A 56,427-nucleotide genomic window follows, 5' to 3' on the forward strand; every position below is an offset into this window, starting at 1 on the left:
TGTGGCCCTCCTTGGCACCCCGGACCAGGGAGCCGAGCACGTCGCCCTGGCCCAGGGCCAGCACCTCGATGCCGATGGAGTTGCGGAACCGCAGGAACTCCTCGAACAGCTCCTCCGGCTTTAGCCGTTCGGCCACGGAGAGCACGTCGGCGAGGTGACGCGAGGCGTACGCGCCGGCCAGGTCCCAGTTGCCGAGGTGTCCCAGGGCGAGCGAGACGGAGCCGCCGGCGTCGACCACGGGCCGTACGTGCTCGTCGTAGCCCTCCACGCGCACCCGGGCGCGCAGCCGCTCGGGACTGACACCCTGCAGGGTGAACGCCTCCCGGAAGTAGCGCATGTAGCTGCGCATGCCGGTGCGGGACAGCCGGCGCACCGCGGCGGCGTCCAGGTCGGGCCGGACGCGCGCGTAGTTGGCCTCCATGCGCCGCACGCTCTTGGTGCGGCGCAGCCACGTGAGGTCGGCGACCACCGTGAACAGGCCGCGGAGCAGCGGCTCGGGGACCTTCGTGGCGTTCCGCCACGCGAACGTGTACACGGCCGCGAGGTCCATCAGGCGACCCGCCGCGTGAGCTGAGCCCGCACCGTCGACATCCGCTGGAACACCGTGACCAGGCTCGCGAGCGCCAGCAGGGTCAGCATCACCTCGGTGACCACCACGGGCAGGCCGATCTGCATGAACGTGAACGGGACCAGCGCCAGCAGGAGCCGGTCGGCCCGCTCGGCGATGCCGACCTGGGCGGTCGCGCCGACACTCTCGGCCCGGGCCCGCGCGTACGGGACCACGCTGCCCAGCACCAGGCACGCGAGCGCCGCGGCGATGCCCCAGATGCCGTGGTGCTCGTCGGGGTGCAGCACGAACCAGAGCGTGATCCCGGCGAACACGGCGCCGTCGGCCACGCGGTCCAGCGTGGAGTCCAGGAACGCGCCCCACGGCCCGGAGCGGCCCGCCATCCGCGCCATCACGCCGTCGAGCGAGTCGAACAGGACGAAGAAGCCGACCAGGAGCCCGCCCACGAGCGTGTACCCCAGGGGGAACAGCGTCAGGGAGATCGCTGTGACGATCAGCGTGCCGGCGATGGTCACGGCGTCGGGCGAGACCCGCAGCGCGAGCAGCAGGCGGGCCAGGGGGGTGAACACCCTGCCCATGAAGGAGCGCAGGCTCCGTAACATCAGATCTCCTCTCGACCCCCCACGGTCCCCCAGGCCTGGGCGAGCCGACGGCGGGTGTCCCCCAGCAGCTCGGGCATCGCCTTGGTCTGGCCCACCACGGGCAGGAAGTTCGCGTCGCCCAGCCAGCGGGGCACCACGTGCTGGTGCAGGTGCGCGGCAATGCCCGCACCTGCGACCTCGCCCTGGTTGATACCTAGGTTGAAGCCTGCCGGGGCATACACGGCGCGCGACACGCGCATGGCCTGCTGAGTCATCTGCGCCAGCTCCACGGTCTCGGCCGCGTCCAGGTCCGTGTAGTCCGACACGTGCCGGTACGGGAGCACCATCAGGTGCCCTGAGTTGTACGGGTACAGGTTCAGCACTACATAGCACCGCTGCCCGCGGGCGACGACGAGACCCTGCTCGTCGTCGCCCGCCGGGATGCGGCAGAACGGGCACGTCTGAGCCGTCGAGTCGGCCGGCCGGTCCTGCCCGCCGATGTAGACCATCCGGTGCGGCGTCCAGAGCCGCTGCAGCCCGTCGTCCCTCGGGCCGAAGTCCGCGGCGTCCTGCGCGGTGGGCTCCATCAGGCCTGCTGCGACCGCTCGGCCACTGCCGCCGCGATGCGTTCGACGGCGTCCGCCACGGGCACCCCGTTCTCCTGCGTGCCGTCGCGGAACCGGAACGACACGGCGCCGGCCTCGACGTCCTCACCGCCGGCGATGAGCGTGAACGGCACCTTCTCCTTGGACGCGTTGCGGATCTTCTTGCCGAACCGGTCGTCGGAGAGGTCCAGCTCGACGCGGATACCCCGCGCCGTGAGCTGCGCGGCGACGTCCTTCACGTAGTCGTCGAACGCGTCGGCGACGGGGACCAGCTTGACCTGCACGGGCGCGAGCCAGGCCGGGAAGGCGCCCGCGTAGTGCTCGATGAGCACACCCATGAACCGCTCGATGGAGCCGAACTTGGCCGAGTGGATCATCACCGGCTGCTGACGGGTGCCGTCGGCAGCCGCGTACTCCAGCCCGAAGCCCTTGGGCTGGTTGAAGTCGTACTGCACGGTGCCCATCTGCCAGGTGCGCCCGATGGCGTCCTTCGCCTGCACGGAGATCTTCGGGCCGTAGAACGCGGCGCCGCCCGGGTCCGCCACGAGCTCCAGCCCGGTCTCGCGCCCGACCTCCTCCAGGATCTTCGTCGCGGCGGCCCAGTCCTCGTCCGAGCCGACGAACTTGTCCGGCTTCGCGTCGTCGCGCGTGGACAGCTCCAGGTAGAACTCGTCCAGGCCGAAGTCGCGCAGCACGCTGAGCATGAAGTTCAGCAGGTGCTTGACCTCCGACGGCGCCTGCTCCGGCGTCACGTACGAGTGCGAGTCGTCCTGGGTCAGGCCGCGCACGCGGGTCAGCCCCTGCACGACGCCCGACTTCTCGTACCGGTAGACCGAGCCGAACTCGAACAGGCGCAGCGGCAGCTCTCGGTACGAGCGTCCGCGCGACGCGAAGATCAGGTTGTGCATCGGGCAGTTCATGGCCTTGAGCCGGTACTTGGACCCCTCGAGGTCCATCTCCGGGAACATGGTGTCCGAGTAGTACGGCAGGTGCCCCGAGGTGTGGAACAGCCCGTCCTTGCTGATGTGCGGCGTACCGACGTAGGAGAACCCCTCCTCGATGTGCCGCTGGCGCACGTAGTCCTCCATGACCCGCTTGATCACGCCACCCTTGGGGTGGAACAGCGGCAGCCCGGAGCCGACCTCGTCGTGGAAGCTGAACAGGTCCATCTCGGCGCCGATGCGCCGGTGGTCGCGCCGCTCGGCCTCGGCCAGCCGGTCCAGGTGCGCCTTGAGCTCGTCCTTGGTGGGCCACGCCGTGCCGTACACGCGCTGCAGCATCGGGTTCTTCTCGCTGCCGCGCCAGTAAGCGGCGGCCGAGCGCATGAGCTGCACGCCGTTGCCGATCAGGCGGGTGCTCGGCAGGTGCGGGCCGCGGCACAGGTCGCTCCAGACCACGGTCTCGCTCTCGCGACCCGCGCCCCGGACGTTGTCGTAGATGGTCAGCTCGGCGCCGCCCACCTCGACGGCCTCACCGTTCTCGCTGTCGCCCGAGCCGCCCTTGAGGCCGATCAGCTCCAGCTTGTACGGCTCGCCCGCCAGCTCCACGCGGGCCTCGTCCTCGGTGACGACCCGACGGCGGAACGTCTGGCCCTCCTTGATGATGCGGCCCATGACCTTGTCGAGGTTCTTCAGGTCCTCGGGCGTGAACGGCGTCTCGACGTCGAAGTCGTAGTAGAAACCGTCGGTGACCGGCGGGCCGATGCCCAGCTTCGCGTCCGGGTTGACCTGCTGCACCGCCTGCGCCAGCACGTGCGCGGCGCTGTGCCGCAGCACCGCCAGGCCGTCCGGCTCGCCCAGCGTCACCGGCTCGACCTTGCTGCCGGCCGGGATCTCCCGGTCGAGGTCCCACAGCTCGCCGTCCACGCGCACCACCACGACGTCGCGGCGCTCGCGGTACAGCTCGATACCGGTGGTCGCGGCAGCGGTCGTCGTCGCCTCCGTCAAGTTCTGCGCGGGGGTCTCGCCACCGGCGAGGTCGACGGGGCTGGGCGGCGATGCGACGTCGGACACAGGAGTGCTCCTTGGAAACTGGAGAAGAAACGGATCGAGGGGCACCGTCCGCGGACGGTGCCCCTCGATCGTACCGATCCGGGACCCGCGGTCGTACCGCGGGCGGATCGGGGAATCAGCTCTGGCCGAAGTCCTTGGCCTTCTCGCCCAGCGTGTCGATGAGGCCGTCGGCCTGGTCGGGCGCGAGCTCCTTGAGCTTGTCGGTAGCAGCGTCGACGTTCCCCTCGTTGAGCTGCTCCTTCGCCTTCTCGATGTTGTCCGGGTCGGTCACGAAATCCTTGGCCTGGTCAAAAAGCCCCATGTGCGACTCCTCTCAACGGGTACACCTCGTGCACCCCCTGCGCGCGACGGGGTCCCGCCGCCCCCTCGAACCTACGCGCAACGGGCGGCCCGTGCACGCCGGTGCGCGCCCGCCAGGTCGGCGGACGGCGGCTGCGTCTCGTAACGTCAGGCCGTGGAGACATTGGAGTACCTGGCCATCGGCGTCGCCGCCGCGGCCCTGATCATCGCTGTGACGGCACTCGCACCCCGGGCCGGGGTCGCGTCGCCCCTCGTGCTGGTGGTGATCGGCGCCGGGGTGAGCCTGCTGCCATGGGTGCCCGCCATCGAGGTACCGCCCGAGGTGATCCTCGGCGGCGTGCTGCCGCCCCTGCTGTACTCGGCGGCGGTCGGGCTGCCGTCCATGGACTTCCGGCGCGACTTCACCGCCATCGGCGGCCTGTCCGTGACGCTCGTGGTGATCGGCTCGGTACTGATCGGGCTGCTCTTCCGGGTGCTGATCCCCGGGATCGACCTGGCCACCGCGATCGCCCTGGGCGCCATAGTCAGCCCGACCGACGCCGTGGCGACCTCCATCGTCAAACGGCTCGGGGCGTCCCCGCGCAGCGTCACCATGCTGGAGGGCGAGTCCCTGCTCAACGACGCGTCCGCGCTGGTGCTGCTCCGGTCGGCGATCGCGGCGACGGCGGCCACGGTGAGCCTGTGGGAGGTCGTGGGCGACTTCGTGTTCGCGGCGGGCCTGGCCGTCGTCATCGGTGTGCCCGTCGGCTGGCTGGGCCTGCGCGTACGCAAGCGGCTGCAGAACGCCGCGCTGAGCACGGCAATGTCGTTCGTCGTCCCGTTCTTCGCCTACCTGCCCGCGGAGGAGCTGGGCGCATCGGGCCTGGTCGCGGTGGTGGCGGCGGGCCTCGTGACCGGCAACGGGTCGCCGCGGCACCTGCGGCCACAGGACCGGATAGCCGAACGGTCCAACTGGCGCACCGTGGAGCTCCTGCTCGAGGGCACGGTGTTCCTCGTGATGGGCATCCAGCTCTTCGACCTGATCGAGGACACCGAGGCGGGCACCGGTTCGGTCTGGCAGGCCGCCGTCGTAGCCGTGATCGCGAGTGCCGCGGTGCTCGTGGTGCGCGCCGCGTTCGTCGCACCGCTGATCGTGCTCCAGTCCCGGCGGGCCCGCCGCGGCGAGGCAGTACGCGAGACCCTCTCGGGCATCCAGGACCGCCTCGACCAGCGCGCCGCCGCCGCGCCACCCGCGGCCGCCGAGGCGCCCAAGGGCCGGCGCTCCCGTGCCGCGCGCCTGGAGCGGATCCAGGGGACGCTCCGGCGTCGGACCGCCGACATCGACTACGACCTCGCCAAGCCGCTCGGCTGGCGCGAGGGCACCCTGCTGGTGTGGGCGGGCATGCGCGGCGTGGTGACGCTCGCCGCCGCGCAGACGCTGCCCGCGGACATCCCGGGGCGCTCGTTCCTGATCCTCGTCGCCTTCGGCGTCGCGTTCGGCACGCTCCTGGTCCAGGGCAGCACCCTGCCGTGGGTGACGCGCAAGCTCGGCCTGGTCGATCAGGACACGACCGGCGATCTGCCCGCCCTGCGCCGCGAGACCGAGCAGGCGGCGCGCACCTTCCTTGCCGAGCCCCGCCGCCCGGACGGCACGGAGTACGACGCCGGTGTGGTCGCCCGGGTGCGCAGGGACACGTTCCGGGAGCAGGAGTCGCAGGACGCGGACGCGATCCTCCCCAAGGAGCGCTTCATCCAGTACCGGGAGCTGCGGCTCGCCACGATCGCCGCCCAGCGCGAGGAGCTGCTCACCGCCCGGTCCACGGGCAGCTACGACTCCGCCCAGCTCGGCAACGCCCTGGACCTGCTGGACGCCGAGCAGATCGCCGTCGAGATGCGCAAGGGCAAGATCCCGGTCCGCGACGACGACCCGGAGCGATAGCCTCCCGGCGTGACGGACTACTCTCCGCTCCACCTCGACTGGCCCGGCTGCGTCAACGCACGTGACCTTGGCGGGCTGCCGCTCACCGGCGGCGGCGCGGTTCTGCCGCGCGCCCTGGTGCGCGCCGACAGCCCCAGCAACCTGACCGACGACGGTGTCGCCGCCGCCACCGCCTACGGGCTGTCGCGGATCATCGACCTGCGCCGCCCGGACGAGACCGGTCCGTACCCCAGCCGGCTGGCGGGTCTTCCGGCGCACCTGCACCTGCCGGTACAGGGGCCAGGCGACCCCGAGGAGGGGCCCTGGGTCCACCTGTACACGGGGCTGCTCGACCGGCGTCCCGAGCTGTTCGTTCGCGCCGTGGCGGCCGTCGCGGACGCGCCCGAGGGGCCCGTGCTGGTGCACTGCGCCGCCGGGAAGGACCGCACGGGGCTCGTGGTGGCGCTCGCGCTCCTGCTCGTCGGGGCGGACCTCGACGCCGTCGCCGACGACTACGAGCTCACCAACGAGCGGCTCGCTGCCCGGTACGCCGCGCTGGCGCCCGAGCGCGAGATCCCGAGCGGGCGCGAGATCCCGCCCTCGCGGCAGGTCATCCTCGGCGCGCTGGAGCACCTGCGCGCCCGGCACGGCTCGGTCGAGGCGTACCTGGCCGACGCCGGGCTCACGCCGGGGCAGGTGCGGGCACTCCGCACCCGACTGGTCGGCTAGCTGACGAGGAAGGCCAGGTCCTGCCAGTTGCCCACCTCCGTCGGCGTCAGCGCACGGCCGAAGATCGCCAGCCGGTCCACTCCCCCGGACTGCCGCTCGCCGCCGTTGCGGTTCGCGCCGATGTGCAGGGTGCGCGACGTGCACGCGTTCGCCGCCTGGTAGCCCCCGATCGTGGCGGTGGCCGCCTGCGCGCCGTCGACGTACACCGTGACTACGCCGGCGGTCGACAGGGTGACGACCAGCTCGAACCAGCGGCCGGTCGGGACCACGGCGCTCGTCGTCGTCCCGGTGCCCGCCGTGATGATGCGGATGTTGTTCGACGGCGTGGTGTCGATCATGATGCCGTCGGAGTCGCTGCTGGCCGACCGGTGGTCGAAGAGGCGGCGGTAGCTCGGCTGGCCGGGATCGATCCGGAACTCGCCGGCGAACGTCGACTCCTCGAGATAGCCGAGCGAGAACGGCTCGACGCTCGTCACGTAGCCCGAGGCCGCGAGCTGCTGGGCCGCGCCGGTCGGCCCGTCGGTGAGCACGTCGAGGGCGCCCTCCACCCGCCAGTCGCGGTCGTTCCCGGACTGGTCGCCGTCGGCGTCGCCGCCGAGGTTCCACGCGACGAGGGTGCCCTCGGGTACCGGGCACGGCGTCGGCGGTTTCACGTTCACCACCGTCGTGTCGCTGAGGGTGACCTCGCCCGCGGTCAGCGTCGCGGTGATCGGCGACTGACGCGCGGTGTTGCCCGGGCCTACGGTGACGGTCACGGTCCGCTCGACGCTCTCCCCGGCCGGGATGGTCCCGAACGCGACCTCCGCCGGCGACGCCGACCAGTCCGGGTAGCCCGGCGCCGTGTCATCTGGCACCGAGACCTGCACGGACGCATCCTCGACGGGCGCGGAACCCATCGCGGACGCGCGCACGGTGACCGCGATCTCGTCGCCCGAGACCGCCGTCGCAGGCGCCGTGATCGACAGCGCCGCCGTGGCCCTGGCCACGTACCGCTTCCCGGCCTGCCCCTGGAAGACCACCACGCCGTCCTCGACCGTGGACCGGACTGGCTTGCCCCGGTGGTCGGTCAGCGTGAACAGACCCGGCTGGAAGATCTGGTTGCCGATCCGCAGCTCGCCGTCGTTCGCGGGCCGGATCTCCATCCGCCGGACCGATCCGTCCGCCCACGTCGCGTCGACCTCGACGTCGCCGCGCGCCTTCAGCCCCGAGTAGGAACCGTCCGGCCAGGCCGACGGCAGCGCGGGCAGCACGTCGATCCGCCCGGCCTGGCTCTGCAGCAGCATCTCCGCGACGCCCGATGTCGCGCCGAAGTTGCCGTCGATCTGGAACGGCGGGTGGTCGTCCCACAGGTTGTCGAGGGTTGAGGCCTTGAGCTGTTCGGAGAGCAGCTTGTGCGCACGATCGCCGTCGAGCAGCCGCGCCCAGAAGTTGATCTTCCACGCCTTGGACCACCCGGTACCGCCGTCGCCGCGCCCGTCGAGCGTGGTGCGGGCGGCCTCGGCGAGTTCCGGCGTCGCGGCGGGTGAGACCGCCGTCCCCGGGAAGAGCGCGTACAGGTGGGACACGTGCCGGTGCTGGTTCGTCGGGTTGTCGAGCGCCTGCTCGACCTTCCACTCCTTGAGCTGTCCCCACGACCCGATGGCGAGGCCCGGGTAGATGCCCTGCAGCTTTTCGTCGAGGTCGGCGAGGTAGGTGGCGTCGTCCTCGCCGGTGAGCTCGGCGGCCGCCGAGGCCGAGGTCAGCAGCTCGGTGACGATCTGCTGCGAGATCGACGCGCCCACCGTGAAGTCGCCCTGCTCGGGCGAGTAGCTCGGCGTGACCACGTAGGTGCCGTCCGTGTCCCGCACGAGGAAGTCGATCCAGAACTCGGAGACGGACTTGAGCATCGGGTAGGCGCGCTCCCGCAGGAACTCCTCGTCCCCGGTGAACAGGTAGTGCTGCCAGTAGTGCTGCGCCAGCCACGCGGCGGCGTCGGGCTGCCAGAACGACTGCGGGTACTGGTGGAACCCGGTGAACCCGTACGGGTTGGTCTCGTTCCCCACGGCCCACCCGCTCGCCCCGTACATCTCGCTCGCCGACACCGTTCCTGGCGCCACCATCGAGTCCACGTAGTCGAAGAACGGCTCGGTGGTCTCGCTGAGGTTGGTCGTCTCGGCCGGCCAGTAGTTCATCTGCAGGTTGATGTTGACGTGGTAGTCGGCGTCCCAGGGCGGGTTGTTCACCCGGTTCCAGACACCCTGCAGGTTCGCCGGGAGCGAGCCGCCGCGCGAGGACGAGATCAGCAGGTAGCGGCCGTACTGGAAGTACAGCTCCTCGAGCGCCCGGGCGCTCTCGGCGTCGATGGTCGACCGGTACTCCGCCAGCAGCTCGTCGGTGGGGATGTCGGGAAGCCGGGCGCCGAGGTCGAGCTCCGCGCGGTCGAACAGGCCCCGGTAGTCACTCTGGTGGCGCTTCAGGAGCTTCTTGAACCCGCGGTCCGACGCCGAGTCCACCGCCTCGGTGACCTGCTCGTGGGGGTCGACGCCGGTGCGGTAGTCGGCCGCGTAGTCCATCGCGAAGTCGGTAGCGGCGCTGAACACGAGCGTCACGGAGCTCGCGCCCCGGACGCCGATCGTCCCGTCGCCGTTCGTCACCGACCCGCCGCTGTTGAGCACCTGCAGCTGCGACTCGAAGCGCAGCCCGTTGTTTGCCAACCGCCCCGCCGTCGTGAGCCGCCCGCCCTCGGCCGTCTGGGTCACCTCCGTGCGCCCGGCCGGCAGGTTGAGCCGCGCGTCGAACCCGATCCGGCCACGCTGGTCGGCAGTCAGTCGCACGACGACGACGTCGTCGGCCGCCGAGGCGAAGTACTCGCGGGTGTAGCCGACGCCGTCGGCGGTGAACGTGGTGGTCACCACCGAGTCGGAGATGTCGAGCTGCCTGCGGTAGTCGCTCGCCTCCCCGATGCCGGTCATCGTCAGGTCGAGGTCGCCGAAGGTCTGGTATGAGCCGAAGTTCAGCTTCGGCTTGCCCAGCAGGTCGGCGATCGTCTCTGGTGCGATGCCGCCGGTCGGCGACTGGTTGATGAGCTGCCGGGCCTCCTCGATCGTCTGAGGCCCGCGACCGTCGGTCCAGTTGCCGTAGTCGTAGCCGCCCTGCGCGCCAGGTCCCCCGGTCCAGAGCGACTTCTCGTTGAGCTGGATCTTCTCGTCGGTGACCCCGCCGTAGACGACGGCGCCCATGGCGCCGTTGCCGATCGGCAGGGCGCGCTGCTCCCAGTTGCGCTGGTGATTGCCCTCGGTCGACAGCGGCTCGTCGAACCAGATCGTGTCGGGGGCGCCGTCGAGGCGCGGTCGGTCGTCCGGCACGGTGGTGTCCTCCGGGGCGGTTGGGGCCATCGGTGCTGTTGTGTCGTTCTGGACTGTCGTGTCCTGCGGGACGACGGAGGCGCGCAGCGCGGTAGCGGCGTGCGGCGCGGCCGCCGCGGGGACCACCGCCGCGGCCGACATGGGTGCGGCGAGCAGCAGCGCCAGCGCCGCCGCGACGGCCCGTCGCCCGGGGCGGCGCAGCAGGAATGGGATCGAGCAGCGGGTCATCTTCGGCCTCCGGATGGTCGACGTCGTCGTCTCCCGCGCCAGCTTGCGCGCCGGACAGTGCTCGCGAGCATTCAAACAACCGCCCTGAGCGGTGTCAACAAGACACCTGATGTTTATCCGGGAAGTGGCTGAACTGACGAGTCGATTAGGGGATATTCGGCCCAGCCGTGTGCCAAGAGATCCGATGTATGTCGCCTACAGTGGTCCGGCGGGAACGGCACCGCTGCGAACGGACGGCCCCAGAAATAGCTGGCGCACCCTCGCTCGTCCAGACAGGATGCAAGCGTGGAGACAACCGAAGTCAAGCGCGCGATAGCAGTTGCGACCTCGGTCGCCGCATCGCTCGACCTGCCGGCCGACGACGCCATCGTGCTCCACAACTCGAACAAGCTGTCACTGCGGCTGACGCCGTGCGACGTCCTTGCCCGGGTCAATCCTGACGGACAAGAGGGCGCACAGTTTGAGATCGAGATCGCTCAGCGGCTCGCCGAGGTCGGATCCCCCGTGGGTGCGTTGGAGCCTCGGGTGGACCCGCGCGTGTACACACGTGATGGCTTCGCAGTCACGCTGTGGACCTACTACGAGCCCGTGACGCCGCCCAGCTCGCCTGCCGAGTACGCCAAGGCCCTGGAGCAGCTGCACGCCGGCATGCGCAAGGTCGACATACCGAGCCCGAGGTTCACGGACCGGATCACGAGCGCTGAAGAAACTGTTGCCGACCCGGCCCGCTCGCCGGAGCTCGCCGACGCGGACCGCGTGCTCCTCAGCGGCAGGCTGGCCAGCCTGCGCCGAGCGATCGAGGACCGCGGCGCCGAGGAGCAGCTGCTCCACGGCGAGCCGCATCCGGGCAACCTGCTCAGCACGGAGCAGGGCCCGTTGTTCATCGACTTCGAGACGTGCTGCCGCGGACCCGTCGAGTTCGATCTCGCCCATGCTCCCGAGGCGGTCGCCGAGCACTACCCGGGTGTTGACCACGAGCTGCTGGACGAGTGCCGAGGGCTGGTTGTCGCGATGATCGCCGCGTGGCGCTGGGATCGTGACGACCAGTTCCCGAACGGGCGACGATTCGGGGAGTCGCTCCTGCGCCTGCTGCGCGAGGGCGCCCCGTGGCCGGCGCTCGACCCAGTGACCGAGGCGAAGGCTCCCTAGTCGGGCTGCCGGGCCAGGACGGTCAGGGGAAAGCCGGTGCACGGCACGACGACGGGAAACTCGCTCCGGTCGATCGGGTCACCCGCGAAGGTGCGCGGGTCCCCGGACAGCACGGCGCGGTCGTGATGGTTGACCAGGGTCGCGCCCGCCTTGCGGAACACGTCCGACAGCAGCCGCTCCAACGTCTCGGCCAGCACGTCAGCTCCCATGACGCCGATCAGGCCCGCGGAGGCTCCCCGGACGGGAACCGTCGTGGTGAGCACAAACTCGTCGGTGCACACGTAGTCGATGTAGGGGCCGGTCACGTGGGCCGATCCGGTCTGCATCGGGGTGCGGAACCACTCCTGCCGGCTGTAGTCCGCGGAACGCTCCAGCGGGGTCGGCCAGACGATCGGCCGGCGGTCCTCGCCCTGCCACCACGCCAGGAGGTGCAGCTCGTCGGCCACCCGGCCCGGGGTCATGACAAGCCCGGCGCCGATCAGGTCGTCGTCGGCCAGCAGCTCCTCGGCCAAGGGGCGGGCGATCTCCATGACCCGCTCCGACGTCACGACGGGGGTCTCGTCGAACGCGCGCGCGGCTGACTCGGCGCTCGCCGAGAGCCGGCGGCCCAGGCCGCCGAACAGCCCCTCGACGGCCTCGACGCACGCGGCCACAGCCGGGCTCTCACCTCTGGACACGTGGGTCACCGTCCTTGGTTCTGTAGTTCTGCGAGGTCACCTAGGGCCGAGCGCACCCTCGAACGCATCTGCCGACGGGCCTCCCCCGGGTCGCGCGCTGCGATGGCGGCGATCACGGCGACCTGGCTCTCGTGGACGGATGCGCGGTGCGGCAGCAACGCCAGCGGATAACGCAGCAAGGTACCGAAGTCTGCCTCCAGCCGCATCACCTCGCGGCTGAGCCTGGCCGACTGGGTCAGGGCCGCGAAGGCCAGGTGAAGCTCGGTGTCGGCGTGCCGCCAGGCGCCGAGGTCCGGCTCGTCCGGGTCGACGAGGATGGCGCGCAGGTCCTCGACGTCCTCGGCGTCGGCTCGTTCGGCGGCAAGCTCCACGCATCCCGCCAGGAGGGTCGCATAGAGGGTGCCCCGGTCGGCGAGGTCCACCCGGGTCATCGACGTCAGCCGGACCCGGATCGCCTCGGCGTCGTCGACGGTCGGGCGGCACACGAACGATCCGCCGCCGCGCCCCCGTGTGGTCGTCACCAGCCCCTGGGCGCGCAGCGCGACCAGCGCCTCACGAGCGGTGACGGTCGCCACGCCGAACATCGTGGCGAGGTCCGACTCGCTCGGCAGCCGTTCTCCGTCGTCGAGCAGGCCTGAGCGGATCGCCTCCTCCAGCCGCTTCTCGACGCGGACGGCACGGCCGGCGTCGCCGATCGGCGTGAACACGGCCGATCGGGTGCGTGAACCCATACGACGGACCGAAGCCACCGGATCGCCTCCCTCTCGTCGCGCCACGCGAGAACCGCATGGCTTCCAGATCTTACGGATTCGCAACACAGCCAGCCTAGACATTTAACATCTGGCTTCATATGTTTACCCCAGACGAGACGTACGCCACATCCCTCGATGCGGCACGCAGGAGGAGACGCATGACGACCGACACGCCTGCGATCAGGCTCAAGGCGCTTGCCCGCCACTTCGGCAGCGTGCGGGCGGTCGACGGCGTCGACCTCGACATCGCGGACGGCGAGTTCTTCTCGATGCTCGGCCCGTCGGGCTCGGGCAAGACGACGGTGCTGCGCCTCATCGCGGGCTTCGAACAGCCCACCACGGGCCGCGTCGTGCTGGCCGGACGCGACGTCACGGGATCGGCGCCGTTCGAGCGGGACGTCAACACGGTGTTCCAGGACTACGCCCTGTTCCCCCACATGTCGGTGCTCGACAACGTCGCCTACGGGCTCCGGGTGCGCGGCCAGGGCAAGGCGGAGCGCCGTCGGGCCGCGCTGGAGACGCTGGCCACGGTGCGCCTTGAGCACCTCGCCGATCGCAAGCCCACGCAGCTCTCCGGTGGCCAGCGGCAACGGGTCGCGCTGGCCCGGGCGATCGTCGTCCGGCCCAAGGTGCTGCTGCTCGACGAACCGCTCGGCGCGCTCGACCTCAAGCTCCGCGAGCAGATGCAGGTCGAGCTCAAGGGGCTCCAGCGCGAGCTGGGCATCACGTTCGTCCTGGTCACCCACGACCAGGAGGAGGCGCTGACCCTCAGCGACCGGGTGGCCGTGTTCAACGAGGGCCGCATCGTCCAGCTCGGAACGCCACGCGAGATCTACGAGGCGCCGGAGTCCGAGTACGTCGCGACCTTCGTCGGGACGTCGAACATCTTCGACGACGAGTCCTCGCGCACCCTGCTGGGGCGCGCGGGACGGCACGCGTTGCGCCCGGAGCGGGTGGGGCTGACAGGGCCGGTGCCCGACGGCGCCCTCGCCGCTCCCGGCGTCGTCGTCGAAACCATCTACCTCGGCACCGGCCGGCGCGTCGTTGTCGACCTCGACGGCGGCCAGCAGCTCGTCGTCCTGGAGCCGAGCACCAGCCACAGACCGGTCGGCCGCGGCGACCGCATCACGGCGTGGTGGCGCCCCGACCACCTCGTCGCCCTCGGCGAAGCCACCCCGGTGGCGGCCGCCTCCCCCTGACGCTCCGGCGAAGTTCCCCACCCGGGCTCCATGGTCCCCAGCCCAGTGGCCCTCAACCCATAAGGATGGAGAAACACCATGTCACACCTCAGAAAGCGCCGGCTCGGCGCTCTGATCACGGCAGGCGTGCTGGGCAGCCTCGCCCTGGCCGCTTGCGGCCAGAGCGAGGAACCGACAGCCGATGTGCTCACGGAGCTCGGCGATATGGAAGGCGAGGTCTCGATCCTGGCCTGGCCCGGCTACGTCGAGGACGGCAGCAACGACCCGGAGGTCGACTGGGTCAGCTCCTTCGAGGAGGAGACCGGCTGTCAGGTGTCCAGCACGGTCTACAGCACGTCCGACGAAGCCTTCAACCTCGCCAGGTCCGGTGAGTACGACGTCATCGCGGCGTCGGGTGACCTCACCCTGCGCATGATCGCCGCCGACGAGGCCCTGGAGATCAACACCGACCTCGTACCGAACTACGAGGCCGTCTACGACTTCCTCAAGGACCAGGAGTGGAACACCGTCGACGGTGTGAACTACGGCGTTCCGCACGGCTACGGCGCCAACCTGCTCATGTACAACTCCGACGTGCTCACCGAGGCTCCGACGTCGTGGAGCGTCGTGTTCGAGGACAGCGACCAGTACGCCGGACAGGTCACCGCGTACGACTCGCCGATCTACATCGCCGACGCCGCGCTGTACCTCATGGCGCACAACCCCGACCTGGGCATCACCAACCCCTACGCCCTCGACGAGGACCAGCTCGCCGCGGCCGTCGACCTGCTCGAGGTCCAGCGGGAGAACGTCGGCGAGTACTGGGCGGACTACCTGGAGGAGGTCTCCGCGTTCCAGACCGGCGACTCGGTCGTCGGCACCACGTGGCAGGTCATCGCCAACGTCATCGACCAGGACAACATCGAGGTCACGGTGCCCGAGGAAGGCGTGACGGGCTGGAACGACACGTGGATGATCTCGTCGCAGTCCGAGAACGTGAACTGCGCCTACGCGTGGCTCGACCACATCGAGGACCCCGAGATCAACGCCCAGGCCACCGAGTACTTCGGTGAGTCCCCGAACAGCGCCGAGGCCTGCGAGTTCGCCAGCGAGGGCTTCTGCGAGGCGTTCCACGCCGGCGACGAGGAGTACTCCAACCAGATCTGGTACTGGCGCACGCCGATCGCCGAGTGCCTCGACGGCCGCACCGACGTCGAGTGCACTGACTACTCGGACTGGACGCAGGCCTGGACCGAGGTCCGAGGCTGACCTTGACCGCCTCACCCACCGAGCTGGACCCGGTGGCCCCCCAGAGTCGGGGGGCCACCGGCGGGCGGCCGCCTGGAGCCGTCTCGTCCTACCTCGCGACCCATGCGCGAGCTCGCCTGCTCCTGTTCCTCGCGGCACCGCTGACCTGGCTGGTCCTGGTCTACGTCGTCGCGCTGTCCGCCCTGCTGGTCTCGGCGCTGTGGTCGGTCGACGCCTTCACCGGCGAGATCGACCGCTCGTTCACGCTGGACAACATCACGAGCCTGTTCACCGAGGACCTGTACCGGACGGTGACCCTGCGCACGGTCTCGGTAGCGGCGCTGGTCACCGTGATCGACGTGCTGATCGCCCTGCCGATCGCCTTCTACATGGGCAAGGTCGCCTCACCCCGGGCGCGCCGTTGGCTGGTCGTCGCGGTGCTCACTCCCCTGTGGGCCAGCTATCTCGTGAAGGCCTTCGCCTGGCGGTCCCTGCTGTCCAACTCCGGCCCCATCGACTGGGCCGCCAACCTGCTCGGCGTGGACGGCCCGGGTTACGGGCTGACCGCCGTCGTCATCACCCAGGCCTACATCTGGCTGCCGTACGTGATCCTGCCGATCTATGCCGGGGTCGAGCGCGTACCGGACTCGCTCCTTGAGGCCGCGAGCGACCTCGGGGCGACGGCGACGACGGCGTTCCGCACCGTCGTGCTGCCGCTGCTGACGCCGTCGATCGCCGCCGGCACGATCTTCAGCTTCTCGCTGACCCTGGGCGACTACATCACCGTCAACATCGTCGGCGGGGCGAGCCAGCTGCTCGGCAACCTCGTGTACGTCAACGTCGGCGCCGCCAACAACCTGCCGCTCGCCGCCGCGATCGCGCTGATCCCGATCGTCATCATGCTCGTGTACATGGCCGTGGTGCGGCGCACCGGGGCGTTGGACAACCTGTGAGGAAGCTGCCGTGACTCTCAGTCCCCTGGTCCGACGAGCGCTGGCCTGTGTCACCGGCCTGATCCTGTTCGGCATGTACGCGCCGCTGCTGCTGGTGGTCGTGAACTCCTTCAACCGCAACTCGTCGATGACCTGGCCGCCCACCGGGTTCACCACCGAGTGGTGGGGGCGCGCGTGGCGCAGCACCGGCGCCCGGGACGCGTTGCTCACCAGCCTGGAGGTCGCCCTGGCCGCGACTGTGCTGGCCCTGGTGCTCGGCACCCTGATCGCGTTCGCCCTGCAACGCTTCGACTTCTTCGGCAAGAGCGCCGTCAACCTGCTGGTCATCCTGCCGATCGCACTGCCAGGCATCGTGACCGGCATCGCGCTCAACAACGCGTTCGCCGGGATCCTGAACTTACGGATGTCGATCTTCACCGTCATCGTGGCGCACACGACGTTCTGCATCGTCACGGTGTTCAACAACGCGGTCGCCCGCCTGCGCCGCATGGGTAGCAGCCTGGAGGAGGCCGCCGCCGACCTCGGCTCGGGCCCGTGGACGACGTTCCGCCTCGTGACGTTGCCCCAGCTGCGCTCGTCCCTGCTCGCGGGCGGCCTGCTCGCCTTCGCGCTCAGCTTCGACGAGATCATCGTGACGACTTTCACGGCCGGCAGCAGCACGACGACGCTGCCGATCTGGATCCTGCAGAACATGTTCCGGCCCAATCAGGCGCCAGTGGTGGCCGTGGTCGCCGTGGTGCTGATCATCGTCTCGATAGTGCCGATCTGGATCGCCCAGAAGCTGTCCGGAGACGTCGAGGCGGTCCGCTGACATGTCACACCGAGAGGACGAACCCATGACCCAGTACGCCGTCACCGATCCAGCCACCGGCGAGCTGGTGGCCGAGTATCCGACGTTCACCGACGCGCAGGTCTCCGAAGCGATCGGCCGTGCAGCGGCAGCGCACCGTCCGTGGAGCCGCGATACGACGGCGGCCGAGCGCGCCGGCCTGATCCGAGGCGCCGCCCAGCGGCATCGGGACCGGCGGGAGCAGCTGGCCGACGTCATCGTCCGCGAGATGGGCAAGCCGCGCGAGGCCGCGCTGGGCGAGGTCGACTTCGCGGCCGACATCTACGAGTACTACGCCGACCGGGCCCTGGACATCCTGCGCGACCGGCCGATCACCCTGCTCGGCGGCACCGGCAGCGCCGTGGTCCGCCGCAGTCCGATCGGTCCCCTGCTCGGCATCATGCCGTGGAACTTCCCCTACTACCAGGTCGCTCGCTTCGCGGGCCCGAACCTGATGCTGGGCAACACCATCCTCCTCAAGCACGCCCCGCAGTGCCCCGAGTCCGCGGAGCTCATCGCCGAACTGTTCAGCGAGGCAGGATTCCCCGACGGCGCCTACGTCAACGTCCGCGCGAGCAACGAGCAGGTCGCCGGCATCATCGCCGACCCACGCGTCCAGGGGGTCTCCCTTACGGGGTCCGAGCGTGCCGGGGCCGCCGTGGCCGAGATCGCCGGACGCCACCTGAAGAAGGTGGCGCTCGAGCTGGGCGGCTCCGACCCGTTCCTGCTGCTCTCGACCGACGACCTCGACGCCACGGTCGCCGCCGCCGTGGCCGCCCGGCTCGACAACTCCGGGCAGTCCTGCAACGGCGCCAAGCGGTTCATCGTCGTCGGCGACCTCTACGACGCGTTCCTGGAGAAGTTCACCGCCGCGCTGACCGCGGCCACCCCCGCCGATCCGACCGCCGAGGGCACCGAGGTCGGACCGCTGTCCTCGCTCGCCGCGGCGGAGCGGTTGCAGGATCAGGTCGACCGGGCCGTGAGCCAGGGCGCGACCCTGGTCGCCGGCGGCACCCGCGACGGGGCGTTCTTCGCGCCCACCGTGCTGACCGACGTCACCCCCGCCAACGACGCCTACCGCGAGGAGTTCTTCGGACCGGTCGCGGTAGTCCACCGCGTGGCGGACGAGGACGCCGCCGTCGCGCTGGCGAACGACACCCCGTTCGGCCTGGGTTCGTACGTCTACACCGTCGACGCCGCCCAGGCCGAGCGCGTCGCCGACCGGATCGAGGCGGGCATGGTCTACGTGAACCTCGTCCTGGCCGACTCCCCCGAGCTGCCGTTCGGCGGGGTCAAGCGCAGCGGCACCTCGCGCGAGCTCGGGCTGCTCGCCGCTGACGAGTTCGCGAACCACAAGCTGATCCGAATCGGGTGAGGTCGGCCGTGGGAACTTCCGGAACGCCTGGGGCCGCCGTCGACGGCGGGGGCGTCGGCGTCGGCGTCGAGCAGTCGCGGCGTCTGGCGACCGCACTGCCCGGGCCGCGCTCGCGGGAGCTCATGACCCGCAAGACCGGTGCGGTCGCCGCCGGAGTCGGCACGACGATGCCCGTGTTCGCCGCCCGCGCCGCGGGCGGCATCGTGGAGGACGTCGACGGCAACCGCCTCATAGATCTCGGCTCGGGCATCGCCGTGACCACGGTGGGCGCGAGCAACCCGCGAGTCGCGGACGCCGTGCGGCAGCAGGTGGAGGCCTTCACGCACACCTGCTTCATGATCACGCCGTACGAGGGCTACGTCGCGGTCGCCGAGCAGCTCAACACGCTGACGCCCGGCGACCACGCCAAGCGGACGGCGCTGTTCAACTCCGGCGCCGAGGCTGTCGAGAACGCGGTCAAGATCGCACGTGCGGCCACCGGCCGTCAGGCGGTAGTGGTGTTCGACCACGCCTACCACGGTCGTACCAACCTGACGATGGCGATGACAGCGAAGAACCTGCCCTACAAGCACGGCTTCGGTCCCTTCGCCCCCGAGGTGTACCGCGCGCCGCTGTCGTACCCGTTCCGCGACGGCGGGCTCGACGGCGAGGCCGCGGCGCGGCATGCCCTCGACGTGATCGACAAGCAGGTCGGCGCCACCAACCTGGCAGCGATCGTCGTCGAGCCGATCCAGGGCGAGGGCGGCTTCATCGTGCCGGCGCCAGGCTTCCTGGCAGCACTGGCCGCCTGGTGCCGCGCGCACGGCGTGGTCTTTGTCGCCGACGAGGTCCAGACCGGCTTCGCCCGCACCGGCGACTGGTTCGCGTGCGACCACGAAGGTGTGGTGCCCGATCTGATCGTGACCGCAAAGGGAATCGCCGGCGGACTCCCCCTGTCGGCCGTTACCGGCCGGGCCGAGCTGATGGACGCGCCGCACGCGGGCGGCCTCGGCGGCACCTACGGCGGCAACCCGATCGCCTGCGCCGCAGCGCTGGCCGCGATCGAGAGCATCGAAGCCGACGGGCTCCTCGGTCGCGCCCGTGAGGTGGGTGCGTTGATGAAGGCCCGGCTCGGTGCTCTCGTCGAGCGCGATCCGCGCGTGGGCGACGTCCGAGGACGGGGAGCGATGGTCGCGATCGAGATCGTCCGGCCCGACACGACCGAGCCTGATGCGGCACTCGCGGGGGCCATCGCCGCCGCTGCACGTGCTGAGGGCGTCATCGTCCTGACCTGCGGGACCTATGGCAACGTGCTGCGGTTCCTGCCGCCGCTGACGATCTCCGACGCTCTGCTGACCGAGGGGCTCGACGTCCTGGACGCGGTATTCGGCTCGATCGCGTAGCGTCCTGCACCCGATCACTGCCGACGACGCCGCGCTCGACTACGACGCCGTCATGGAGACCCGGGAGCATCTGCGGCTGTGGAAGCAGTCATCGTGGCCGGAGGACGACTTCAGCGTCGGAGCCAACCACGCGGACCTCGTCGACCTCGAAGAGCGCCATGTGGCGGGTCGCGCTTACACCTACGCGGTGCTCAATCTGCTCGGCACCGAGAGCCTCGGCTGCGTCTACGTGTTCCCCACGAGCGCCCCCTTCCTCACGAAGGCCACGGTGACGCCGGTCGACGACGCCCTGTGGGCGGACGTGCAGGCAGTTGTCTACTTCTGGGTGCGGCGGTCGCCCATGGAGACGGGCTTCGACGGACGTCTGCTCGCCGCGCTGCGGCCGTGGTCCGCCGAGGCATGGGGAGTTGAGCGCACCGTCTTCGTGACCAACGAACAGTTCACGCAGCAGGTCGACCTCATCGAGCGCACTGATCTGACGCGCAGATTCGAGCTGGTCGAGCCGGGCAAGCCGGGAACCTATCTTGCGTTCGGCTGAGAACGCTCGGCTTCAACGCGATGTCAGGACGACTACGTGCCGTCGGTCTGGAAGGATGCCAGCGGCGAGGGTCGCGAGCCTTGGACGCACGGGCCTGGCATCGGCTCGCAGGTTTACCGAATCGCCGCCCCGCCCCATTCGGACAGATCTGGAGATACGCATGGCGATCGCCCTGTACAACACTCTGACAAGACGCGTCGAGCCGCTTGAGCCGATGACGCCGGGTGTCGTGCGGATGTTCGTCTGTGGACCGACGGTGTACGACCTGGCGCATGTCGGGCACGCCAAGACCTATACCCAGTTCGACTTCCTCGCCCGTTACCTCCGGCTTCGCGGTCTGGAGGTGACCTATGCCCAGAACATCACCGACATCGACGACAAGATCATCCGCCGAGCCAACGAACTCGGCCGCGAACCGCGAGACCTCGCCGCGGAGTTCGAGGACGCCTACCGACAGGACATGGCGGCGCTCGGTAACACGGGTGTGGACGTTTACGCCCGCGCCCATGACCACATCGGGCAGATCGTCGACCAGGTCCAGGCGCTCGTCGATCGGGGGCACGCCTACCAGCTGGAGGACGGCTGGTACTTCGACCTGTCGACATTCCCTGGCTACGGAAAACTCTCCGGTCGGACCGAGGTGGCCGAGGGCGATTCGGTGGCGCGGATCGACGAGAACGATGCCAAGCGCAACCGAGGAGACTTCGCGCTGTGGAAGGCCCGAAAGGCGGGCGACCCGTCCTGGGACACACCGCTAGGTCCCGGGCGCCCGGGTTGGCACATCGAGGACACCGCGATCACCGAGGCCCTTTTCGGCCCGCAGTATGACCTCCATGGAGGAGCAGTCGACCTGATCTTCCCGCACCACGAAGCGGAGATCGCCCAGATGGAAGCGGCCTCGGGTAAGGCACCGCTGGTACGGCATTGGGTACATACCGGTCTGCTGCGGGTCGACGGCGCCAAGATGTCCAAGAGCTCGGGCAACTTCCTGACCGTCCGCGACGCGCTCGCCATGACGGACTACCGGACACTGCGGTACGCGTTCCTGTCCCAGCACTACCGGTCCTCGATGGAACTTTCGACGACCACGCTGGAGCAAGCCCGCAGCGCCCGTCGTCGGGTGGAGAACTTCGCCCGTCAGATCGACCAGACCGCAGACGAATCCCTCACGGCCGTGGCCGCTGCCGACGCCACGTGGGCAGCCATTGTCGAGCGTCTTGACGATGATCTCGACACGCCGACCGCGTTGGCCGCGCTGTTCCAGTACGTCCGCGAGCAGAACCGCGGCGGGCTGCCGGCTGGGCCGTCCTCAAGCCGTCTCCTGCACCGGGTGAACGAGCTGTTCGACATGTTTGACCTCGACGACCGTGCCACCGACGACACCGAGATCGAGGCCGAGCTCGCACGGCGAGCCGACCTGCGTCGCGCGCGCGATTTTGCTGGTGCAGACCGGATCCGCGACGAACTCGCCAGCCGAGGGATCCTCATCGAGGACACCGCCAGCGGTACCCGATGGTGGCCCGCCGCCGACGTCGTCAATGATCGGGCCGCAGTCGAGTGACGTACTGAAACCTGCGGCTCGGAGACGAGAGCGGTGCTCGGGAGAGTAAGTCTCCCGAGCACCGCTCCCGTCTGGCTGGATCAGGCCAACTGGCGCTCTCGGACCTGAGCGTCCAGCACCGAGCGCACCGCGATCCGCGCTCGGCTTCCGACGACGTCCCGGAACGGGTACGGGTCGTAGCCGAGACCAAGGCCGGCCACTGCGATCTCGATCTCGCCGTCGACGGGGTTGTGCTCCTGGACCGCCCAGGTGAAACGGGCGTCGCTCTCCGGGGTGATGAGGTCCGCCGACTGACGGACCTCATCGCACGAGAGCCCGTCGGGGAGCTTGATGCTTGCGTTCAGTTCGGTGATGGACCGCAGCTCGCACTTGGCGTGCGGGTGCCGCGGCGCACCGACGGTGACGACCACTTCGCTGGTCGTGGGTCCGACGGCCTCGATGTGGACCGCCATTTTCATAGGTGCCGCCATCGCTGCGAAGTCTGCGGTCGTGTTGCACAGCAGCAGGGCCACGTCCTGCGCGGTGAGAGTGGTGAGGCCGTGGCGTTCTCCGCCCCACTCATGGCGCCATGGGTCACCGATGAGGAACGTGTCGGCGTCGTCGTCGTAGCCGACGATCGCTACGACGTGGCCTTCGCGGTCGACCTTGTGGACCAGGTCGGCGTCGGGCATCGGGTAGGCGACTCCTGGGTGGAGCCGGACGACTGCCGAGTATCCGGCGGCGAGGTGTTCTTTCAGGTTGGCGACGAACCGTGGTTGGAACGGGTCGTAGCTGCCGATCGGCAAGAGACCTGCGCCGTCCAGAGCGCCGGTGCTGATGTCACGGACAGTGAGCATTGTGTGTCCTCTCCCTCGTGTTGTTGCCGGCCCTTGCGCTTAGGCGTCGTCTCGACCGCCCTTCTCCCACTCTTCGAGAACGCTGATCACGTCCGATCGTGTCGTCGTCCGGCCTTGCATCTCGGGGAGTGGAAGTGAGGACGAGGCGATGATCCGGGCGGATCCGCCTCGCCAGATGTGGTGAGGGTCGATGCCCTGTGCGCGCATGTACTGCGCGGCCTCTTCGGCCCGACTCGGCTCGATGGACTTTCCGTGCGACGCGAGAACGGCTGCGAGTACGGGACCACCCGAGTTTGCGCGGGACTCGGCTGGGGCGGGGAGCTCGGCGTCGCCGAGCGTCCGGGCCTGTGGGGCTTCGGGGCGCTGCATTGTTCCGGTGTCGACGACGAAGGTCAGGACGCGCCGATCTGTGCCGGAATACAAGCGCCCCAAGATCGCCACCTCGGCATAGCGTTTGCCCTGGTCGACCTCGCCCGCCCAGTAGTACGACCCGGGACCGTTGCGCAGCATTCTTTCGTGGCCGGTGCGTCCAAAGTGCCGCAGGTCCAGGTCGATTTCATCGGCAGGTGCGTCCGTCTGATACTCCACCCGGAGAAAATCGCGATCGATCCCTGTGACGTACTTGGACTCGACACGCACCGGGGCCTCGGTGTCGGTCAGGGATACCGACACCAGATAGCCGTCAGCGGGCGGGTCGCCACCACAAATGAGTACTCGATCTGCCTCGGCGATAATGGGTGCGGAGTAGGCATTGAACCCGATCGGGACCTCCCAATCCACGGAGAGGTCTGCGATGCTGCGTCGGCTCAGCCAAGCGCCGCCGTGGACGTAGATGCTTCCTTCGTGGATCGCCGGCGTGGACCAGATACCGAGCGGATCCACTTCCGACGAGCGCAAGATGCTCCCGTCCACGGACCGCAACAGATGCAGGGCGCCTTCAAGGGTGCCTACGGCCACGATGCCGTCCGCGACCCCTGGTGCCGACCGCACCGCGACGCCCCGATCCGGCAACTCGGTCTTCCACCTGATCACGCCCGTATCGACGTCGACTGCCACGGCATGGCCGTCGCTCGTACCGGCGACCACCAAGCCGTTGACGTCGTCGAGGCCGGGGCCGGCCGTATCCGACGCGACGACGTAGTCGCGGCCGATCGACGTTGCCCAGCAGATCTGGGCCGACGAGCGCTCGAAACACACGATCGCCAGCGATGTCTTCTCGCCACGACGGAGGCCGGCGAGCGAGTAGAGCCTTTCGCTGGAGGCAACTGGCTTGCCGAAGAAGATCGAGCCCGGGAGCACAGCAAGTTCGGTGACGCCGTCAGCACCGAACTCGAGGACGTGATTCCCGATGAAGATGATGTACCGGTCGCCGACCGCGATCGCGGTCGACCGGATACGTGATCCAAGGTCGGCTTCCCACCGCACGCGACCGTCGTGCGGATCCAACGCCGTGTACTTGGTGAACGAGTTCGGGACACAGAGCTCATCGGTCTCAGGGTTGTAGATGCTCTGTGCGTAGGACCCCATCGGGAACGAGCGCCGCCAACGTTCCTCGTGGTCGTCGGACGTCAGCCTGTAGTCGAACGTCTTGGCTTGATCGTCGTAGCCGACGGTGAGAACACCGTGAGGCGTCACCAGGGGTACGCGACCGACCCCGTGCAGCGGTGTCGCTGCAAGAACAGTTGCACGAACGTCGCCATCCTCGCGCGGTGCCGCTCGTCGCCAGAGCTTGTGGACGGGCCTCATACGACCTCCTCGTTCTCGCGGTCCTTGATCCGAAACGTGCGGTCTTGGTGAGGAGCAGGAAGTCGGTGGGGTCATGTAGCCGTGGCGTTCGAACTGCGAACACCTCGCCTCCTCCCAGCTCGGCGTCGCCCATCGCGCGTCGACCGACTGCGATATTCGACCTGGACTACCGTCTCCGATGCGTCGTGCCTATGGGAGACCAATCTGAGGGGCAATCTGGAGCGAGGGCTGACGACGAAGCAGAACAACTGGGGGGTGCTATGCCGGAGCCGAACACACGCCTGCGCGCCGCACGGCAAGCACTGCGATCACCGTCTGGCTCCGGCCGTCCGGTCAGCCGCGCCGAACTCGCGGAGATCGCGAACCAGTGGCTCAGGCACGGAAAAGTGCCTACGAACCTTGATGCCCGCGCGATCGCCCGGTACGAGCGCGGGGTCGTCCGATGGCCGCAAGAGTCCTACCGCCTTGCACTGCGCGCCGTGCTCGGAGCAACGACGGACGCAGAACTAGGGTTCTCGCCCACGCCACGAGGCCGGTCAGCCTCCCCGGAGACGAGTGACCTGACGGGCTGGCTGCAACGAGCGTCCAAGCTCAGCGCTGGCGACGTCCTCGCGCTGGCGCGCAAGACCGACGAGATCCGGTTCCACGAGCCCGCCCAGTCCGGCGTCCGTACGAGCGAGCTCCTGCGTAAGCACCTTGACGCGCTCGCATCGCTGCGTACCTACAGCGTCCAGCCGATGGTGCGGGCGAGTATCGCGAGCGTCTACAGCGATGCCGCGTCGCTGGCTGGCTGGGTACGTCTGGACGCAGGTGACCTGGACGGCGCCTGGCGTCTCCACGAGGTCGCGAAAGACGCCGGCCGTGAAAGCGACGTCCCGGCCGACCTTGTCCACGCGATCGCGCAGCAGGCGTACGTGCTCGTCGACGCCGGCCAGGTCCGGGACGCGCTGGGGCTCGCCGAGCATGCTGTCGAGGTCGGGAAGAGGTCGGCGTCTCCGCTGGTCAGAGCCTGGCTCCATGCCGTGATGGGCGAGATTGCGGCCATTGCCGGCAGCAAGACGACCAGCATGAACCACTTCGACCAGGCGACGGCTCTCTTGCCGCCCGACGGGTACGATCCAGACGCACCGTACCTCGTGCTCGACGACCGAGGGCTGGCGAGGTGGCGCGGCGCGGCGCTGGCTCGGCTCGGTGACGAGGACGCCATCGCAAGTCTGCAGTACGCGCTGGAGACCATGGGAGACGGGCACCTGCGAGCGGCCGCTCAGGCCAACGTCGACCTCTGCCATTCGCTGCTGGCCGCGGGGCACGCTGACCAGGCGGTGGTAGTTCTTCGCATTGCTCGCGACTTGGCGACCCAAGCTGCGTCTGTTCGACAGCTGCGCCGGGTCGCCTCGTTGGAGCTACGGCTCGGAGTGAGAGGCGCTCAGCGCGAGGAGCCCGATGATGGTCGCGGAACCTAGGACTTCGCCGGCGTCGACCAGCGCACGTGCTCGGTCCAGCGGTACCCACTCGATGACCGCCGCCTCCTCCAGATCCGTCGGATCACCCACACGCAGCGCGCCCCGGAACAGGAACACCTCATGCGGTGTGTCAACCATCCCCGGCATCGGCTGGAAAGCGGCAAGCCTCACTCCCGGCCCGGTCGGCTGCCAGCCTGTCTCCTCAACGGTCTCCCGCATGGCGGCTACTTGCGGGGACTCCCCTGGTTCTATGATCCCGCCCGGCGCTTCCCAACCGATCTGTGCCGTGGCGAAGCGGTGCCGACGAAGTAGGAGCACACGGTCGGCGCCATCCAGAACGATCGCGACCGACACGGTCTGCAGTCGGATCACGTGGTGCCAGAACCTGCGCCCGTTCGGCGGCTCGATGTCCATCTGCACCAGCCGCACCCACGGGTTGTCGTACAGAGTTCGCTCGCCGTGGACCTTGGTCATCGGGACACCTGGATCTTCCGTCACGAGCCAACTCTTGCACCTCGGTGCGCTCGTGTGCCGTGTTGTGTCTCGGTCGGTGGAGAGGTGGCTCTACCAGTCGATCGCGTGGTCGTTGTGGTAGAGCCGACCGGTAGGGCCGTCGTCAGGCAGGGTGGCCAGGCGGACGAAGTCGTCGGCTGCGTCGGCCGATAGGGCTTTCGCCCTCGCTGTCGAGCGCACCATCAACCAGCCGAAGGCCCCTCGTTCAGCTCGGCGGAATCGGTGAGGCTCAACGTCTGAGTCGGAATCCGGGACGCACCAGACACGCAAAGGCCCCCTGACCTGCGTCTCCGCAGCCCAAAGGGCCTTACTTGCTGGTGGGCGATACTGGGATCGAAACTGTTCCAGTACCTGCTCTCACCAGCGACGGCGTGGTCTCTGAGCCGAGCGTGGGACCCAGTGGGACTGGGGCCTTCGCAGGACGGCGGGCTATGCAGATGGTGCTGCCACAAGCCGGGGACGACGACGCGGGTGCGACGGCGTCCGGGCTCCATGCTACGGCTCAGGCCCCAGGTTGGCGACACTCCGGATCCGGCATCCCTATTCCAGAGGCCCCACAGATTCACCCCACGTGGCCCTGGCAAAAACTGCACTGCACTCTCTAGTCTCATGGACTTGGTCACCAAGCCCGCCCTCGGGTACACGACGGGCGTGCACTGAGGGAGATCGAATGGCGCGAGACGCAAAGAAGCGAGCAACTCAGTCCACGACTCCAAGCCCTGCGAAACCTGCTGAGACACGCCTACCGAGAGACGCAGTCCGACGGATCAATATCGGTCAGTCATTTGCGGAATACGACGGGGCACTCGATGATGAAACTGTCTACGTGCACACGCCCGCCCTCGCAGCGGCACAGGACCCGCAAAGCGGCAAGGTCTTCTTTGTAGGCCGCCGAGGGACTGGCAAAACGGCGATTCGCCGCTACTGCGGAGAGAGCTCTGGAAATGTTCGCATTATCACCCCAGAGATCTCCAGCCCATCCTCGACGATAGCGCAAGAGGCAGGACAGTACAACACTCGCCGCAAACCATTCCAGTCACTTGTCTCCGCTTTCCGCCGGGTATTACAAGTAGAACTCTTACTTATGTACCTCGAATCACATCCCGCAAGAACAGAGGTACCCCGCTCTGTTCTGGACGAGGTGGACGAGTTAGGAGCGCTTGACTTTGACTCACGCGCGTTACTCGCCATCCGACGAGTGACTGAGCCACTCCTGCGCGACGATGAAGAGCGATGGCTGCAGGAGAATAAGGCCGCAAAGCTCATAGCAGATCAAATGAAAACCATGGGGTCGGCCCAGGCTGTCCATACGCTTCTGATTGATTCGATTGACGACTACTGGGAAGGCACCGATGAAGGGCTCATATACCTAACCGCGTTCATGCATGCATGTCAGGAGATCTCCGCGCAAATACCTTGGGCTCGCACGATCCTGTTCCTAAGGGAGAATATCTTCGAGCGCGTCCGTGCAGGGGATCCCGAATCGTCCCGGTTAGAAACGGCGATTGTTGCTATGGAGTGGAACGAGCGCCAGCTCCTAGAACTGGTCGAGCGGAGACTGAATCGGACTCTGACCGCCAAACTTCCACTCAGTGGTGCTACTTGGAACGCCTACTTTGAAGATCCGAAAGAAGCCTGGGCCGACGTAATGGAGTACTGCCAACGACGCCCCCGCGATGTCCTGATTTATCTCAGCCATGCTGCCGAAAGCGCTCAGGCAGCAGGTAATAGCCGGATCCTCCTTGAGGACGTCCGAAACGCTCGGCGGCGCTTTTCAGATAACCGGCTACGGGACCTCGGCGACGAGTACGCCGAAAATTACCCACGCCTCGACGAGGTAATCAGACGGTTCTACAACCTCGGCCGCGTCTTTACTCTCAGCGGAATTGAGGCATTCACGCGCAAGTTGCTCGGGGATGGCGAACTGACCCGAGTGTGCGGACCCTGGATATTCGAGATGGCCGCTCCGGAGAAGTTTGTAAGATTGCTTTACAACATCGGCTTCGCCGGTCTGCGATCTCAGGCTGGTGCCGCTCGATTCCGAACCTTGGGCCCTCAGGACACGAGTCCCCCTCCAGTCTCTGATAGCACAGATATCGCAATACATCCTTGCTATTGGGACGCCCTTGATTTACAAGATATTCTTGTGAGTGTACTGGACGAGGATCTCGAATTCGGGCGGGTCGGTCTCGTGCGAAACCTTCCCGGAGGCGTAAGCGCAGCCGAATACGTCGACCATCTAGACCTAATCACCGAAGCGCTTAAAGAACTCCCCCGCGGCGTTACCGGGGCTGGTGATTTTGAGGAGATCGTTGGGGACGTGATTCGGCTATGCTTTTTCAGATCTCTCGACAACATCGAACCCAAGAATCGCACCCACGATGGAAAGGTCGTGCGAGACTGGGTGGCATCAAACCGTGCCAGAACTGGCTTCTGGGAACTGATTCGCACACGGTACGGGGCGACGCAAGTGGTTTGGGAATGCAAGAACTATGACGAGCTTTCAGCGGATGACTTCCACCAGACGTCGTACTACATGTCGGATGCTGGCGGCAGGTTCGTCATAGTGGCCTTCCGCGGAGAGGTCCGTCCTGGCTATCACGCACACGCGGGCCGAATTCACAGCGATAGTAAGGGCCTCGTCCTTATGCTAACAGAGAAGGACCTGCTCACCTTCCTCCGCCAAGCTCGCAATGGGAAGGTGAAGGAGGATCATATCCAAGAACGATATGACTACCAGGTGCGTAAGATTTCGTAGGGCCATCACCGGGGTAACAGTCGGGCCATGCCCGCGTGCACCCTTCGCCCAGTTCGCCGTCGAGGACTCCAAGGGCGGTACATTCATCAAGCGCTTGCCGAGCAGTACCCCATCAGTGCGAGCAGCGCGGCACGGCTGCCGCAGAGTTGCCGTACGACCTGGGCCACGATCCTACCGAGAGCGGTGCGTGGCAGGTCCGCATCCAGATCGGGACGTCCAGACGCGAGTTCATCCCCGCCGCCAAAGCGGCAGCTCGTAGAGGGTCGCGCCGGCGGCGGGATCGCTCCTGGTCCAGCGGGCACGCAGCCCTAGATCCGTGGTCGGGTACGAGAGACCAGCCAGGTCGGCGGCATCGGTGAGGTCCAACATCGTGACGCCGCCGTCGGCGGCGGGGATCGGTGCGTGGCGGACCCAGGCCCGAGCGATAGCGGAATGGATCTCGGCTCCGGCGAGATCGGCGCCGGACCCGTGCCAGACCCGCAGCTTGGCAACACCCGACGCAGACTCGACAGCGACGGCGAGCTGACGCAGGATCGTCAGGCCGGCCACGCGCTCCTCGCCGAGGGTCTCCAGGATCTCGATGAGGGCGACGAACATGCCGTGCAACGACTCGCGGCCTGGGGGTCTGGTCTGGGTCTGCATCGTTCACGCTCCGAGTCCGGTGCGAGCCCGCTGGAGCGCGGGCTCTCGTACCTTTCCCATCGAACCCAAAGCATCAACTGATCTGTAGCGCACGGCGGACGCGGTACCGACGCACCCTTGTCGCACCGACATTCCGGGGCAGCACCGCTGTCCTGCCCGCCGCGGGCGAGGTAGGCGATGTTGGGCTGGTCCACGATGCCGGCTAACGCCTCGTAGCCGCTCGCGCCAGAGCGCTCAAGTCGTAGGCACCCCGGTCGAGAGACACGGGCGTCACGTACGTGATGTCGCCTTCTACGTAAGTTGGCACATTCTTGGAGTCGGTCACCTTGCACGTCACACCGTCGTGCGCAAAGCCGATGAGCGCTCGGGAATGAGTCGTCGCCGGTGTGGCCTGGTAGCACCTGACGAGCGCTTCCAAGAGAGCGACTTCGTTGCTCCTGATCCTTGCCCGATGCTCAGCGAGGGCGAGCCAGTACTCGAGCAGACTCGTGAGGGTTTCGGTCGACTCAGGACGCGGTTGCTCGCTGAGAACCTTGAGTGCAGCCATCAGGTGGATGTACGGGTGGAAACCGCTGACGCCATCGGCCGGATTCACGCCCATCCATCCCGTCCAGTCGATGGCGGCTACCGCCTCACGGACGGATCGTGAACGCCTGCCGCCTTGCTCAGCTGACCAGAAGGCAACGTCCCACCGGAAGTCGGCAAGGGACCGCTCAAGAATCCAGACTGCAGTCTTTGGCCCTGTCTGAGGCGACCTCCATAACCTCCGCTTGGTCAACTCGCGGTAGACGCCAGCAGCGTTACCGTCCCAGCTGTCCGAGCCCACGCGGTAGGTGTCGCGGACCTTGGCTGCAAGGGCAGCCACAGGACGATCTGGCGGAACCGGGGCGGCTGCCCGCTCTTGTTCCATGGCACGGCGTCGACGCGCGCCTGCATGTTCCATGGCCGCCCTCCCGGTCGGAACGCTCATTGAATTCGTCCGAACATAGTGGTCCTGGCACTCCGGGACCCCTCCCGGGCGCCGGTCTCCACGCTTGCTTCTGCGTTCGGCGGGAGCTGTTCCGTTCCTGCGTCAGAGCGCCGTTGCGAGGTAGTCCTGCACCATTGGTGCGAAGCCGTAGGGCACGTAGTCGCTGAACTTGTCCGGCGTGGCCCACGCGAGGTCGGCAAGTTCTTCGGTATCGGCGACGTAGGCGGTGCCGCTCTTGACTTCACACGCGACGTAGCCCATGAGCCGCCCTGTGTTGGGGTGCACGCGCTCGCCGAGCATCTTCACGGCCTCGACCGTGAGCCCGGCTTCTTCGACTGTCTCCCGCACCGCGGCATCCTCGAACGTCTCGCCGGCCTCGACAGCGCCGGCGGGAAACTGCCAGGACAACGAGCCCTCAGAAACGCGACGCTGGACCAGGAGCAGTTTGCCGTCCTGGACGATGATCGCTGCGGCGATGGCGGGCTTGGCTTCGGTGACGGCGTCAGACATTCGTTGCTCCCAGCGCTTCAAGGATCGGCGGGTAGATCTGGTCTTCGGGAATGACCTAGTGAGGTTACTGATCTGGTTGCGACTGTGCATTGCACTCCGGTGTCGGCAAGCGTCTCGTGAAGTGTTAGCGGTACCGGTGCCGTAGAAGGCTGCGGTGGTCCTCCAGCCACATTGGGCGTGGTGAGATGTGAATCATGCCCCTGATCCAGGTCCTGAACGCGTCGCCGCGTGACGACGAAACGAAGCGACAGCTCGTAGCAGAACTCACCGAGACATACGCCCGGGTTATGCAAATGAAGCCCGACACGATCCGGGTGGTCATCCAGGCGATCCCACGCGCGAACTGGGGAGTAGGCGGCGTAACCCTGGCCGAGTCCGGCCAGGACGAGAGTCTGCCCGGCTGACCCTGTCAGAGCCGGCCTTCGGCGCGGTCCAGGAGCACCTTCATCAACCCGGTCACCGACGCCGCACCGACGATCTGCCCGGACTCGATCAGACTCGGGATCTCCGCGAGCGGGATCCACCGGATCTCCTGCGCCTCGTTGATGTCCGGTGCAGCACCGGTGTCGTGCCCACCGCGGGCGAGGTAGATGATGTTGGGCTGGTCCACGGTGCCGACCATCGGCTGGAACCGCAGATACTCGCGGACCTCGGTGGGCCGCCACCCGGTCTCCTCCTCGGCCTCGCGGAAAGCAGCGGCCTGGGGTCCCTCGTTCGCGTCGAGGTAGCCGCCAGGCAGCTCCCAAACCCAGGAGTCGATGATGAACCGGTGCCGCCACATCATCAGGACGCGGTCCCGGTTGTCCAGCATCAGGACCATGATCGCGGCTGGCACTCGCAGCACCCACTGCTCGAACTCGACGCCGTCAGGCAGCCGCCCGCTCGCGATACTCACGCTCGCCCGGCGAGTGTCGTCCACCAGCCGCTCGCCCAGGATCTCCCACTGCGTCGACTTGCTCGGTGTCGCAGAGGTCTGTGCAGAGGTCACTGGCGCCGGCGTGCTGGGTGTCGAATTGCTCGGCTCAGTGCTCACTGATCGGCAGCGTACGGGCCGGTCGAGCGAGACCGCCACGCACGGCGTTCATCGGTGTACGCCGGCTGTACGACTAGGGCAGGACCTCGGCCAACCCTGTCAACCGCAGAAGTGCTTGCCATGCGTAGGGCGCGGCAACTACTGCCACAGTCGTCGCGATGAACCCGAGCAGCCAGACCGTGGTGAAGAGCAGCCAGACCGAGTTACCGCTCGCCGCATGCGTGGGTAGCTCGCCGTGCCTGAGTGCTCGTCGGTGGGTGTCGGCCAGTTCGACGAGAAACCTGGTCCACCACACGTACACGAAGCCGCCGAGCAGGAGGAGCCCTGCCCACTCCCATGCGGCGTCGGCGAGCTGACCCGGTGTCTGTTGAGTGCCAAGTTCCGCCCCGACGATGCTTCCCAGGATGAGTGCAAGGCACGCTCCTGACCATGAGACGAGGCGTTGGAGAGATTGGCCCCAGAACGTCTCGGGTTCGTAAGGCGGGATAGTGCGCAACCATCGACCATAACGGCGCGGTAAGAGCAAGAACGGATGCGTCGCGAGGACGACGCCGGCCCAAGCCACCAGGAAGCCGCCGATTGCGACCTGGGCGAGGATCGCCGCGAAGCCTCCGTGCTCGAGGAAGCTCGCCGCGATGATGAGTAGCACGGCCACCGCTATTCCTACACCGGCTGATCGCCGCGCGATGAGCATCCTTCTAACAAGAGCTTCCCGTTCTCCTTCGGAAAGCTCGGTATCACTGTGTGACGGTTCGTTCGCCAAAGACACCCCTACCCCCAACTATGCTCATGCACCCCAGTCGCCGAACTCGTGTTGGGTGTAACCCGCGAGTTTGGGCCGCAGGAGTCCAAACAGGCTCCTCCTGTCCTCACCAGTCCACCAGCACCAGACACGCAAAAGACCCCCTGACCAGCGTTTCCGCTAGCCAGAGGGCCTTACTTTGCTGGTGGGCGATACTGGGATCGAACCAGTGACCTCTTCCGTGTCAGGGAAGCGCGCTACCGCTGCGCCAATCGCCCGAGGTGGGTACGGGATTCGAACCCGTGTGTACGGCTTTGCAGGCCGCTGCCTCGCCTCTCGGCCAACCCACCGTGCTCCCCACCCAAAAGCGGGTTTCGAGCGGATGACGGGACTTGAACCCGCGACCCTCACCTTGGCAAGGTGATGCTCTACCACTGAGCTACATCCGCGCTACGGCCAGCGTGAACCCTCTCGGGCCCCCGTGGTGACGCTCCGGAAGAGTAGTTCACAAACGGCGTGCCGGTCCAATCGAAAAGGCCCCGCCACCTGGGCCGCGCCCAGCCGCCCCGAGCCCGCCCCAAACTCAGCCCAGACACAGCACGGGCGGCCCCGCCGAAACCGTCCGGCGACACCGCCCGCGCAGGTCAGGTGCGGTCGATCGTCAGTAGATGGAGACGCCGTAGGCGCTGAGCGCCTCGGTGACTGGCTGGTAGAACGTGGTGCCACCCGAGGAGCAGTTGCCACTACCGCCGGAGGTAATGCCGAGGGCGATCGAGCCGCTGTACAGCGCACCGCCCGAGTCGCCGGGCTCCGCGCAGACATTGGTCTGGATCATGCCGCCGACGGCGCCCTGCGCGTAGTTGATGGTGACGTTCAGTGCCGTGACGGTGCCGGTGTGCACACCCGTGGTGGAGCCGTCCCGGGTGACCCGCTGGCCGACATAGGCGTTCCCGGCGGTGTACCCACCCGGGTGGCTCACTGCCGGGTTGTCGTACCGGACGAGCGCGTAGTCGTTGCCGGGGAAGCTGGAGGCGACGGTGGGACCGACCAGCGTGGTCTGCGCCGAGTCCGTGTACCAGTTGGGGACCGAGTTGCCGCAGTGCCCGGCGGTGATGAGGTAGTACGTGCTGCCGCTGCGGACGTTGAAGCCCACCGAGCAGCGGTACCCCGAACCGTAGATGGGGTCGCCCGAGCCGAGCAGCGGCCGGAACTCGCCCGGCGCGCGCCTGATGGTCAGGGCGTCGGCGTCCTCGCCGGCCGCCTTGCGGACCGTGTCGAGCTCGGCGGCAGAGACGGTGGAGTCGGCGGTGACGACCACCTTGCCGCTGGCCCGGTCGGTGTACCAGGCGACACCCACGACGTCGGCCGCACCGACGGCGGCGTGCACCGTGGCCAGCTCGGCGGCGATCACCTCGTCGGGCGCGGCAGTAGCCGCAGGCCCGGCCAGGGTGGATACCGCGACCCCGAGCCCTGCTGCGAGCGCGATCAGCCGGCCCCGTCTCGCGGAGCCCGTGCGGAGCGTGGTGCGAATGGATCCCATTGCATCCTCCTGGGGTGAGGGGCCCGCAGGTCGCGAGCCCTGCTCGGCAAGGACGGAGCACCGTCGCTCACCGTCTCGCGGGCCGAGAGTAAGCCTCCCAACATTTCACCCACAAGACCCAAACCGGATCTAACCGGCCAGAGATTAAATTGCATCGTTGCGGGCACTTTCACCCGACGTCGACCGGCGCGGCGATCGGCCGCCGTCGGGCCGGAGCCGGGTTATGTTCTGGGTTATGAGTGCTACAGATATCATCCCCGACCATCTGATCCACCTCCTGGAGGCGCCGACCTACGCGTACCTCGGCACGATCCGCCCGGACGATACCGTCCAGGTGAACCCGATGTGGTTCGAGTTCGACGGCAAGACGCTGCGCTTCACACACACCACCACACGCGCCAAGTACCGCAACCTGCAGCAGAACCCGGCGATGAGCCTCCTGGTCCCCCACCCCGAGAGCGTGTTCCGGTACATCGAGGTCCGCGGCAAGCTGATCGAGGTGATCCCGGACCCGACCGGCGAGTACTACGTGCACCTGGGCAAGCGCTACGGCAAGGCCGACCAGCAGCCGCCCGCGGACAGCGCCGACCGCGTGATCCTGGTGATGAGCATCGACCACTACTCGGCCAAGTAGCCATCGGGCGGCGGCGCAGCGCGTGCCGCCCGCCGCCCGCCGCCCGCCGCCGATGAGTCTCCACCCCGTGTTCCGTCAGCACTGGCACGGCATATCCCGAGCTCAAGGAGAGACGAAATGCCAAGCCTCATGATCGACTTCATCATCTCGCTCGACGGCTACGGGGCCGCAGACGGCTGGCCCGGCTACTGGGGCATGGAGGGGCCCGAGTACCTGGCTCGGGTCAGCGATGGACCCGAGAATGAGCACACCATGCTCATGGGTGCGACGACATACCGGCTGATGTGCGAGTTCGCCGCGCAGATGCCCGACGATCCTGGCTTCGCCGCGATGGCCGCAGTGCCCAAGGTGGTGTTCTCCTCCACACTGAAGGCACCACTTTCGTGGGCCAACACCGAGCTGGTCAGCGGGGACGCCGTCGAGGCCGTGCGCGACCTGAAGCAGCGCTCCTCGCGGCCCCTGCGCACCATCGGCAGCGTCAGCCTGTCCCGGTCGCTGCTCAAGGCCGGCCTGGTGGACCGGTTCCGGGTGGTGGTCTTCCCGGTCATCACGGGTGCCACCGGCAAGGAGCGCATCTTCGACGGGTATCCCGACGTCAAGCTCGACCTGGTCGAGCACCACACGTTCGACGGCCGGCTCCAGCTCCTTGAGTACGTGCCCACCGTGCTCGACGCGCCGCCCGGCGCCGGCTGAGCAGCATGCACCGACGACGTCCCGTACCGTCCGACTGAGACGTGTCGAGTCGAGCCGACGTGGGAGAAGCGCCATGGAATATGTGAACGTGGGCCAGAGCGGCCTCAAGGTGTCCCGGATCATCCTGGGCTGCATGAGCTACGGCACACCGCGAGCGAACAACGGCGGATGGACCCTCGGCCTGGACGACGCCCGGCCGTTCTTTCGCGAGGCGATCGAGGCCGACATCACCACCTTCGACACCGCCAACGTCTACGGCCTTGGAAGCAGCGAAGAGGTCACCGGGAAGCTGCTCGGGGAGCTGGCCAAGCGCGACGAGGTGGTCATCACGACCAAGGTGAACGGCCAGATGGGACCCGGCACCAACGGGGCCGGGCTGTCGCGTGGCGCGATCATGACCCAGATCGACAACAGCCTGCGCCGGCTCGGCACCGACTACGTCGACCTGTACCAGATCCACCGGCACGACCCGGCGACTCCGATCGAGGAGACCATGCAGGCCCTGCATGACGTCGTCCGCGCCGGCAAGGTCCGCTACATCGGGGCTTCCTCGATGTGGACGTGGCAGTTCGTCACGGCCCAGCACGCCGCCGACCTCAACGGGTGGACCCGGTTCATCTCGATGCAGGACCAGTACAACCTGATCCAGCGGGAGGAGGAACGGGAGATGCATCCCTACTGCGTCGATCAGGGCATCGGCGTCCTGCCGTGGAGCCCGCTCGCTCGAGGCAAGCTCACCAGGGACTGGGACGCTTCCACCGATCGCAGCGAGACCGATCGCTTCGCGCCCACGCTGTACGGGCAGACGGACGACGCGGACCGCAAGGTAGCCGACGCCGTCGCGGAGATCGCCGGCGAACGCGAGGTCTCGCGGGCGCAGGTCGCCCTGGCGTGGATCCTGCACCAGCCCGCCGTCACCGCGCCGATCTTTGGCGCCACCAAGCCCGGACACGTCGCCGACGCCGTCGCCGCCGAGGGACTCTCGCTCAGCGACGACGAGATCAAGCGGCTTGAGGAGCGGTACGTCCCCCACCTGCCCACGGGATTCTGAGTCCTGCTGAGGCTCTGCTCGAGTCCGCGCCGGCCCGGCGCTCTCACGTCTCAGACGTGCGGTGGGCGGGGACGGTCACCGCAGCGATCCCCGCCTCGACCCGGGTGCGCAGCGCGGCACGCTCCGCCTCGCCGAGAAATGCAGCATCGACGGCCACCCGCTCGGCCTTCGCCAGCTGGGACACGTCCCAGCCGAAGAGCTCGTGCAGGTGACGCATCTCCGACGAGATCGAGGTGCGCGACATCATGCGGTTGTCGGGATTGATCGTCACCGCGAATCCCAGCTCGTACAGCAGGTCCACCGGATGGTTCTGCCTGTCGTCGACGACGTGGCGGGCGTTCGAAGTCAGGCACACCTCCAGGGGGACGCCGAGGTCGATCACCGATCGCGCGATGCGCCCTACCGTCAGCTCAGCGCGCCCGGCTGCGCGGGCGGCCGCGACGTCGTGCACGCACGTGCGCACGTCCAGCGGGACGCCGTTGAGCGACACGTCCTCGATGATGCGCACGCCGTGGCCGAGGCGCAGTGCGCGGGCGTGATTCAGGGTGTCGCCGATGCTACGCAGGCCGTCGCTCTCACCGGTGTGGATCGTGAAGGGAACGCCGGCCCGTTCGAGCTTCAGACACGCGTCCAGGTGATCGAGGATCGACCAGCCTTCCTCGGGCCCCGCGATGTCGAAGCCCACGACACTGCTGCCGAACTTCTCGATGGTCAGGTCCGCAACCCGTGAGCTGAGCCTGGTCTCGCGCATACCGCACAGGAGCTGTCGCGCCATGATCATGCCGCCCGCTGCCGCAACGTCCTCCTCGCCCTGCCTCAGCCCTTCGGCCACCGCATCGACGGCGTCCGCCATGCTGAGCCCGCCGGCGGTGTGCTTCTCCGGAGCCCAGCGCACCTCCCCGTACAGCACGCCGTCCGCGGCAACCTCGCGGACCCACTCCCGGGCCACGCGGACGATGCTGTCGGCGTCCTGCATCAGCGATGTCGTGACGGCGAACCGGTAGTGGGGGTACGGCTCGGGTGGATCACTGATGACGCGCGCCATCCAGTCGCCGAGCACCGCGCCGTCGTCGTACGGCAGGGTCACGCCCTGCGCGTCGGCGAGGTCGAGCATCGTGTCGGGGCGCAGCGAACCGTCGAGGTGGTCGTGCAACGTCACCTTGGGGAACGCGAGGTACGGCTCTTCCGGTTCCGACCAGAGCGGACGTCCTAGGTCAGGGGGCATCGCAGGCTCCATATCGTTTGCTCGCATCGTTCACTTGCCTGCGCCGGCGCCGATGCCGGCCTGCACGTAACGCAGGGAGAAGACGAGCAGCGCGATGGCCGGCAGGCTCGTCAGGAAGGACGCGGCCATCACGGTCGACCAGTCGATGGTGGGCTGGTCGAGCAGGCGGTACACCGAGAGCACCACCGGCTGCATGCTGCTCTGCGTCGTGAGGATCAGGCCGAACAGCAGGTCACCCCAGGTGAAGATGAACGCGAAGACGGAGGCCGTGATGACGGCGTTCCGGCTGAGCGGCAGCACGATCCGCGTGATGCGCTGCCACAGCGTGGCGCCGTCGATGGTCGCTGCCTCGAGGACCTCGGAGTCGAGCGACACCATGAACGACCGCAGGACGATGATCGCCAGGGGGATGGCGGACGTCGAGTTGGCCAGGATCATCGCCAGATACGTGTTGAGGATGCCGAGCGCCGAGAACATCGCGTAGAGCGCGTTCAGCAGCGTGATGCTCGGGACCATCTGCGCCACGAGGATCGCCAGCAGGGAAAAGTTCACGACGCGCCCGTCGAGGCGGCTGAGTGCGAACGCTGCGGGTACCGAGACGAGCAGTGTGACGGCGACGGTGCCCAGGCTCACGATGATCGAGTTCCGCAGGCCGGGCAGGAGCGTGCTCCAGGCACGCTCATAGCTGCCGAGGTCGGCCGGGGCCGGGAACCACGACACGCTGACCGAGTCGACGTCCGGCTGCAGCGAGGCCGAGACCATCCAGTACACGGGAAACAGGAAGACCACCAGGATGGCGACCCCACCCAGTGTCCAGAGCCACGCGCGCCGGGGGTTCGCGGTGTTCAGCACGCTCATCCTCGCTGCTCCCCTCGGATGCCGCGCGCATACACGACGGCGAAGACGACGGTGATCACGAGCAGGATGTTGCCCAGGGCCGCACCCGCTCCGAAGTCGAACTCCCGGAACGAGCGGATGTAACTGAGCATCGCGAAGGTCTGCGTGGAGTTCGCGGGCCCGCCTCCGGTAAGGACGAGAACGAGGTCGAGCAGCTTGAGCGTACCGACGATCCCTAGCACGACCAGGACCGATATCACCGGACGGAGCTGCGGCAGGGTGATGGACCGCACGCGCCGCCAGTAGCCGGCTCCGTCGAGCACCGCGGCCTCGTGCAGCTCGAGCGGAACACCACGCAGGCTCGACGACAGGATGGTCGCGGTGAACGGGAGCCCGGCCCAGATGTTCACCCCGATGACGGCCCAGATGGCCAGCGACGGGTCGGAGAGCCATGCGGGGCCGTCGATCCCGACCAGGCCCAGCACCTGGTTGAGGGCGCCGTTCTCCTGCAGGATCCACCTCCAGGTCGTGGCGGTGATGACCAGCGGGATCAGCCAGGACACCAAGATCACCGACGGCATCCAGGTGTGGCCAGGGAACCGCCGCTCGAAGTACAGGGCGAGCGCCATACCTCCGGCGAGCTGTCCCGCGAGCGAGCACACGGTGACGAGCAGGGTGTTCCGGAGCGCTACGAGGAACAACGGCGAGGACATTACTGCCGCGAAGTTGTCGAAGCCGACGAACGGGGCGTCGCCGCTGATGAACGTGGCGGCGGTGAAGTCCGAGACGCTCATGACAACGCCGTAGCCCAAGGGGTAGGCGAAGAACACCCCCATGAAGACGAGGGCAGGGGCCAGCAGCCACAGGTACCCGCGCCGAACCCTTCGTCCAAGGCTGGTGGTGCGGCTCACCGGGCTACTCCGAGGCCGCACGCTGCAGCGCTTCGGCCGCCGACAGGTCCCCGACGACCGCGTACTGGATGGCGTTGGCCAGCTGGGTGCTGGTCGTGTACCACTCGTCGCCGAGCTCGCCACCCTGGTTGTACGCATCCGCGACAGCCGAGGTGAACGCCTCCACCTCGGGGACGTCGGCCTCCCACTGCGCGCCCACCTCGAGCCGGGCCGGGATGTAGTACTGGACCTGGGCGACCTCGAGCTGGTTGTCCGCCGCGAGGCGGCACTCGAGGATCTCGGCCGCGGCTGCCTGGTGCAGCGGATCGGTGACGGGGATCGTCCACTCGGAGGCGGTGATCGCCTGCCGGGCCTCACTGCCGGCAGATGTGGGGTACGGGGCGAAGCCCGGCGTCGGCTCCCCGTCCTCGGGCATCGCCGCCCAGGGACCGTTGACCGTCATCGCCGCCGCGCCGGAGTCGAACTGGTCCTGGAAGTCCCAGCCCCAGCTGACCATCTCCGGCGACATGCTGCCGTCGGCAACGAGGTCCTTGTAGAGCTGGATCGCGGCGACTGTTCCCGGCGACTCGAAGTCGCCGGGGTCGCCACCCGCACTCAGGATGAAGCCGAGCAGGAAAAACGAGGCGGCACCATCGGAGTTGCCGGGCAGGGCGATGCCGTATCGATCAGGAGTCGTGAGCTCGGCAGCCTGCGCGCGCAGCTCCTCGAACGTCGTGGGCGGTGTATCGACCAGAGCGGTGTCGTACTGCAGCGCGCCCACCTCGACGTGCGAGGCGATCCCGTAGAGCGTGCCGTCATACATCCCCATATCCACCGTCGAGTCGGCAAGGTCGTCGGGCGCGAGCTCGTACGACGACGCCAGGTCGGTGAGGATGCCGCCCTCGGCATACTGCGGCAGGTCGCTCGACGGGACCATGAGCAGGTCGGGCAGACCGTCGGAGGCCCCGGCCTGCAGGACAAGCGTGCCGAATTCGGCGCTGGGGTAGGCCTCGGCGGTGACCGTCGCACCGATCTCCGCGGCGCAGGCACTGAGCTGCTCCTGGTTCAACGACATGAACGGCTCGTACGGCACACCCGACCACATGGTCAGCTCGAGCCCTTCGAAGTCGGCGGGATCCACAGCCTCGTCAGGAGCCGCCGCACCACCGCCGACACATGAGGTCAGGATCAGGGCGGCGATCACAACGCCGCCGGCAGCGCTCATCCGGACGGGCGGGCGGCGGTTCGACGGTGCCATCATGCTCTCCTCGCGGGCTTCGATTTCGCGCCATCCTGGGCGTGTTGCGTTTCGTTGCGCATCGTGCGAAGTAAAAGGAACGTTACGGTTGAGCCGAAAAGTGCAGCGAGCGAGCTGAAAGGCCGTAGTGTTGCGCAACGTTCTGGGAGGCCGCGCATGGACGACGACAGGGACGTCGAGCGAGTCAGTCTGCGGGCCGTCGCGGCCGCGGCGGGCGTCTCGCCGTCGACCGTGTCGAGGTTCCTGCGCGGCACGCTCACCCTGCGCGGCGAGACCCTCGTCGCCGTGGAACGGGCCATCCGGCGGCTGGGCTACGTGGCGCCGCTCCGGGGCCCGGCAAGACGGACAGGACTGGTCGGCGTAGTGGTTCCCGACCTCGCGAACGCGTACTACGGCACGATCGCGGAGACCGTCTCGGCGTCGTTGCGCGCCCAGGGACGCACCGCGCTCATCGTCTCGGCGCGCGGTGCGACCCCCGCCGACGCCGACGCCGTGGCGCGGCTGCTCGCGCTGGCACCGGACGGCGTGCTCTACCTCGCGGAGCGGCGCCGCGATCCTGCGGTACATCGCATCGCCGAGGCGCGTATCCCGCTGGTGCTCGTCGACGAGGCGGTCGACGGCGCGGGCGACGCTCCACGCATCGCGGTGGCCGACTACTCAGGCGGCTGGCAGGCGGTGAAGCACCTGGTCTCGCTGGGACACCGGCGCATCGCGGTCGCGACAGGCCCGGAAGACCTCTCGTCGGTGCGCGAACGCCGCCGAGGCTGGCACGATGCACTCCTGGGCGCCGGGCTGGACCCCGACGCCCAGCTCCGGTACAGCGGCCGCTACACGGAAGCTTTCGGCTACGAGGTGCTCTCGTCGATCATGAGCGTCGATGCGGCCGAGCGGCCGACCGCGGTCTTCATCGGCGCGGACGAGGTCGCCCTCGGCGCGCTGACCGCCGCGCGCGAGCTCGGCGTCCACGTTCCACGCGACATCTCCGTCGTGAGCTTCGACGATGTTCCCGCAGCTGCGGGAACCTCTCCCCCGCTCACCACCGTCCGCACCCCGCGCGGCCAGCTCGCCGAGCGCAGCGTCGAGGTTCTGATGGCGCTGCTCGACGGCGCCCCTGATGAAGCCGCGCCGAGCGAGACGCTTTCGGTCCAGCTGGTGGTACGAGAATCCTCCGGACCTCCGCCGCGATGACCTCGGTCTGGTCTACCGGCTCACGTTCTGTGGCACAGCAAAAAACCCTCTGACCTGCGTTTCCGCTGGTCAGAGGGCCTTGCGTTCCGGGTGGGCGATACTGGGATCGAACCAGTGACCTCTTCCGTGTCAGGGAAGCGCGCTACCGCTGCGCCAATCGCCCGTCGTGCAACGAGGTGGGTACGGGATTCGAACCCGTGTATACGGCTTTGCAGGCCGCTGCCTCGCCACTCGGCCAACCCACCGCCCGGCCAACGTACGACCTGCGGCTGCTCTCATCAGCCGAACAATCACGAGAGCGACGTACCGAGCGGATGACGGGACTTGAACCCGCGACCCTCACCTTGGCAAGGTGATGCTCTACCACTGAGCTACATCCGCGAAGCCGGGCATCCTGGGGTCTTCCCCCGGTGTTCCGGCGTGATCTGAACATTAATCGAACGGGGGGCGAACCGTCCAATCGCGCGCGCCGCCCGTACGGTTGTCTCGTGTCATCCAGATCGGCCCATCCGCCCGCAAACCGCACGATCCCATTGGTTCGGCCCCACCCCGGTCCGCCCGCCCCGCCGCCCGACGTGACCGGAGACACCGGCTGGGCAAGCTTCGCCGGACGTTTCGCGACCGACGCCGTCGAGTGCATCGACGTCCTTGCCGAACCCGAACGGCTCGAGACCGGCACCTGGTTCGTCGTCGCGGAGTTCGAGGGCCGGACGCGCGCATGGCGCTTCACAGAAGTGCACGACGCCGGAGCGCCACCCGCCACCACCTGGCACGGACCGGCCCGCGACGCCTGGACCTCCTCGATGGACCGCGCCACCTACGAGGCCGCCGTCGACCGGGTCCGCGCCTACGTGCACGACGGCGACGTCTACCAGGCCAACATCTGCCGCGTGCTCTCCGCGCCGCTGCAGGGCCCCGCCGAGCCCGACGCCCGGGCGCTCGCCGCCCGGCTCGCCGCGGGCAACCCGGCGCCGTACGCCGCCGCCGTCCACGTCCCCGCCACGACCGGGCTGGACCCCGTGTGGGTGGTGAGCGCCTCCCCCGAGCTGTACCTCTCCGTGGGGCCGGGCGCGGACGGTCCGGTCGTCGAGTCGGGCCCGATCAAGGGCACAGCCCGCACACCCGACGGGCTCACCGAAAAGGACCGCGCCGAGAACGTGATGATCACTGATCTTGTGCGCAACGACCTGCAGACCGTCTGCCGCCCGGGCACGGTCGAGGTCACCTCCCTGCTTGCCGTCGAGGAGCACCCCGGCCTGGTACACCTGGTCTCCCGCGTGCGGGGCACGCTGTCCGACGACGTCGTCCGCTCCGGCGAGCTGTGGCGCCGGCTGCTGGCCGGTACGTTCCCGCCCGGCTCCGTGTCGGGTGCGCCCAAGTCGAGCGCGCTGCGGATCATCCGCGAGCTGGAGCCCGTGCCGCGCGGCCCGTACTGCGGGGCGATCGGGTGGGTCGAGGACGGCCGCGCGTCGCTCGCCGTCGGCATCCGCACCTTCTGGTGGGCCGACGACGGGACCGGCGGCGTTCTCCGCTTCGGCACCGGCGCCGGTATCACCTGGGGCTCCGACCCGACGGCGGAGTGGTTCGAGACCGAGCTCAAGGCCGAGCGGCTGGTCGCGCTGGCGTCCGCGCCGTCGGGCCCGCCTGCCGACCCGTCCGACGGCGCGAGCACCGGCGACCGATGAGTCCGGGCCGCGTCCGCCGTCGGACAGGCATGGGAATCGTCAAAGCAGACCTGGCAGTTTCGCTCGACGGCTACTCCGCCGGGCACGACCAGAGCCTCGAGCACCCGTTCGGGCCGGTCGCGGGCGAACGCCTGCACACCTGGATGTTCGAGCACGGGGACGCGCACAAGGCCGAGGTGGACGCCATCGTCGGCGCCGGCGCGTACATCATGGGGCGCAACATGTTCACCGCCGGGCGCGGGCCGTGGGATCTGGACTGGACGGGCTGGTGGGGCGACAACCCGCCGTACCACGGGCCGGTCTTTGTGCTCACCCACCACGAACGCGAGCCGGTCCCGATGGAGGGCGGCACCACCTTCCACTTCGTCACCGACGGCATCGAGAGCGCCCTCGCCCAGGCGCGGGAGGCCGCGGGGGACGGCGACATCTCCATCACCGGCGGGGCCACGACGCTGAACGAGTACCTCGCCGCCGGGCACGTCGACGAGCTGCGGCTGCACGTCGTGCCGTTCACGCTCGGCTCGGGCACGCGCGTGTTCGACAGCGTGCCGCCCATCGAGTTCGCCTCCACCACCGTGCGGCACACACCCGAGGTCACGCACGTGACGCTGCGCCGATGACAGACTGAGCGACATGACGGTCATCTGGACAGAAGGGCGTTTGGTCGCCCCGGACGAGGCCGCGCTGAGCGCGGTCGACCACGGCATCACTGTCGGCGACGGGGTCTTCGAGACCTGCGCCGTCCTCGACGGGCAGGCGTTCGCCCTGACGCGGCACCTCGCGCGGCTGGGGCGTTCGGCGTCGGGCATGGGCATGGCGGCACCCGACGAGCAGAAGGTGCGCGACGGCGTCGCCGCCGTCCTGGCCGCCGCCCCCGACGCGGGGCGGCTGCGGATCACGGTGACCGACGGCGTGGGGCCGCTCGCCTCCGGGCGCTCGGACGGGCCGCAGACCGTGATCGTCGCGGCGAGCGCCGCCGTCATCGTGCCGACCGGGCGGGCCGCGCGCTCCCCCTGGACCCGCAACGAGCGCAGCGCGGTCGCCGGGCTGAAGACGACGTCGTACGCCGAGAACGTCGTGGCGCTCGCGGACGCCATCAGGAAGGGCGCCGACGAGTCGGTCTTCGCGAACACACAGGGCGACCTGTGCGAGGGCACTGGCTCGAACGTGTTCCTCGAGCTCGACGGGGAGCTGGTCACTCCCCCGCTGAGCTCGGGCTGCCTCGCCGGGATCACGCGCGAGCTGCTGCTCGAGTGGGGCGCCGAGGAAGGGCTGCCGGTGCGGGAGGCCAAGGACGGCGAGCTTCCGTTCTCGGTGCTCGACCAGGTGGCAGCCGGAGAGGCCGAGATGCTGCTGACCGGGTCGGTACGGAACGTGCAGCCCACGGTGTGGCTGGACGGCGCCGACCTGGCGATCGGTGAGCTGTCGAGCACCGCGCGCGAAGTGTTCGAGCGGCTCATGCGCGAGCGCCTCGATCCCTGACCCGGATCCCGCCCGGCTACCGCTCGATCCGGCGATTCGGATTTCGCATCCGCGCTCGAACCAGGCTAATATCGTCCACGCACGCCCTGCGGGGTGAGCAGCACGGGCGATTGGCGCAGGGGTAGCGCGCTTCGTTCACACCGAAGAGGTCACTGGTTCGATCCCAGTATCGCCCACCGTGAGAGAAGGCCCTCCGACCAGCGGAAACGCTGAGCGGAGGGCCTTTTGCGCTACCCCGAGCACCGCCCGGACAGCCAGTGGGGGACAAAGTGGGTGACTACGCCGACTGTTCACCACGCGCCTCCTCGCGTTGGCCCGCACTGGGCCTGAGATCGGTCGGACGTATGACCGAAGTCAGTGAGATCGGTCGCTTGCTCTGAGATCGGTCAATCGTTGGACCGATCTCAGAGCAACGGACCGATCTCGCCGCCCCCTGCAAGCAAGGGACCGAAGTCAGCGCGGCCGTCCCGCCACACGCCCAGCGGGTGAAGGCCGCGCGCGGTGTGGGAGCGCTCCCAAATTGGTCGTGTCCAACTAGTGACATTGGCAGGGTTCCTCACTAACATCCGGTTTGCTGCTACTCCGGCGGAAGGTCCAGCAAGTACAACGACGTACTAGACGGAACGAGGAGATCCCCATGTCACCTACCCATTCCCGGGCTCGAAGGCCCCGACTCCGCACCCTGCTCAACGGCGTGGCCGCGTTCGGCGTGCTCGCCATCACGGCGGCCGCGCTCGTCGTCGCGCAGCCTGCCCCCGCAAGCGCTGTCCCCGCCACGATCCCCCTGACCATCACCAACGACTCCGGCCGTGGTGACCAGGTGTTCATCTACGTGCTCGGCACGCCCGGCGAGGACCGGCTGGGCTGGTCGGACGCCGCGGGCGTGTTCCACCAGTGGCCCACTGTGGGCGGGGTGCCGGTGGACGCGCCCGACGCGTCGATCGCCGGACCGGCCGACGGGCAGTCCATGACCATCCAGCTGCCCAAGCTGTCCGGCCGGGTGTACTTCTCGTACGGCAGCAAGCTGTCGTTCAAGGTCGTCAACAACGGGCGGCTGGTCCAGCCGGCCGTGCAGAACCCGAGCGACCCGAACCGCAACAAGCTGTTCGCCTGGACCGAGTTCACGCTGAACGACGCCGGTCTGTGGATCAACAGCACCCAGGTCGACTTCCTCTCCGCGCCGTACCAGACGGGGCTGCGCACGGGCGGCGGTTCAGTGCTCAGCACGGGCATGCTCAAGCCCGACGGCTACCAGAACGTCGTCAACGCCCTGGCGGCGACGCCTGGCTGGAGCAACCTCGCGCAGCGCGCCCCTGACGGCTCCCTGCTGCGCATCCTGGCCCCCAGCCACGGGATCGGGACCGGGCAGATGGACCCGAACATCCTGTCCAGCTATGTCGACCGGGTGTGGGCCAAGTACACGAACGAGAACCTGATCGTCGCTCCGTACTCCTATGACCCGGCCGCGCGGTTCACGGGCCGAGTGGTGAACGGCGTCATGCGGTTCACCAACGCCTCCGGCGGGTACGTCACCGAGTTCCGCAAGCCGTCGAGCGACTCGATCTTCGGTTGTTACAACGACCTCGCGGCGCCGAACAACGACATCGGCGCGATCGCCCGCACGCTGTGCGCCGGGTTCCACCGCTCGACCCTGCTGACCACCACCACGCAGCCGGGCACGGACACCTCCGGGTACTACCTGGACTCCATGACCGACTACTACGCCAAGTTCATCCACCAGCAGATGGCGAACGGCAAGGCCTACGCCTTCGCGTTCGACGATGTGGTGGCGCAGGAGTCCCTGGTGCACGACGGCAACCCGACCGCCGCCTACATGCAGCTCGACCCGTTCCAGGGCGCGGCGACACCGATCGCCGGCACCGGTGGCGGTGGCGGTGGCGGCGACGCGCTCCCGGCGGGTACGGGGGCGGTGCGTGCGGCCAACGGCATGTGTGTGGACGTGCCCTGGGCCAGCTCGGTCAACGGCAACCCGTTGCAGATCGTGAACTGCAGCGGCAACGGTGCGCAGACCTGGGCCCGGTCGGCCTCGACGCTCAGCGCGCTGGGCCGGTGCATGGACATCTCCGGGGGCAGCACGGCGGACGGCGCAGTTGTGCAGCTCTGGGACTGCAACGGCACCGGGGCGCAGGGCTGGACCTACCGGTCCGCCACCCAGGCGATCGTCAACCCGCAGTCGGGCAAGTGCCTGACGGCGGTCGGCGGCGCACCCCTGCACGAGGGCCAACGGTTGGAGATCCGCGCCTGCTCCGGCACCGAGGGGCAGCGCTGGACCTTCTGACCCCACGGGCGCGCCGCTCGCTCATCCATGCCACTTGAGCGTATGGGTCATGAGCGGGCGGCGTGCCTGCCTTCGGCCAGCTCACGCTCGACCCGGGCGATGACCGTCGCGCCGTCGCCGATGCCGCGCCGGGCGACGACGTCGTCAACCAGACCGGGGCTGGTCGCCAGGGCCAGGAAGCGTTCCCAGGCGCGCCGCGCGTCCTTGCGGCGTCCGACCGCGGCCAGCGCGTCCCCGTAGACCAGCTGCAGCCCGACCTCGCCCAGGGTGTCCGCCTCGTACGCGAGCAGCGGGAAGGCGCGCTCGGCGGCCAGGATGGCGTCCTCAGGGCGCCCGGCACCGAAGTGGGCGGTCGCGATCTCGGCCATGGCGCGCGCCTCGACGTGCCCGGAGCCCGGGTGGGGCGTCGCGAGGGTGACGCACTCGCCGAGGGGGCGCAGGGCGTCGTCGTACCGACCAGCCCAGCACAGGGCGAGGGCCTGGGCGTGGAGCGCGGCCACGAGCAGGCCGGTGTCGCCGGTCTCGCGCAGCAGCGTCACGGCGTCGTCGACCAGGCTGATCCGTTCCTCCGGGTCGAGGTCGAGCGTCATCGCCCGGCTGCTGAGCACGCTCGCCTGGCCCGACCGGTCGTCGAGGCTCGTGTACTCCTGCTCGGCGAGGTCGTAGTAGGTCCGCGCGTGGTCCTGGTCGCCGTGGCGGGCGTACTTGGCCGCGACGGCGCGGTGGCACTCGGCGCGCAGCACGACGTCGTCGACGTGCTCGACGGACTCGGCCGCCGCGCGGGCCAGCGGCAGGGTGTCCGCGGTGGAGTCGACCGAATCGTTGATCGGACGGCAGTCGAGGTACAGGAGCACGGCCGACCGATGGTCACCGCGGCTGACCGCGGCGGCGAAGGCCGCACGCAGCCCGGCGCGCTCGGCGACGTACCAACGCAGCGCCTGGGCGCGATCCGGGAACAGTTCCGGCACGACCGTCGGGTCCACCTCGCCCAGCGGCGCGACGGGCGGGCGGCCGAAGTTGAGGACCGCCTCCCGGGCGGAGCGCACGTAGTGCTCGACGTACCGGGCGACCACCCGGTCGCGTTCGTCGCCGAGCAGCTCGGTCGCGAGCTCGCGCAACAGGTCGTGCAGCACGTACCGGCCGGGCGCCGACTGGCGCAGCAAGCTCGCCGACGTCAGCTCGGTCAGGTGCTTGTGCGTCTCGTGCGCCAGCAGGCCGGCGAGGCTGACCGCGGACGCCGTGGAGATCTGCGGTCCCGGGACCACGCTCAGCCGGGCGAAGAGCCGGGCCGCGCCGTCGGACAGCCCCTCGTAGGACCAGGTGAGCACGCTGCGCAGGTCGGGACCGGCGTCCGGATCGCTCAGCGCGTCGAGGGCGCGCGACTGGCCGACCTCCCGCGCGAAGAGGTCGAGCGGGAACCCGGGGTTGGCCGCGGCCCGCGCGGCCACGAGCGCCACGGCGAGCGGCAGGCCGCCGCAGTGCCGGCCGATCGCCAGGAGCGGCTGAGTACCACCGGTCAGGTGTGCGGCGCCGAGCCGGCGGTCGAAGAAATCCAGGATCTCGTCGTCGTCGAACGGCTCCAGCCGGACCAGCGGCACCTGCCGGCGCACGGCGAGCCCGCGCAGCTGGTTGCGGCTGGTCACCAGGGCGGTTGCCGGGCCGTCGCCGGGCAGGAGCGGTTCGACCTGCGCCGAGTCGTGCGCGTTGTCCAGGACGAGCAGGGCGCGGCGGCCAGCGAGGAGGCTGCGCAGCAGGGCGGACCGGGCGTCCGCCGAGTCCGGGAGTGCCTGCGGCGCGACGCCGAGTGCTTCCAGCAGGTCCCGCAGCGCCTCGGCCGGGTCCAGCGGCGGCGCGACGGCGTCGAACCCGCGCAGGTCCACGTAGAGCAGGCCGTCCGGGTAGTCGGCGGTGTGCAGGCCGCCCCACTTCAGGGCCAGGGAGGTCTTGCCGACGCCGGCCATCCCGGCGACGACGACCACCTGCGCGCCCTCCCCTGCCGGGTCCGCCCCCAGCGCACCCTCGCCCAGAGCGGCGTCGATGGCCGCGAGCGCCTCGTGCCGCCCGGCGAACGCGGCCGGCGGCGAGGGCAGCTGGCGCGGGATCACTGGTGCCGACGGCGGTTGGGTCGCGGTGCGTGACGGCGCGGCGGGGCTTGCGTCGGTGTCGCCGTCGGCGCCGGTCTCGGCGCCAGTGTCGCCGTCGCCGTCGCCCCGCAGCGCCTCCGCATGGGCGGCCCGCAGGTCGCGGCCGGGAGACGCCCCGAGCTCGTCGAGGAGCGTTGTGCGGACGGCGGCATAGGTGGCCAGCGCCTCGGCGGGCCGGCCGGCGCGCGTGAGCACCCGCACCAGTCCCGCGTGGGCGGCCTCGTCCAGCGGGTCGCGGGTCGCCGCGAGGCGCAGGGGCGGGAGCAGGGCGGCGACCTGCTCGGGCCGGCGCACCAGGCGTGCGGCGGCGGTCAGGACCCGGCGCCGCTCGTCCTCCAGGCCGACGAACACCGGCAGGTGGCGCAGCGGCTCGTCGCCCGCCGGGCCCTGCGCGATGGCGAGCGCCTCGAGGTAGCGGTCCACGCCGCCGTCGGCCGCCCCCGACGCCGCCTCCTGCTCCGCCCGGTGCACAAGCTCGCGGAAGGCCAGCACGTCCGACGTGCCGGGGGTCAGGGCCAGCCGGTAGCCGCCGCCGGTGGGCAGGAGCCACGAGCCGACGTCGCGCCGCGGCAGGTCCGGCTCGAACAGGCGGCGCAGCTCGCCGACATGCCGGCGCACCTGGTTCACGACCGAAGGGGCGGACGGGTCCGACCACGCGGCGTCGATCAGCTCGCCCAGCGGCACCTGCTGGTCCGGGGTCGCCAGGAGCAGGCCGAGGATCACCCGCTGCTTGGGCTGGACCAGCTCGACCTCTACCCCGTCGCGCCACACGCGCACGCCGCCGTAGAGCGCGAACCGGACGCCTCGGTCGGTCGCGTCGGGCGGCATCGGGACGACAGGCACGTGCCGAGCGTACGGCTCGGTGGCCAGTTCCGGCGCCCTCGGCGCCGTCGGGATGTGTAGTCAGCCGGTGCGCACTTTCCGCGCACTTGCGGGGCAGTGCCCGTCCCTAGGTTCGTAGGTGTCAGGCAACGAAGACCCAGGACCCACGGAGGTAACAATGACTGAGCGCATCTGGTTCATCACCGGCGCATCGCGCGGTTTCGGTCGCGAGTGGACCGAGGCAGCCCTCGAACGCGGCGACAAGGTTGCGGCGACGGCTCGCAAGCTCGAGACCCTCGACCCGCTCGTGGCCAAGTACGGCGACAAGATCCTGCCCATCCAGCTGGATGTCACCGACCGCGACGCGGCCTTCGCGGCCGTCGCCCAGGCGCACGAGAACTTCGGCCGCCTCGACGTGGTCATCAACAACGCCGGGTACGGCCTGTTCGGGATGGTCGAGGAGGCCACCGCCCAGGAGGCGCACGACCAGATCGAGACCAACCTCTTCGGCACCCTCTGGGTGACGCAGGCGGCCCTCCCGTTCCTGCGCGAGCAGGGCAGCGGGCACATCATCCAGGTCTCGTCGGTCGCCGGCGTCTTCGCCCTGCCCGGGGTAGGCATCTACATCGCCTCGAAGTTTGCGGTCGAGGGCTTCACCCAGAGCCTCGCGATGGAGGTCAAGGACTTCGGGATCAAGGTCACCCTCGTCGAGCCTGCCGGCTACGCGACGGACTGGGCCGCGGGCTCCGCGATCCGCTCCGAGCAGCTGCCGGCCTACGACGAGTTCCGCGCGAACCCGCCGATCTCGGCGTCGGCCCGGCGTGCCGACCCGTCCGCGACCCGCGCGGCCATCCTCGCCGTCGTCGACGCGGAGGAGCCCCCGCGGCGGATCTTCTTCGGCAAGGGCGCGCTGCCGCTGATGCAGAAGGAGTACGCGTCCCGCCTCGCCGAGTGGGAGGCCTGGGACGAGGTCTCGCAGGCGGCGTTCGGCGACTGACACCGCCCGCTTGCGCGGCGCGGCTACTTCAGGAACGCGAGTGCGTCGACGGCGAAGCGGTTGTCGTTGAACGTGCCGCTGTGACTGACACCCGCGTAGACGACGAGCCGGGCACCGGGGATGCCCTCGACCGTCTGCCGGGCCAGCTCCACCGGGTAGACGAGATCCTTGTCGCCCTGGATCAGCAGCGTGGGCGCCCTGATGTCGTTCAGCCGTCCACGCAGGTCGAAGCCGTCCTCGGCATTGAGCACGGTGACGGCGTCGGTGTGGTCCTTGTGGCCGCCGTCCGACAGCCAGAGCAGGCCGCTGAGCAGTCGCTGACCGATCGCCGACTCGGTGACCACCTCGGCCAGCGCGGGGCTCGGCCGCCTGCCCTGGCGCGCTCGTTCGATGTAGGCGCGCTGGGCCCGTTTGCCGACCGGGCCCAGCGCGCAGGCCGTCCCGGCCAGGACGAGGCGGCCGACCAGGTCGGGATGGTCGGCCGCGAGCTGGAGGGCGATGGATCCGCCCGTGGAGATGGCCAGCACGTTCACCGGGCCCTCGAACGTGGACCTGAGCGCTGCCGCGTAGACGGCCGCAAGGTCGGCCATCGTCGTGGTCGATGGCAGCCCGGGCGGGCGGTTGACGACGTACACGGTGAAGTGCTCGATGAACGGGCGCAGCATCCGCATCGTCGACCAGCGGGCCAGGCCCGTCGGGTTGGCCGCCTCCGGCGTGAAGAGCAGAACCACCAGGGGCGATCCTGTTCCGGCGGTGAGGTACGGCAGGCCGTTCATCATGCGGCGATCCTTCCACTACACCCGCGCGAGCAGCTCCAGCGTGTCGATCACGCGGTTCGAGAAGCCCCACTCGTTGTCGTACCAGGCCACGACCTTGACGTGCTTGCCATCCACGCGGACCAGGGCGGCGTCGAAGATCGCCGACGCCGGCTGGCCGGTGATGTCGCTGGAGACCAGCGGCTCGTCGGAGTAGTCGAGGATGCCGTGGAGCGGGCCGTCGGCCGCGGCACGGTAGGCGGCGAGCACGTCCTCGCGGGAGACCTCGCGCGTGACCGCGGTGTTCAGCTCCACCAGGGAGCCCACCGGTACGGGCACACGGATCGAGTCGCCGGACAGCTTCCCGTTCAGGTTCGGCAGCACCAGGCCGATCGCCTTGGCCGCGCCAGTGGTGGTGGGCGCGATGTTGACGGCGGCGGCCCGGGCCCGGCGCAGGTCGCGGTGCGGCCCGTCCTGCAGGTTCTGCTCCTGGGTGTAGGCGTGCACGGTGGTCATGAAGCCGTGCTCGATCCCGGCCAGGTCGTCCAGGACGGACGCCAGCGGGGCCAGTGCGTTGGTGGTGCACGAGGCGTTCGAGACGATCGTGTGCAGCGCCGGGTCGTAGGCGTCCGTGTTCACGCCGTAGGCGAGCGTGACGTCGGCGCCGGTCGCGGGGGCGCTGACCAGCACGCGCCTGGCGCCGGCGTCGAGGTGCGCGCGGGCGGCGTCGGCCGAGGTGAACCGGCCGGTCGACTCCAGCACGATGTCGACGCCGAGCTCCGCCCAGGGCAGCTTGCCGGGCTCGCGCTCGGCGAGCACCTTGATGCGTCGTCCGTCGACCACCAGGTCGGTCCCGTCCACCTCGACGGGACGGCCGAGGCGGCCGAGCGCGCTGTCGTACTTGAGCAGATGGGCGAGCGACTCCGGGGCGGTGAGGTCGTTGACGGCGACCACCTCGAGGTCGCTGTCGCGTTCGAGCAGGGCGCGGAGGGAGTTACGGCCGATGCGGCCGAAGCCGTTGATGGCGATGCGAGTCATGACTCCATGCTCTGCGGACCGCCCGCGCGGCGACAGCGGCTGGAAGGCCATGGTGCGCAAGCATCACGCCAGACATATAGCCACCACCCGCAAGGATCACGCCACTCCTTTGCGCGGAGCCGGCTCAGGCTCTGCCTGTTGCCGCCTGAGCCTGCGGCTCAGGCGGAGAACGTGTGCCGGTACTCCGTCGGCGACGTCCCAAGGATCCGGTGGAAGTGCAGGCGCAGATTGGCCGCGGTGCCGAGCCCGGCCCGGTGCGCGATCTGCTCCACGCTCAGGTCGCTGCGTTCCAGCAGCTCGCGCGCCAGGTCCACGCGCGCCCGGAGCACCCACTGCATCGGTGTGTAGCCGGTGTCCTCGACGAACCGCCGCGAGAAGGTGCGCGCCGAGACCCGCGCGTTGCGCGCGAGCCCGTCCAACGTCAGTTGCTCGGCCAGATGCGCCAGCGCCCACTCGCGCGTCTCGGCGAACAGGTCGCCGAGCGGCTCGGGCACGCTGCGGGGCACGTACTGCGCCTGTCCCCCGCTGCGGTACGGCGCGGCCACTAGCCGCCGGGCCACGTGGTTGGACAGCCCGACGCCGTGGTCGCGCCGCACCAGGTGCAGGCACAGGTCGATGCCGGACGCCGCTCCCGCCGACGTCAGCACACCGCCCTCGTCGACGAACAGCACGTTCTCGTCCACCTGCACCCTTGGGTGCCGCTCCCGGAGCGCCTTGGTGTAGTGCCAGTGGGTGGTGGCTCGTTTGCCGTCGAGCAGACCAGTCGCCGCCAGTGCGAACGCCCCGGTCGAGATGGCAGCGAGCCGCGCACCCCGCGCGTGCGCGGCCTTCAGCGCGTCGACGACGACGGCGGGCGGGTCAGCGGCGGCCGGCGTCCGATACCCGGGGATGAAGATCGTGTCGGCACGCTGGAGCGCCGCCAGGCCCTCGGCCACGTGGTACGAGAGCCCGTCGCCGCCCGTCACGAGGCCCGGCGCCGCACCGCACACCCGCACCTCGTAGGGCATGCTCGGCCGGTTGGAGAACACCTGCGCAGGAATCCCGACGTCGAGCGGCTTGGCCCCCTCCAGCACCAGCACGGCGATCTGGTGATTCCTCTTCCGACGCGCAGCGGTCACACGACGGATCCTAGGCAGGTCCTGGGCAGGCTCGGCCGTGTATCCCCGCCCGGACCGGTCGCTCCCTACGACCGTAGGAGCGCGCCGGACCTGACGCGCACGGATCAGGTTCAGTCAAAGGAGACAACCCATGAGATTCAGCCGACCCATCGCCGTCGTGATCGGGGCGCTCGCCGCCCTCACTCTCCTGGCGACGCCCGCGAGCGCCGAGTCGTTCGGGCCGATCAAGTCGTCGTGCTCCGGCACCTTGAGAGCGACGTGGCAACTCACCGACGGCGGCGTGTCGCTCGGCCGGACCGAGCTCTGGTACTCGTCTGTCAGCGGTGGCCAGAACTGTGTGATCACGTACAACTACCTGACCGGTAGCGTGCCGACGGGGGTCTCGCTCTGGGTCGACGACAACAACAACCGGGTGCTCGACAGCGGCGACCGCAACTCCTACGACTACGACACCTACGCGTCGTACGCCGGCGCGTCGTACCGGAACAGCACGGACGGCCACTGTGTGATGGTCAAGGGCGAGGTGTCGGGCCAGGGGTACTACGACAGCTTCGTGACCGGCTGGCGCAACTGCGGCTGAACCACGGTTCGCTGACGCCGGACTCCGCGAGGCCGGTACACAGCGTCAGATACGAGGACCCCGACCCGCCGGAGCGGGCCGGGGTCCTCGGTATTTCGTATCAGCGGTGGTTCTTGATCGTCTCGTTCGGATGCCCGGTGACGACGCGCTCCAGCAGCACGAGCCCCGGTTCTTTGGATCCCTTGGCCGACGGGACGACGACGTACCAGATGCGGCCGCCGCTGGTCGGCTTGTACTGCCACCGGTCGTGGTCCAGTCCGTCGATGCGGACGACGCTCAGTTCACCGGCGAGGTGATAGCAGGCTGCTCCATGCTCCAACGGCGTCCTGGTAAGAAAGTCCCAGGCGTCAACGGCAGCGTTTCGTGCGGTTGCCAAGAGGTCCTGCCAACCCTTCTCGGCATCCCGCGTTGCGAATCGAATCGCGAACTCCGCCCTCTTGAGCGGCCTTTCCAGGTTCCCCCTGCTCTTTGCCATCGTCAGGGGCGCTCCACGTTCACCGACTCATCGAGCCAGGTCAGATCGTCACCGGTGCCACGCGGCATCCCCTCCGCGTAAGCCTCCGCGGTGCCCTCCCACCGGCGAAACTCGTCCAGGAGCGCCTGGTAGGCGCCGAGCTCAGCAGCGCTCCACACGAGGCGGTCCATCTCGGCCGCGAACTGCGCCCGCTCGCCGTCGGAGAACAGCGCAACCCACGCAAACGTGTCCTTCAGACCGTCCGCCATCGCCCCCTTCGCCGCGAGCGCCGACCGCATGATGCGGCTCGCCAGCCCGATGCCCTCCTCGAGGAACTCGAGGTCGCCTGCTCGCATCATCACGAGGTCCGCTGCGTCACGCCTGGTGATGCGCACGGTCCCGTTCTCGACCATCGCTATGACGTCCTTCGGAGTCCGAAGGAGCTCCGTGAGTGTCGCCGTCCTTTTCATACGACCAAGCCTACTCTGATGTTTATCAGATGTCGACGAGACTCCCTCACATGGATGACGGCAAGAGCCCGGCCCGCCGAAGCGGACCGGGCTCCTCCAGTCACCGGGTGCTCACCGCACCGGGGCGCCCGGCCCCAGCGGGATGCCT

The 56,427-nt window shown here is 68.9% G+C and carries 52 protein-coding genes and 7 tRNA genes (2 of these 59 running past the window's edge); 25 read left to right on the top strand and 34 right to left on the bottom strand.

Annotation, left to right across the window (positions count from 1 at the left end; genetic code table 11):
• From AB1046_RS06625 to AB1046_RS06645, 5 genes are all read right to left on the bottom strand, one after another.
• Positions 1–550, bottom strand: the 5' portion of a protein-coding gene (locus tag AB1046_RS06625; RefSeq protein ID WP_369373590.1) for a phosphatidylinositol mannoside acyltransferase. It extends 401 nt beyond the left edge of the window; 550 of the gene's 951 nt are visible here — the first part of the coding sequence; its start codon is at positions 548–550; the stop codon falls past the left edge of the window.
• Positions 550–1,170, bottom strand: coding sequence for a phosphatidylinositol phosphate synthase (gene pgsA / locus AB1046_RS06630; protein ID WP_369373592.1), 621 nt, complete (start codon positions 1,168–1,170; stop codon positions 550–552). Before pgsA ends, AB1046_RS06625 begins: the two co-directional genes overlap by 1 nt.
• Entirely contained in the window at positions 1,170–1,736 is a 567-nt protein-coding gene (locus AB1046_RS06635) for an HIT domain-containing protein (RefSeq protein WP_369373594.1), read from the bottom strand. Before AB1046_RS06635 ends, pgsA begins: the two co-directional genes overlap by 1 nt.
• On the bottom strand, positions 1,736–3,700 hold the full coding sequence (gene thrS / locus AB1046_RS06640) for a threonine--tRNA ligase (protein ID WP_369375604.1): 1,965 nt from the start codon (positions 3,698–3,700) through the stop codon (positions 1,736–1,738). The genes AB1046_RS06635 and thrS overlap by 1 nt, the downstream gene beginning before the upstream one ends.
• Before the next feature lie 181 nt (positions 3,701–3,881).
• Positions 3,882–4,067, bottom strand: coding sequence for a hypothetical protein (locus AB1046_RS06645; protein ID WP_369373596.1), 186 nt, complete (start codon positions 4,065–4,067; stop codon positions 3,882–3,884).
• A gap of 153 nt (positions 4,068–4,220) precedes the next feature.
• Between AB1046_RS06645 and AB1046_RS06650 the strand changes: the two genes are divergently transcribed.
• Positions 4,221–5,984 (top strand): cation:proton antiporter, encoded by a 1,764-nt coding sequence (locus AB1046_RS06650; protein WP_369373598.1) that lies wholly within the window; start codon positions 4,221–4,223, stop codon positions 5,982–5,984.
• A gap of 9 nt (positions 5,985–5,993) precedes the next feature.
• Positions 5,994–6,692 (top strand): tyrosine-protein phosphatase, encoded by a 699-nt coding sequence (locus AB1046_RS06655; protein WP_369373600.1) that lies wholly within the window; start codon positions 5,994–5,996, stop codon positions 6,690–6,692.
• Here AB1046_RS06655 and AB1046_RS06660 read toward each other — a convergent pair.
• Complete coding sequence (locus AB1046_RS06660; protein WP_369373602.1) at positions 6,689–10,264, bottom strand: glycoside hydrolase N-terminal domain-containing protein; 3,576 nt, start codon at positions 10,262–10,264, stop codon at positions 6,689–6,691. The genes AB1046_RS06655 and AB1046_RS06660 overlap by 4 nt on opposite strands.
• A 285-nt stretch (positions 10,265–10,549) precedes the next feature.
• On the opposite strand from AB1046_RS06660, the gene AB1046_RS06665 reads away from it, so the two are divergent.
• A complete protein-coding gene (locus AB1046_RS06665) occupies positions 10,550–11,413 on the top strand; it encodes a phosphotransferase family protein (protein ID WP_369373604.1) in 864 nt (287 codons plus the stop codon).
• On the opposite strand, the gene AB1046_RS06670 is transcribed toward AB1046_RS06665, so the two are convergent.
• Together AB1046_RS06670 and AB1046_RS06675 are read right to left on the bottom strand one after the other, a co-directional pair.
• Positions 11,410–12,090 (bottom strand): cache domain-containing protein, encoded by a 681-nt coding sequence (locus tag AB1046_RS06670; RefSeq protein WP_369373606.1) that lies wholly within the window; start codon positions 12,088–12,090, stop codon positions 11,410–11,412. The genes AB1046_RS06665 and AB1046_RS06670 overlap by 4 nt on opposite strands.
• A gap of 5 nt (positions 12,091–12,095) precedes the next feature.
• Positions 12,096–12,821 carry a FadR/GntR family transcriptional regulator gene (locus tag AB1046_RS06675; RefSeq protein ID WP_369373608.1) on the bottom strand — a complete coding sequence of 242 codons (726 nt, stop codon included), beginning with the start codon at positions 12,819–12,821 and terminating at the stop codon, positions 12,096–12,098.
• A 179-nt stretch (positions 12,822–13,000) separates the two neighbouring features.
• Between AB1046_RS06675 and AB1046_RS06680 the strand changes: the two genes are divergently transcribed.
• From AB1046_RS06680 to cysS, 8 genes are all read left to right on the top strand, one after another.
• Complete coding sequence (locus AB1046_RS06680; RefSeq protein WP_369373610.1) at positions 13,001–14,041, top strand: ABC transporter ATP-binding protein; 1,041 nt, start codon at positions 13,001–13,003, stop codon at positions 14,039–14,041.
• 78 nt (positions 14,042–14,119) lie between these two features.
• Positions 14,120–15,289: an extracellular solute-binding protein gene (locus AB1046_RS06685; RefSeq protein ID WP_369373612.1), complete on the top strand. Its 1,170-nt coding sequence runs from the start codon at positions 14,120–14,122 to the stop codon at positions 15,287–15,289.
• A gap of 2 nt (positions 15,290–15,291) precedes the next feature.
• Positions 15,292–16,221 carry an ABC transporter permease gene (locus tag AB1046_RS06690; protein WP_369373614.1) on the top strand — a complete coding sequence of 310 codons (930 nt, stop codon included), beginning with the start codon at positions 15,292–15,294 and terminating at the stop codon, positions 16,219–16,221.
• A gap of 10 nt (positions 16,222–16,231) precedes the next feature.
• The gene (locus tag AB1046_RS06695) at positions 16,232–17,032 is read left to right on the top strand and encodes an ABC transporter permease (protein WP_369373616.1); all 801 of its coding nucleotides are present in this window, start codon (positions 16,232–16,234) and stop codon (positions 17,030–17,032) included.
• A gap of 25 nt (positions 17,033–17,057) precedes the next feature.
• Positions 17,058–18,425 carry an NAD-dependent succinate-semialdehyde dehydrogenase gene (locus tag AB1046_RS06700; RefSeq protein ID WP_369373618.1) on the top strand — a complete coding sequence of 456 codons (1,368 nt, stop codon included), beginning with the start codon at positions 17,058–17,060 and terminating at the stop codon, positions 18,423–18,425.
• An 8-nt stretch (positions 18,426–18,433) separates the two neighbouring features.
• Positions 18,434–19,807, top strand: coding sequence for a 4-aminobutyrate--2-oxoglutarate transaminase (gene gabT / locus AB1046_RS06705; protein ID WP_369373620.1), 1,374 nt, complete (start codon positions 18,434–18,436; stop codon positions 19,805–19,807).
• A gap of 52 nt (positions 19,808–19,859) precedes the next feature.
• Positions 19,860–20,345 carry an N-acetyltransferase gene (locus AB1046_RS06710; RefSeq protein WP_369373622.1) on the top strand — a complete coding sequence of 162 codons (486 nt, stop codon included), beginning with the start codon at positions 19,860–19,862 and terminating at the stop codon, positions 20,343–20,345.
• A 160-nt stretch (positions 20,346–20,505) separates the two neighbouring features.
• On the top strand, positions 20,506–21,906 hold the full coding sequence (gene cysS, locus AB1046_RS06715) for a cysteine--tRNA ligase (protein WP_369373624.1): 1,401 nt from the start codon (positions 20,506–20,508) through the stop codon (positions 21,904–21,906).
• Positions 21,907–21,986: 80 nt separating this feature from the next.
• Here the strand turns inward: cysS and AB1046_RS06720 are convergent, their stop codons facing one another.
• Both AB1046_RS06720 and AB1046_RS06725 read right to left on the bottom strand, forming a co-directional pair.
• Positions 21,987–22,742, bottom strand: a complete 756-nt coding sequence (locus AB1046_RS06720) for a C39 family peptidase (RefSeq protein WP_369373626.1) — start codon at positions 22,740–22,742, stop codon at positions 21,987–21,989.
• Between the two features lie 39 nt (positions 22,743–22,781).
• Positions 22,782–24,488, bottom strand: coding sequence for a PQQ-binding-like beta-propeller repeat protein (locus AB1046_RS06725; protein ID WP_369373628.1), 1,707 nt, complete (start codon positions 24,486–24,488; stop codon positions 22,782–22,784).
• A 386-nt stretch (positions 24,489–24,874) separates the two neighbouring features.
• On the opposite strand from AB1046_RS06725, the gene AB1046_RS06730 reads away from it, so the two are divergent.
• Positions 24,875–25,951: a hypothetical protein gene (locus tag AB1046_RS06730; RefSeq protein WP_369373630.1), complete on the top strand. Its 1,077-nt coding sequence runs from the start codon at positions 24,875–24,877 to the stop codon at positions 25,949–25,951.
• Here the strand turns inward: AB1046_RS06730 and AB1046_RS06735 are convergent.
• Positions 25,892–26,425 (bottom strand): NUDIX hydrolase, encoded by a 534-nt coding sequence (locus AB1046_RS06735; protein WP_369373632.1) that lies wholly within the window; start codon positions 26,423–26,425, stop codon positions 25,892–25,894. The two genes, AB1046_RS06730 and AB1046_RS06735, sit on opposite strands and share 60 nt — an antisense overlap.
• Before the next feature lie 865 nt (positions 26,426–27,290).
• Between AB1046_RS06735 and AB1046_RS06740 the strand changes: the two genes are divergently transcribed.
• On the top strand, positions 27,291–29,222 hold the full coding sequence (locus AB1046_RS06740; RefSeq protein WP_369373634.1) for a hypothetical protein: 1,932 nt from the start codon (positions 27,291–27,293) through the stop codon (positions 29,220–29,222).
• A gap of 228 nt (positions 29,223–29,450) precedes the next feature.
• On the opposite strand, the gene AB1046_RS06745 is transcribed toward AB1046_RS06740, so the two are convergent.
• The 3 genes from AB1046_RS06745 to AB1046_RS06755 all read right to left on the bottom strand — a co-directional run bounded on the left by AB1046_RS06745 (position 29,451) and on the right by AB1046_RS06755 (position 31,344).
• Positions 29,451–29,864, bottom strand: a complete 414-nt coding sequence (locus tag AB1046_RS06745; RefSeq protein ID WP_369373636.1) for a hypothetical protein — start codon at positions 29,862–29,864, stop codon at positions 29,451–29,453.
• A 202-nt stretch (positions 29,865–30,066) separates the two neighbouring features.
• The gene (locus AB1046_RS06750) at positions 30,067–30,729 is read right to left on the bottom strand and encodes a hypothetical protein (RefSeq protein ID WP_369373638.1); all 663 of its coding nucleotides are present in this window, start codon (positions 30,727–30,729) and stop codon (positions 30,067–30,069) included.
• Positions 30,730–30,936: 207 nt separating this feature from the next.
• The gene (locus AB1046_RS06755; protein WP_369373640.1) at positions 30,937–31,344 is read right to left on the bottom strand and encodes an NUDIX hydrolase; all 408 of its coding nucleotides are present in this window, start codon (positions 31,342–31,344) and stop codon (positions 30,937–30,939) included.
• Between the two features lie 194 nt (positions 31,345–31,538).
• Here AB1046_RS06755 and AB1046_RS06760 point away from each other — a divergent pair, with 194 nt between their 5' ends.
• A complete protein-coding gene (locus AB1046_RS06760; RefSeq protein ID WP_369373642.1) occupies positions 31,539–31,748 on the top strand; it encodes a 4-oxalocrotonate tautomerase family protein in 210 nt (69 codons plus the stop codon).
• A gap of 5 nt (positions 31,749–31,753) precedes the next feature.
• Here AB1046_RS06760 and AB1046_RS06765 read toward each other — a convergent pair whose 3' ends face one another.
• The 6 genes from AB1046_RS06765 to AB1046_RS06790 all read right to left on the bottom strand — a co-directional run bounded on the left by AB1046_RS06765 (position 31,754) and on the right by AB1046_RS06790 (position 34,659).
• Positions 31,754–32,332 carry an NUDIX domain-containing protein gene (locus AB1046_RS06765; protein ID WP_369373644.1) on the bottom strand — a complete coding sequence of 193 codons (579 nt, stop codon included), beginning with the start codon at positions 32,330–32,332 and terminating at the stop codon, positions 31,754–31,756.
• A 118-nt stretch (positions 32,333–32,450) separates the two neighbouring features.
• Positions 32,451–33,032 (bottom strand): hypothetical protein, encoded by a 582-nt coding sequence (locus AB1046_RS06770; RefSeq protein ID WP_369373646.1) that lies wholly within the window; start codon positions 33,030–33,032, stop codon positions 32,451–32,453.
• A 290-nt stretch (positions 33,033–33,322) separates the two neighbouring features.
• Positions 33,323–33,397, bottom strand: a tRNA-Val gene (locus tag AB1046_RS06775).
• Position 33,398: 1 nt separating this feature from the next.
• A tRNA-Cys gene (locus tag AB1046_RS06780) sits at positions 33,399–33,469 on the bottom strand.
• A gap of 27 nt (positions 33,470–33,496) precedes the next feature.
• A tRNA-Gly gene (locus AB1046_RS06785) sits at positions 33,497–33,568 on the bottom strand.
• A gap of 212 nt (positions 33,569–33,780) precedes the next feature.
• Positions 33,781–34,659, bottom strand: coding sequence for a S1 family peptidase (locus AB1046_RS06790; RefSeq protein ID WP_369373648.1), 879 nt, complete (start codon positions 34,657–34,659; stop codon positions 33,781–33,783).
• Positions 34,660–34,894: 235 nt separating this feature from the next.
• On the opposite strand from AB1046_RS06790, the gene AB1046_RS06795 reads away from it, so the two are divergent.
• The 3 genes from AB1046_RS06795 to AB1046_RS06805 all read left to right on the top strand — a co-directional run bounded on the left by AB1046_RS06795 (position 34,895) and on the right by AB1046_RS06805 (position 37,037).
• The gene (locus tag AB1046_RS06795) at positions 34,895–35,293 is read left to right on the top strand and encodes a PPOX class F420-dependent oxidoreductase (protein WP_369373650.1); all 399 of its coding nucleotides are present in this window, start codon (positions 34,895–34,897) and stop codon (positions 35,291–35,293) included.
• Positions 35,294–35,410: 117 nt separating this feature from the next.
• Positions 35,411–35,986 carry a dihydrofolate reductase family protein gene (locus tag AB1046_RS06800; protein ID WP_369373652.1) on the top strand — a complete coding sequence of 192 codons (576 nt, stop codon included), beginning with the start codon at positions 35,411–35,413 and terminating at the stop codon, positions 35,984–35,986.
• A 73-nt stretch (positions 35,987–36,059) separates the two neighbouring features.
• A complete protein-coding gene (locus AB1046_RS06805; protein ID WP_369373654.1) occupies positions 36,060–37,037 on the top strand; it encodes an aldo/keto reductase in 978 nt (325 codons plus the stop codon).
• A gap of 43 nt (positions 37,038–37,080) precedes the next feature.
• Here AB1046_RS06805 and AB1046_RS06810 read toward each other — a convergent pair whose 3' ends face one another.
• Genes AB1046_RS06810 through AB1046_RS06825 form a run of 4 tightly spaced genes read right to left on the bottom strand, consistent with a single transcriptional unit; the run spans position 37,081 to position 41,247 of the window.
• Complete coding sequence (locus tag AB1046_RS06810) at positions 37,081–38,262, bottom strand: adenosine deaminase (RefSeq protein ID WP_369373656.1); 1,182 nt, start codon at positions 38,260–38,262, stop codon at positions 37,081–37,083.
• Between the two features lie 30 nt (positions 38,263–38,292).
• Positions 38,293–39,120, bottom strand: coding sequence for a carbohydrate ABC transporter permease (locus AB1046_RS06815; protein ID WP_369373658.1), 828 nt, complete (start codon positions 39,118–39,120; stop codon positions 38,293–38,295).
• On the bottom strand, positions 39,117–40,010 hold the full coding sequence (locus AB1046_RS06820; RefSeq protein ID WP_369373660.1) for a carbohydrate ABC transporter permease: 894 nt from the start codon (positions 40,008–40,010) through the stop codon (positions 39,117–39,119). The genes AB1046_RS06815 and AB1046_RS06820 overlap by 4 nt, the downstream gene beginning before the upstream one ends.
• Positions 40,011–40,014: 4 nt before the next feature.
• Positions 40,015–41,247 (bottom strand): extracellular solute-binding protein, encoded by a 1,233-nt coding sequence (locus tag AB1046_RS06825; protein ID WP_369373662.1) that lies wholly within the window; start codon positions 41,245–41,247, stop codon positions 40,015–40,017.
• A gap of 156 nt (positions 41,248–41,403) precedes the next feature.
• On the opposite strand from AB1046_RS06825, the gene AB1046_RS06830 reads away from it, so the two are divergent.
• A complete protein-coding gene (locus AB1046_RS06830) occupies positions 41,404–42,435 on the top strand; it encodes a LacI family DNA-binding transcriptional regulator (RefSeq protein WP_369373664.1) in 1,032 nt (343 codons plus the stop codon).
• Between the two features lie 91 nt (positions 42,436–42,526).
• Here the strand turns inward: AB1046_RS06830 and AB1046_RS06835 are convergent.
• The 3 genes from AB1046_RS06835 to AB1046_RS06845 form a co-directional block, all read right to left on the bottom strand.
• A tRNA-Val gene (locus AB1046_RS06835) sits at positions 42,527–42,598 on the bottom strand.
• A gap of 11 nt (positions 42,599–42,609) precedes the next feature.
• A tRNA-Cys gene (locus AB1046_RS06840) sits at positions 42,610–42,680 on the bottom strand.
• A gap of 64 nt (positions 42,681–42,744) precedes the next feature.
• Positions 42,745–42,816 (bottom strand) — tRNA-Gly (locus AB1046_RS06845).
• 194 nt (positions 42,817–43,010) lie between these two features.
• On the opposite strand from AB1046_RS06845, the gene AB1046_RS06850 reads away from it, so the two are divergent.
• The 5 genes from AB1046_RS06850 (at position 43,011) to AB1046_RS06870 (ending at position 47,901) form a co-directional block, all read left to right on the top strand.
• Positions 43,011–44,120, top strand: a complete 1,110-nt coding sequence (locus AB1046_RS06850) for a chorismate-binding protein (protein ID WP_369373666.1) — start codon at positions 43,011–43,013, stop codon at positions 44,118–44,120.
• 29 nt (positions 44,121–44,149) lie between these two features.
• Positions 44,150–44,740, top strand: coding sequence for a dihydrofolate reductase family protein (locus AB1046_RS06855; RefSeq protein WP_369373668.1), 591 nt, complete (start codon positions 44,150–44,152; stop codon positions 44,738–44,740).
• Positions 44,741–44,753: 13 nt separating this feature from the next.
• Positions 44,754–45,602 (top strand): aminotransferase class IV, encoded by an 849-nt coding sequence (locus AB1046_RS06860; RefSeq protein ID WP_369373670.1) that lies wholly within the window; start codon positions 44,754–44,756, stop codon positions 45,600–45,602.
• 104 nt (positions 45,603–45,706) lie between these two features.
• Positions 45,707–45,778: transfer RNA gene (locus tag AB1046_RS06865), tRNA-Val, on the top strand.
• 461 nt (positions 45,779–46,239) lie between these two features.
• The gene (locus AB1046_RS06870) at positions 46,240–47,901 is read left to right on the top strand and encodes a beta-1,3-glucanase family protein (RefSeq protein ID WP_369373672.1); all 1,662 of its coding nucleotides are present in this window, start codon (positions 46,240–46,242) and stop codon (positions 47,899–47,901) included.
• 47 nt (positions 47,902–47,948) lie between these two features.
• Here AB1046_RS06870 and AB1046_RS06875 read toward each other — a convergent pair whose 3' ends face one another.
• Positions 47,949–50,888 (bottom strand): BTAD domain-containing putative transcriptional regulator, encoded by a 2,940-nt coding sequence (locus AB1046_RS06875; protein WP_369373674.1) that lies wholly within the window; start codon positions 50,886–50,888, stop codon positions 47,949–47,951.
• A 157-nt stretch (positions 50,889–51,045) separates the two neighbouring features.
• Between AB1046_RS06875 and AB1046_RS06880 the strand changes: the two genes are divergently transcribed.
• Positions 51,046–51,864: an SDR family NAD(P)-dependent oxidoreductase gene (locus tag AB1046_RS06880; protein ID WP_369373676.1), complete on the top strand. Its 819-nt coding sequence runs from the start codon at positions 51,046–51,048 to the stop codon at positions 51,862–51,864.
• Positions 51,865–51,887: 23 nt separating this feature from the next.
• Here the strand turns inward: AB1046_RS06880 and AB1046_RS06885 are convergent, their stop codons facing one another.
• The 3 genes from AB1046_RS06885 to AB1046_RS06895 all read right to left on the bottom strand — a co-directional run bounded on the left by AB1046_RS06885 (position 51,888) and on the right by AB1046_RS06895 (position 54,775).
• On the bottom strand, positions 51,888–52,643 hold the full coding sequence (locus AB1046_RS06885; RefSeq protein ID WP_369373678.1) for an alpha/beta fold hydrolase: 756 nt from the start codon (positions 52,641–52,643) through the stop codon (positions 51,888–51,890).
• Positions 52,644–52,658: 15 nt separating this feature from the next.
• Complete coding sequence (gene gap / locus AB1046_RS06890; protein WP_369373680.1) at positions 52,659–53,657, bottom strand: type I glyceraldehyde-3-phosphate dehydrogenase; 999 nt, start codon at positions 53,655–53,657, stop codon at positions 52,659–52,661.
• A gap of 158 nt (positions 53,658–53,815) precedes the next feature.
• Positions 53,816–54,775, bottom strand: a complete 960-nt coding sequence (locus tag AB1046_RS06895; RefSeq protein ID WP_369373682.1) for a GlxA family transcriptional regulator — start codon at positions 54,773–54,775, stop codon at positions 53,816–53,818.
• Between the two features lie 130 nt (positions 54,776–54,905).
• Between AB1046_RS06895 and AB1046_RS06900 the strand changes: the two genes are divergently transcribed.
• The gene (locus AB1046_RS06900) at positions 54,906–55,355 is read left to right on the top strand and encodes a hypothetical protein (protein ID WP_369373684.1); all 450 of its coding nucleotides are present in this window, start codon (positions 54,906–54,908) and stop codon (positions 55,353–55,355) included.
• Positions 55,356–55,455: 100 nt separating this feature from the next.
• Here the strand turns inward: AB1046_RS06900 and AB1046_RS06905 are convergent, their stop codons facing one another.
• The 3 genes from AB1046_RS06905 to AB1046_RS06915 form a co-directional block, all read right to left on the bottom strand.
• Positions 55,456–55,830 (bottom strand): hypothetical protein, encoded by a 375-nt coding sequence (locus tag AB1046_RS06905; protein WP_369373686.1) that lies wholly within the window; start codon positions 55,828–55,830, stop codon positions 55,456–55,458.
• 2 nt (positions 55,831–55,832) lie between these two features.
• A complete protein-coding gene (locus AB1046_RS06910; RefSeq protein ID WP_369373688.1) occupies positions 55,833–56,222 on the bottom strand; it encodes a hypothetical protein in 390 nt (129 codons plus the stop codon).
• 168 nt (positions 56,223–56,390) lie between these two features.
• Positions 56,391–56,427: the 3' portion of an AbgT family transporter gene (locus AB1046_RS06915; RefSeq protein ID WP_369373690.1), read on the bottom strand. 1,517 nt of this gene lie beyond the right edge of the window; 37 of the gene's 1,554 nt are visible here — the last part of the coding sequence; the start codon falls outside the window, past its right edge; the stop codon is at positions 56,391–56,393.

Source organism: Promicromonospora sp. Populi (assembly GCF_041081105.1).
GTDB lineage: Bacteria > Actinomycetota > Actinomycetes > Actinomycetales > Cellulomonadaceae > Promicromonospora.

Bases quoted from the DNA above. Each gene is read 5' to 3' on its own strand.
- AB1046_RS06855 (WP_369373668.1), top strand. From the start codon at position 44,150: ATGGGAATCGTCAAAGCAGACCTGGCAGTTTCGCTCGACGGCTACTCC.
- AB1046_RS06645 (WP_369373596.1), bottom strand. From the start codon at position 4,067: ATGGGGCTTTTTGACCAGGCCAAGGATTTCGTGACCGACCCGGACAAC.
- pgsA (WP_369373592.1), bottom strand. From the start codon at position 1,170: ATGTTACGGAGCCTGCGCTCCTTCATGGGCAGGGTGTTCACCCCCCTG.
- AB1046_RS06745 (WP_369373636.1), bottom strand. From the start codon at position 29,864: ATGCAGACCCAGACCAGACCCCCAGGCCGCGAGTCGTTGCACGGCATG.
- AB1046_RS06815 (WP_369373658.1), bottom strand. From the start codon at position 39,120: ATGAGCGTGCTGAACACCGCGAACCCCCGGCGCGCGTGGCTCTGGACA.
- AB1046_RS06910 (WP_369373688.1), bottom strand. From the start codon at position 56,222: ATGGTCGAGAACGGGACCGTGCGCATCACCAGGCGTGACGCAGCGGAC.
- AB1046_RS06795 (WP_369373650.1), top strand. From the start codon at position 34,895: ATGAGTGCTACAGATATCATCCCCGACCATCTGATCCACCTCCTGGAG.
- AB1046_RS06660 (WP_369373602.1), bottom strand. From the start codon at position 10,264: ATGACCCGCTGCTCGATCCCATTCCTGCTGCGCCGCCCCGGGCGACGG.
- AB1046_RS06700 (WP_369373618.1), top strand. From the start codon at position 17,058: ATGACCCAGTACGCCGTCACCGATCCAGCCACCGGCGAGCTGGTGGCC.
- cysS (WP_369373624.1), top strand. From the start codon at position 20,506: ATGGCGATCGCCCTGTACAACACTCTGACAAGACGCGTCGAGCCGCTT.
- AB1046_RS06830 (WP_369373664.1), top strand. From the start codon at position 41,404: ATGGACGACGACAGGGACGTCGAGCGAGTCAGTCTGCGGGCCGTCGCG.
- AB1046_RS06720 (WP_369373626.1), bottom strand. From the start codon at position 22,742: ATGCTCACTGTCCGTGACATCAGCACCGGCGCTCTGGACGGCGCAGGT.
- AB1046_RS06685 (WP_369373612.1), top strand. From the start codon at position 14,120: ATGTCACACCTCAGAAAGCGCCGGCTCGGCGCTCTGATCACGGCAGGC.
- AB1046_RS06790 (WP_369373648.1), bottom strand. From the start codon at position 34,659: ATGGGATCCATTCGCACCACGCTCCGCACGGGCTCCGCGAGACGGGGC.
- AB1046_RS06885 (WP_369373678.1), bottom strand. From the start codon at position 52,643: ATGATGAACGGCCTGCCGTACCTCACCGCCGGAACAGGATCGCCCCTG.
- AB1046_RS06635 (WP_369373594.1), bottom strand. From the start codon at position 1,736: ATGGAGCCCACCGCGCAGGACGCCGCGGACTTCGGCCCGAGGGACGAC.
- AB1046_RS06870 (WP_369373672.1), top strand. From the start codon at position 46,240: ATGTCACCTACCCATTCCCGGGCTCGAAGGCCCCGACTCCGCACCCTG.
- AB1046_RS06725 (WP_369373628.1), bottom strand. From the start codon at position 24,488: ATGAGGCCCGTCCACAAGCTCTGGCGACGAGCGGCACCGCGCGAGGAT.
- AB1046_RS06825 (WP_369373662.1), bottom strand. From the start codon at position 41,247: ATGGCACCGTCGAACCGCCGCCCGCCCGTCCGGATGAGCGCTGCCGGC.
- AB1046_RS06710 (WP_369373622.1), top strand. From the start codon at position 19,860: ATGGAGACCCGGGAGCATCTGCGGCTGTGGAAGCAGTCATCGTGGCCG.
- AB1046_RS06735 (WP_369373632.1), bottom strand. From the start codon at position 26,425: ATGACCAAGGTCCACGGCGAGCGAACTCTGTACGACAACCCGTGGGTG.
- AB1046_RS06880 (WP_369373676.1), top strand. From the start codon at position 51,046: ATGACTGAGCGCATCTGGTTCATCACCGGCGCATCGCGCGGTTTCGGT.
- AB1046_RS06805 (WP_369373654.1), top strand. From the start codon at position 36,060: ATGGAATATGTGAACGTGGGCCAGAGCGGCCTCAAGGTGTCCCGGATC.
- AB1046_RS06755 (WP_369373640.1), bottom strand. From the start codon at position 31,344: ATGTCTGACGCCGTCACCGAAGCCAAGCCCGCCATCGCCGCAGCGATC.
- gap (WP_369373680.1), bottom strand. From the start codon at position 53,657: ATGACTCGCATCGCCATCAACGGCTTCGGCCGCATCGGCCGTAACTCC.
- AB1046_RS06860 (WP_369373670.1), top strand. From the start codon at position 44,754: ATGACGGTCATCTGGACAGAAGGGCGTTTGGTCGCCCCGGACGAGGCC.
- AB1046_RS06680 (WP_369373610.1), top strand. From the start codon at position 13,001: ATGACGACCGACACGCCTGCGATCAGGCTCAAGGCGCTTGCCCGCCAC.
- AB1046_RS06760 (WP_369373642.1), top strand. From the start codon at position 31,539: ATGCCCCTGATCCAGGTCCTGAACGCGTCGCCGCGTGACGACGAAACG.
- AB1046_RS06675 (WP_369373608.1), bottom strand. From the start codon at position 12,821: ATGGGTTCACGCACCCGATCGGCCGTGTTCACGCCGATCGGCGACGCC.
- AB1046_RS06800 (WP_369373652.1), top strand. From the start codon at position 35,411: ATGCCAAGCCTCATGATCGACTTCATCATCTCGCTCGACGGCTACGGG.
- AB1046_RS06810 (WP_369373656.1), bottom strand. From the start codon at position 38,262: ATGCCCCCTGACCTAGGACGTCCGCTCTGGTCGGAACCGGAAGAGCCG.
- AB1046_RS06905 (WP_369373686.1), bottom strand. From the start codon at position 55,830: ATGGCAAAGAGCAGGGGGAACCTGGAAAGGCCGCTCAAGAGGGCGGAG.
- AB1046_RS06900 (WP_369373684.1), top strand. From the start codon at position 54,906: ATGAGATTCAGCCGACCCATCGCCGTCGTGATCGGGGCGCTCGCCGCC.